61 protein-coding genes, 1 tRNA gene and 1 pseudogene (2 of these 63 cut by a window edge) are annotated in these 57,671 nt (G+C 41.0%); 30 read left to right on the plus strand and 33 right to left on the minus strand.

The features are described 5' to 3' along the window. On the minus strand, positions 1-903 hold the 5' portion of the coding sequence (locus MSG93_RS02815) for a pyridoxal phosphate-dependent aminotransferase (RefSeq protein ID WP_005229851.1). The gene continues 528 nt to the left of window position 1, outside the view; only the first 903 of its 1,431 coding nucleotides appear in the window; the start codon lies at positions 901-903; its stop codon lies off the left edge, out of view. Positions 904-1,144: 241 nt separating this feature from the next. Between MSG93_RS02815 and msrB the strand changes: the two genes are divergently transcribed. The 4 genes from msrB to MSG93_RS02835 all read left to right on the plus strand — a co-directional run bounded on the left by msrB (position 1,145) and on the right by MSG93_RS02835 (position 3,615). Further along, a complete protein-coding gene (msrB, locus tag MSG93_RS02820) occupies positions 1,145-1,564 on the plus strand; it encodes a peptide-methionine (R)-S-oxide reductase MsrB (RefSeq protein WP_004771736.1) in 420 nt (139 codons plus the stop codon). Continuing rightward, positions 1,561-2,049, plus strand: a complete 489-nt coding sequence (locus tag MSG93_RS02825) for a glutathione peroxidase (RefSeq protein ID WP_005229853.1) — start codon at positions 1,561-1,563, stop codon at positions 2,047-2,049. Before msrB ends, MSG93_RS02825 begins: the two co-directional genes overlap by 4 nt. Positions 2,050-2,115: 66 nt before the next feature. Further along, positions 2,116-2,919: an AraC family transcriptional regulator gene (locus MSG93_RS02830; RefSeq protein WP_324620470.1), complete on the plus strand. Its 804-nt coding sequence runs from the start codon at positions 2,116-2,118 to the stop codon at positions 2,917-2,919. Positions 2,920-2,991: 72 nt separating this feature from the next. Then, entirely contained in the window at positions 2,992-3,615 is a 624-nt protein-coding gene (locus MSG93_RS02835) for a LysE family translocator (RefSeq protein ID WP_324620472.1), read from the plus strand. Positions 3,616-3,658: 43 nt separating this feature from the next. On the opposite strand, the gene MSG93_RS02840 is transcribed toward MSG93_RS02835, so the two are convergent. From MSG93_RS02840 to MSG93_RS02850, 3 genes are all read right to left on the minus strand, one after another. Further along, positions 3,659-6,811, minus strand: coding sequence for an efflux RND transporter permease subunit (locus MSG93_RS02840; protein WP_324620474.1), 3,153 nt, complete (start codon positions 6,809-6,811; stop codon positions 3,659-3,661). Between the two features lies 1 nt (position 6,812). After that, the gene (locus MSG93_RS02845; protein WP_324620476.1) at positions 6,813-8,003 is read right to left on the minus strand and encodes an efflux RND transporter periplasmic adaptor subunit; all 1,191 of its coding nucleotides are present in this window, start codon (positions 8,001-8,003) and stop codon (positions 6,813-6,815) included. Positions 8,004-8,098: 95 nt separating this feature from the next. Next, on the minus strand, positions 8,099-8,551 hold the full coding sequence (locus MSG93_RS02850) for an Lrp/AsnC family transcriptional regulator (protein ID WP_005229861.1): 453 nt from the start codon (positions 8,549-8,551) through the stop codon (positions 8,099-8,101). Positions 8,552-8,703: 152 nt separating this feature from the next. Between MSG93_RS02850 and MSG93_RS02855 the strand changes: the two genes are divergently transcribed. Beyond that, positions 8,704-9,321 carry a LysE family translocator gene (locus MSG93_RS02855; RefSeq protein ID WP_324620480.1) on the plus strand — a complete coding sequence of 206 codons (618 nt, stop codon included), beginning with the start codon at positions 8,704-8,706 and terminating at the stop codon, positions 9,319-9,321. 239 nt (positions 9,322-9,560) lie between these two features. Beyond that, positions 9,561-11,717 carry a TonB-dependent receptor gene (locus MSG93_RS02860; RefSeq protein ID WP_420714294.1) on the plus strand — a complete coding sequence of 719 codons (2,157 nt, stop codon included), beginning with the start codon at positions 9,561-9,563 and terminating at the stop codon, positions 11,715-11,717. A 44-nt stretch (positions 11,718-11,761) separates the two neighbouring features. Here the strand turns inward: MSG93_RS02860 and dapC are convergent, their stop codons facing one another. The 4 genes from dapC to MSG93_RS02880 all read right to left on the minus strand — a co-directional run bounded on the left by dapC (position 11,762) and on the right by MSG93_RS02880 (position 17,373). Next, positions 11,762-12,931 (minus strand): succinyldiaminopimelate transaminase, encoded by a 1,170-nt coding sequence (dapC, locus tag MSG93_RS02865; RefSeq protein WP_324620484.1) that lies wholly within the window; start codon positions 12,929-12,931, stop codon positions 11,762-11,764. Between the two features lie 25 nt (positions 12,932-12,956). Next, positions 12,957-15,620: a [protein-PII] uridylyltransferase gene (gene glnD / locus MSG93_RS02870; protein WP_324620486.1), complete on the minus strand. Its 2,664-nt coding sequence runs from the start codon at positions 15,618-15,620 to the stop codon at positions 12,957-12,959. 24 nt (positions 15,621-15,644) lie between these two features. Then, positions 15,645-16,862 carry a formate-dependent phosphoribosylglycinamide formyltransferase gene (gene purT, locus MSG93_RS02875; protein WP_312050132.1) on the minus strand — a complete coding sequence of 406 codons (1,218 nt, stop codon included), beginning with the start codon at positions 16,860-16,862 and terminating at the stop codon, positions 15,645-15,647. A gap of 121 nt (positions 16,863-16,983) precedes the next feature. Then, positions 16,984-17,373, minus strand: a complete 390-nt coding sequence (locus MSG93_RS02880; protein ID WP_312056546.1) for a tautomerase family protein — start codon at positions 17,371-17,373, stop codon at positions 16,984-16,986. Between the two features lie 186 nt (positions 17,374-17,559). Between MSG93_RS02880 and MSG93_RS02885 the strand changes: the two genes are divergently transcribed. Beyond that, positions 17,560-18,024 carry a hypothetical protein gene (locus tag MSG93_RS02885; RefSeq protein ID WP_324620489.1) on the plus strand — a complete coding sequence of 155 codons (465 nt, stop codon included), beginning with the start codon at positions 17,560-17,562 and terminating at the stop codon, positions 18,022-18,024. Between the two features lie 9 nt (positions 18,025-18,033). Continuing rightward, a complete protein-coding gene (locus tag MSG93_RS02890; RefSeq protein ID WP_324620491.1) occupies positions 18,034-18,537 on the plus strand; it encodes a hypothetical protein in 504 nt (167 codons plus the stop codon). Between the two features lie 119 nt (positions 18,538-18,656). On the opposite strand, the gene MSG93_RS02895 is transcribed toward MSG93_RS02890, so the two are convergent. Further along, entirely contained in the window at positions 18,657-18,974 is a 318-nt protein-coding gene (locus MSG93_RS02895; protein ID WP_199972640.1) for a hypothetical protein, read from the minus strand. A 203-nt stretch (positions 18,975-19,177) separates the two neighbouring features. Next, positions 19,178-19,882: a Crp/Fnr family transcriptional regulator gene (locus tag MSG93_RS02900; RefSeq protein WP_324620494.1), complete on the minus strand. Its 705-nt coding sequence runs from the start codon at positions 19,880-19,882 to the stop codon at positions 19,178-19,180. A gap of 106 nt (positions 19,883-19,988) precedes the next feature. On the opposite strand from MSG93_RS02900, the gene MSG93_RS02905 reads away from it, so the two are divergent. Together MSG93_RS02905 and MSG93_RS02910 are read left to right on the plus strand one after the other, a co-directional pair. Further along, positions 19,989-20,522: a DUF962 domain-containing protein gene (locus tag MSG93_RS02905; protein ID WP_324620496.1), complete on the plus strand. Its 534-nt coding sequence runs from the start codon at positions 19,989-19,991 to the stop codon at positions 20,520-20,522. A gap of 140 nt (positions 20,523-20,662) precedes the next feature. After that, complete coding sequence (locus MSG93_RS02910; RefSeq protein ID WP_324620649.1) at positions 20,663-21,232, plus strand: hypothetical protein; 570 nt, start codon at positions 20,663-20,665, stop codon at positions 21,230-21,232. A gap of 88 nt (positions 21,233-21,320) precedes the next feature. Here the strand turns inward: MSG93_RS02910 and ychF are convergent, their stop codons facing one another. The 7 genes from ychF to MSG93_RS02945 all read right to left on the minus strand — a co-directional run bounded on the left by ychF (position 21,321) and on the right by MSG93_RS02945 (position 28,946). After that, on the minus strand, positions 21,321-22,412 hold the full coding sequence (ychF, locus tag MSG93_RS02915; RefSeq protein ID WP_324620498.1) for a redox-regulated ATPase YchF: 1,092 nt from the start codon (positions 22,410-22,412) through the stop codon (positions 21,321-21,323). A gap of 94 nt (positions 22,413-22,506) precedes the next feature. After that, positions 22,507-23,166, minus strand: a complete 660-nt coding sequence (locus tag MSG93_RS02920) for a methionine ABC transporter permease (protein ID WP_009515246.1) — start codon at positions 23,164-23,166, stop codon at positions 22,507-22,509. Continuing rightward, the gene (locus MSG93_RS02925; RefSeq protein WP_324620650.1) at positions 23,147-24,217 is read right to left on the minus strand and encodes a methionine ABC transporter ATP-binding protein; all 1,071 of its coding nucleotides are present in this window, start codon (positions 24,215-24,217) and stop codon (positions 23,147-23,149) included. Before MSG93_RS02925 ends, MSG93_RS02920 begins: the two co-directional genes overlap by 20 nt. A gap of 11 nt (positions 24,218-24,228) precedes the next feature. Then, entirely contained in the window at positions 24,229-25,059 is an 831-nt protein-coding gene (locus MSG93_RS02930; protein WP_324620502.1) for a MetQ/NlpA family ABC transporter substrate-binding protein, read from the minus strand. A 26-nt stretch (positions 25,060-25,085) separates the two neighbouring features. Then, the gene (locus tag MSG93_RS02935; RefSeq protein WP_324620504.1) at positions 25,086-26,498 is read right to left on the minus strand and encodes an LLM class flavin-dependent oxidoreductase; all 1,413 of its coding nucleotides are present in this window, start codon (positions 26,496-26,498) and stop codon (positions 25,086-25,088) included. Then, positions 26,498-27,721 (minus strand): SfnB family sulfur acquisition oxidoreductase, encoded by a 1,224-nt coding sequence (locus tag MSG93_RS02940; protein WP_324620506.1) that lies wholly within the window; start codon positions 27,719-27,721, stop codon positions 26,498-26,500. The genes MSG93_RS02935 and MSG93_RS02940 overlap by 1 nt, the downstream gene beginning before the upstream one ends. A gap of 13 nt (positions 27,722-27,734) precedes the next feature. Further along, a complete protein-coding gene (locus tag MSG93_RS02945) occupies positions 27,735-28,946 on the minus strand; it encodes an SfnB family sulfur acquisition oxidoreductase (RefSeq protein WP_324620508.1) in 1,212 nt (403 codons plus the stop codon). Positions 28,947-29,305: 359 nt separating this feature from the next. Between MSG93_RS02945 and MSG93_RS02950 the strand changes: the two genes are divergently transcribed. Both MSG93_RS02950 and MSG93_RS02955 read left to right on the plus strand, forming a co-directional pair. Further along, positions 29,306-30,076, plus strand: coding sequence for a glutathione S-transferase family protein (locus tag MSG93_RS02950; RefSeq protein WP_005285169.1), 771 nt, complete (start codon positions 29,306-29,308; stop codon positions 30,074-30,076). A gap of 459 nt (positions 30,077-30,535) precedes the next feature. Beyond that, complete coding sequence (locus MSG93_RS02955; protein ID WP_004771770.1) at positions 30,536-31,006, plus strand: Lrp/AsnC family transcriptional regulator; 471 nt, start codon at positions 30,536-30,538, stop codon at positions 31,004-31,006. Between the two features lie 43 nt (positions 31,007-31,049). Here MSG93_RS02955 and MSG93_RS02960 read toward each other — a convergent pair whose 3' ends face one another. Together MSG93_RS02960 and MSG93_RS02965 are read right to left on the minus strand one after the other, a co-directional pair. Next, positions 31,050-31,799 carry a YebC/PmpR family DNA-binding transcriptional regulator gene (locus MSG93_RS02960; RefSeq protein ID WP_005285173.1) on the minus strand — a complete coding sequence of 250 codons (750 nt, stop codon included), beginning with the start codon at positions 31,797-31,799 and terminating at the stop codon, positions 31,050-31,052. 143 nt (positions 31,800-31,942) lie between these two features. Then, a complete protein-coding gene (locus MSG93_RS02965; RefSeq protein WP_262764799.1) occupies positions 31,943-32,488 on the minus strand; it encodes a 1-acyl-sn-glycerol-3-phosphate acyltransferase in 546 nt (181 codons plus the stop codon). A 278-nt stretch (positions 32,489-32,766) separates the two neighbouring features. Between MSG93_RS02965 and MSG93_RS02970 the strand changes: the two genes are divergently transcribed. Further along, positions 32,767-32,843, plus strand: a tRNA-Ile gene (locus tag MSG93_RS02970). Between the two features lie 99 nt (positions 32,844-32,942). Beyond that, positions 32,943-33,773, plus strand: a complete 831-nt coding sequence (locus MSG93_RS02975) for a hypothetical protein (RefSeq protein ID WP_324620513.1) — start codon at positions 32,943-32,945, stop codon at positions 33,771-33,773. A 6-nt stretch (positions 33,774-33,779) separates the two neighbouring features. Here the strand turns inward: MSG93_RS02975 and MSG93_RS02980 are convergent, their stop codons facing one another. Continuing rightward, a complete protein-coding gene (locus tag MSG93_RS02980) occupies positions 33,780-33,998 on the minus strand; it encodes a hypothetical protein (protein ID WP_009515247.1) in 219 nt (72 codons plus the stop codon). A 141-nt stretch (positions 33,999-34,139) separates the two neighbouring features. Next, a pseudogene (locus tag MSG93_RS02985) lies at positions 34,140-34,553 on the minus strand (AAA family ATPase); the annotation flags it as partial. A 6-nt stretch (positions 34,554-34,559) separates the two neighbouring features. Between MSG93_RS02985 and MSG93_RS02990 the strand changes: the two are divergent. After that, a complete protein-coding gene (locus MSG93_RS02990; RefSeq protein WP_324620516.1) occupies positions 34,560-36,404 on the plus strand; it encodes a phage tail tape measure protein in 1,845 nt (614 codons plus the stop codon). On the opposite strand, the gene MSG93_RS02995 is transcribed toward MSG93_RS02990, so the two are convergent. From MSG93_RS02995 to MSG93_RS03005, 3 genes are read right to left on the minus strand one after another with little or no spacing between them, the layout of a single operon-like run. Then, entirely contained in the window at positions 36,401-36,760 is a 360-nt protein-coding gene (locus MSG93_RS02995; RefSeq protein WP_324620518.1) for a lysozyme inhibitor LprI family protein, read from the minus strand. The two genes, MSG93_RS02990 and MSG93_RS02995, sit on opposite strands and share 4 nt — an antisense overlap. A gap of 15 nt (positions 36,761-36,775) precedes the next feature. Continuing rightward, on the minus strand, positions 36,776-37,102 hold the full coding sequence (locus tag MSG93_RS03000; protein ID WP_324620520.1) for a lysozyme inhibitor LprI family protein: 327 nt from the start codon (positions 37,100-37,102) through the stop codon (positions 36,776-36,778). Beyond that, positions 37,099-37,485, minus strand: a complete 387-nt coding sequence (locus MSG93_RS03005) for a hypothetical protein (protein ID WP_324620522.1) — start codon at positions 37,483-37,485, stop codon at positions 37,099-37,101. Before MSG93_RS03005 ends, MSG93_RS03000 begins: the two co-directional genes overlap by 4 nt. A 239-nt stretch (positions 37,486-37,724) precedes the next feature. Here MSG93_RS03005 and MSG93_RS03010 point away from each other — a divergent pair, with 239 nt between their 5' ends. From MSG93_RS03010 to MSG93_RS03075, 14 genes are all read left to right on the plus strand, one after another. Next, the gene (locus MSG93_RS03010; RefSeq protein WP_324620524.1) at positions 37,725-37,919 is read left to right on the plus strand and encodes a hypothetical protein; all 195 of its coding nucleotides are present in this window, start codon (positions 37,725-37,727) and stop codon (positions 37,917-37,919) included. Continuing rightward, positions 37,882-38,712 (plus strand): DUF6414 family protein, encoded by an 831-nt coding sequence (locus MSG93_RS03015; protein WP_324620526.1) that lies wholly within the window; start codon positions 37,882-37,884, stop codon positions 38,710-38,712. Before MSG93_RS03010 ends, MSG93_RS03015 begins: the two co-directional genes overlap by 38 nt. 52 nt (positions 38,713-38,764) lie before the next feature. Next, positions 38,765-39,406, plus strand: coding sequence for a phage baseplate protein (locus MSG93_RS03020; protein WP_324620527.1), 642 nt, complete (start codon positions 38,765-38,767; stop codon positions 39,404-39,406). Between the two features lie 2 nt (positions 39,407-39,408). Further along, positions 39,409-39,702 (plus strand): phage baseplate plug family protein, encoded by a 294-nt coding sequence (locus MSG93_RS03025; RefSeq protein WP_324620529.1) that lies wholly within the window; start codon positions 39,409-39,411, stop codon positions 39,700-39,702. A gap of 83 nt (positions 39,703-39,785) precedes the next feature. Next, positions 39,786-40,691, plus strand: coding sequence for a baseplate hub protein (locus MSG93_RS03030; protein ID WP_324620531.1), 906 nt, complete (start codon positions 39,786-39,788; stop codon positions 40,689-40,691). Continuing rightward, positions 40,691-41,365 carry a Gp138 family membrane-puncturing spike protein gene (locus tag MSG93_RS03035; protein WP_324620532.1) on the plus strand — a complete coding sequence of 225 codons (675 nt, stop codon included), beginning with the start codon at positions 40,691-40,693 and terminating at the stop codon, positions 41,363-41,365. Before MSG93_RS03030 ends, MSG93_RS03035 begins: the two co-directional genes overlap by 1 nt. 11 nt (positions 41,366-41,376) lie before the next feature. Next, positions 41,377-41,763: a hypothetical protein gene (locus tag MSG93_RS03040; RefSeq protein ID WP_324620533.1), complete on the plus strand. Its 387-nt coding sequence runs from the start codon at positions 41,377-41,379 to the stop codon at positions 41,761-41,763. Further along, a complete protein-coding gene (locus MSG93_RS03045) occupies positions 41,760-42,944 on the plus strand; it encodes a baseplate J/gp47 family protein (RefSeq protein WP_324620534.1) in 1,185 nt (394 codons plus the stop codon). The genes MSG93_RS03040 and MSG93_RS03045 overlap by 4 nt, the downstream gene beginning before the upstream one ends. After that, positions 42,945-43,538 (plus strand): DUF2612 domain-containing protein, encoded by a 594-nt coding sequence (locus MSG93_RS03050; RefSeq protein ID WP_324620535.1) that lies wholly within the window; start codon positions 42,945-42,947, stop codon positions 43,536-43,538. Beyond that, positions 43,528-44,067, plus strand: coding sequence for a hypothetical protein (locus MSG93_RS03055; RefSeq protein ID WP_324620536.1), 540 nt, complete (start codon positions 43,528-43,530; stop codon positions 44,065-44,067). The genes MSG93_RS03050 and MSG93_RS03055 overlap by 11 nt, the downstream gene beginning before the upstream one ends. Positions 44,068-44,188: 121 nt before the next feature. Further along, a complete protein-coding gene (locus MSG93_RS03060) occupies positions 44,189-47,149 on the plus strand; it encodes a pyocin knob domain-containing protein (protein WP_324620537.1) in 2,961 nt (986 codons plus the stop codon). A 62-nt stretch (positions 47,150-47,211) separates the two neighbouring features. Continuing rightward, complete coding sequence (locus MSG93_RS03065; RefSeq protein ID WP_324620538.1) at positions 47,212-47,484, plus strand: holin; 273 nt, start codon at positions 47,212-47,214, stop codon at positions 47,482-47,484. Next, entirely contained in the window at positions 47,468-47,977 is a 510-nt protein-coding gene (locus MSG93_RS03070) for a glycoside hydrolase family protein (RefSeq protein WP_324620539.1), read from the plus strand. Before MSG93_RS03065 ends, MSG93_RS03070 begins: the two co-directional genes overlap by 17 nt. Continuing rightward, positions 47,977-48,345: a hypothetical protein gene (locus MSG93_RS03075; RefSeq protein ID WP_324620540.1), complete on the plus strand. Its 369-nt coding sequence runs from the start codon at positions 47,977-47,979 to the stop codon at positions 48,343-48,345. The genes MSG93_RS03070 and MSG93_RS03075 overlap by 1 nt, the downstream gene beginning before the upstream one ends. Before the next feature lie 152 nt (positions 48,346-48,497). On the opposite strand, the gene MSG93_RS03080 is transcribed toward MSG93_RS03075, so the two are convergent. From MSG93_RS03080 to MSG93_RS03105, 6 genes are all read right to left on the minus strand, one after another. Next, positions 48,498-49,298, minus strand: a complete 801-nt coding sequence (locus MSG93_RS03080) for an HNH endonuclease signature motif containing protein (protein ID WP_324620541.1) — start codon at positions 49,296-49,298, stop codon at positions 48,498-48,500. A 45-nt stretch (positions 49,299-49,343) separates the two neighbouring features. Continuing rightward, a complete protein-coding gene (locus MSG93_RS03085) occupies positions 49,344-50,510 on the minus strand; it encodes a hypothetical protein (protein WP_324620542.1) in 1,167 nt (388 codons plus the stop codon). Positions 50,511-50,556: 46 nt separating this feature from the next. Then, a complete protein-coding gene (locus MSG93_RS03090; RefSeq protein ID WP_324620543.1) occupies positions 50,557-51,855 on the minus strand; it encodes a Y-family DNA polymerase in 1,299 nt (432 codons plus the stop codon). Next, positions 51,852-52,343, minus strand: a complete 492-nt coding sequence (locus MSG93_RS03095; protein ID WP_324620544.1) for a translesion error-prone DNA polymerase V autoproteolytic subunit — start codon at positions 52,341-52,343, stop codon at positions 51,852-51,854. Before MSG93_RS03095 ends, MSG93_RS03090 begins: the two co-directional genes overlap by 4 nt. 106 nt (positions 52,344-52,449) lie before the next feature. Next, complete coding sequence (locus MSG93_RS03100; RefSeq protein ID WP_324620545.1) at positions 52,450-53,097, minus strand: SOS response-associated peptidase; 648 nt, start codon at positions 53,095-53,097, stop codon at positions 52,450-52,452. A 41-nt stretch (positions 53,098-53,138) separates the two neighbouring features. Beyond that, positions 53,139-54,434, minus strand: coding sequence for an integrase family protein (locus MSG93_RS03105; RefSeq protein ID WP_324620546.1), 1,296 nt, complete (start codon positions 54,432-54,434; stop codon positions 53,139-53,141). A 453-nt stretch (positions 54,435-54,887) separates the two neighbouring features. Between MSG93_RS03105 and MSG93_RS03110 the strand changes: the two genes are divergently transcribed. Further along, entirely contained in the window at positions 54,888-55,286 is a 399-nt protein-coding gene (locus tag MSG93_RS03110; protein WP_324620651.1) for a hypothetical protein, read from the plus strand. A 460-nt stretch (positions 55,287-55,746) separates the two neighbouring features. Here MSG93_RS03110 and MSG93_RS03115 read toward each other — a convergent pair whose 3' ends face one another. The 3 genes from MSG93_RS03115 to MSG93_RS03125 all read right to left on the minus strand — a co-directional run. Further along, positions 55,747-56,040, minus strand: a complete 294-nt coding sequence (locus MSG93_RS03115; RefSeq protein ID WP_032868923.1) for a hypothetical protein — start codon at positions 56,038-56,040, stop codon at positions 55,747-55,749. A gap of 358 nt (positions 56,041-56,398) precedes the next feature. Further along, on the minus strand, positions 56,399-57,382 hold the full coding sequence (locus MSG93_RS03120) for a DUF4882 family protein (protein WP_324620547.1): 984 nt from the start codon (positions 57,380-57,382) through the stop codon (positions 56,399-56,401). Positions 57,383-57,535: 153 nt separating this feature from the next. Then, positions 57,536-57,671 carry the 3' end of a fimbrial protein gene (locus tag MSG93_RS03125; protein ID WP_324620548.1) on the minus strand. 878 nt of this gene lie beyond the right edge of the window, so only the last 136 of its 1,014 coding nucleotides appear in the window; the start codon falls outside the window, past its right edge; it ends in the stop codon at positions 57,536-57,538.

The following is a 57,671-nucleotide window of genomic DNA, read 5'->3' on the forward strand; positions in this document are numbered from 1 at the left end:
GCCCGCCAATGCTGCGACAGCGACATGTTCAATGCCGTCATACACGATTTTGTCGTAGATTTCGTCAGCAAATAAAATCAGGTCGTGCTTTTTCGCCAATGCCACAATTTGCTCTAACACATGGCGTGGATAAACAGAACCGGTCGGGTTGTTCGGGTTAATAATCACGATACCACGGGTATTTGGCGTGATTTTGCTTTCCATATCCGCGATATCTGGATACCAGTAGTTCTCCGAATCACATTTATAATGAACTGCGGTACCGCCAGAAAGATTTACCGCTGCTGTCCATAACGGATAGTCGGGCATCGGTACCAGCATTTCATCGCCATCGTCCAGCAGACCTTGCATGGCCATCACGATCAGTTCGGACACGCCGTTGCCAACATAGACATCATTCACATGCATATCGAAGATGCCTTTCTGCTGGTAGTACTGGCAGATGGCTTTACGTGCAGGGAAGATCCCCTTTGAATCGGTGTAGCCAATCGCATTCGGCAGGTTTAAAGCGACATCATTAATAATTTCTTGAGGGGCTTCAAAGCCAAACGGGGCAGGATTACCGATATTCAGTTTGATAATCTTGTGTCCTTGCTCTTCCATTTCATTGGCGGCTCGTAGTACAGGTCCACGGATGTCATAACAAACATGCTCAAGCTTAGATGATTTTTTAATTTCTCGGCTTGATGGATGAGACTGGGGAACAACTGTACTTTTAGACATAGCAGGATTCACTTTTGCATATCGGTATAAATAACTTTTAAAGGTTTCCACTGTGACCAGATTGAGATCATGCTGATCTCTCAGCAATTCAACAATCTTTTCATGGGTAAAACCCGATTGTTGATATTGTCTGATGGTTGGTAATAAGTTCTGGAACACTACACTTTTCTTCTGAGACATTTCTTGTCCTATACAACCGTGCGAAACAAGAATATCACTATATTTGCTCACGCAAAAGACAATATTGTTAAAATTTGCTTACTTTTAAAATTTAATTTGCTTTCTTTTTGCTATTTTTAGGTTTAGATGCTTAAACTTCAACAAATTATACGATCTGAGACTAGAGTTTTTTTTGCGAATGGCGTAAATATAAAATCTGATCATCAAGATATTTTTAACATCAGAATAAAAGGTGCAGGTTATGGGAAAAGTGAATAAAACAGACCGAGAATGGCAAAGAGAGTTATCCGCAGAGGAATATCGCATCACCCGTCAAAAAGGCACTGAACCCGCATTTACAGGACAATATTGGAATAACAAGCAACATGGTACCTATGTGTGTCGTTGTTGTGGTGCGGAATTGTTTTCTTCCGATACAAAATACGATAGCGGCTGTGGCTGGCCAAGCTTCTTTAAGCCGATTGATAGTGTTGCAATAGAAGAACATGAAGATTTATCACATGGTATGGTCAGAACAGAAATTGTCTGCCATGATTGCGATGCACATTTGGGCCATGTGTTTGAGGATGGCCCACAGCCGACAGGACTGCGTTATTGCGTGAATTCGGCATCATTACAACTTAAAACAGATGAGAAGAATGACGAGGAAACTTATCCATGAGTAACATTTATCAGTTTGAAGCTGAGTTGTTAGAGGGAGAAACAAAAGCGCTCGCTGATTATAAAGGCAAGGTCATGCTGATTGTAAATACTGCAAGTAAGTGTGGCTTTACCCCGCAGTTTGCCGGATTAGAAAAACTTTATGAAAAATATAAATCTCAGGGACTTGAAGTATTAGGATTTCCTTGCAATCAGTTTGGAGGACAGGACCCGGGTACCAATAAAGAAATCGGGACCTTTTGCCAGCGTAATTATGGTGTCAGTTTTCCAATGTTTGCCAAGGTAGATGTCAAAGGACCTGAAGCCCATGTGATTTTCCGTTATTTAACCCGTGAGGCAAAAGGGCTTTTGGGTAGTCGGAATATCAAATGGAATTTCACCAAGTTTCTGGTTGGCCGTAATGGTGAGGTGTTGGAACGTTATGCCCCAACCACTAAACCAGAGGCCTTAGAAGCAGATATTGAAAAAGCTTTAGCGCAGAAATGATCGGGATACCAGTTAAAGGTATAAGTTATTTTGAACTCAAGCGTTGAGTTTTGGCGCCATCCTGACATGCCGTACGTTGAAACACGTAGGGCATGTCAAAGCCGGATCTGTTATAAATCGCATAGCCATCCTACCTTTTCAATCGGGGCTGTAGATGCAGGGCAGAGTCATTTTTCCAGTTCCTTTGCTTCTGAACAGTTGATTCAGGCGGGTAGCGTCGTGGTTATTCCAGCCCATGTGGAGCATGCTTGTAACCCTTTACCGCAACACGCCTGGAGTTACCAGATGATGCATCTTGATGCAACATGGCTCACTGGACTGATCAGTGAATTGCAACAGGAAATGGATTTGCATTTGGATTTAAACACCTCCTATGTGCCGCAATTAAGACCCACGATTCTCCATGACCTCGATCTTTACACTGCATTTACTACGTTAAATCAGCTGTTATTTGATCCTCAGATTTCACGGTTGGAAAAAGAACAATATTTGATTAACACCTTAACCGAAATGCTCATACCGAATTTTCATTGGGAAAATATTGGGGAGGTAGGTTATTTTCAGTCCTATTTACCCCGTTTGATCGAGTGTCTGGCGAGTGATATTGAGGATTTATCGCTCCAGCAACTGGCTGATGAATTACAGATCAGCCGCTATGCACTGATCCGGCTGTTTAAACAGTATTTAGGTTTAACCCCACATGCTTATCAATTAAATCAAAAGGTCAATCAGGCGCGTTTACGTTTGCGTCAGGGCTGTGAGCTGGCCCAGCTGGCACAGGAGTTAGAGTTTACGGACCAAAGTCATTTTCATCGTGTATTTAAACAATATACGGGTGTCACCCCAAAACAATATGCTAAAAAATCTTAGTGCTCGCAATTTTGTACAAGAATAAAGCTTTAAGCTTTTTTAAGCTGGCTCTCATTCATCTGGAGAGAGGCTATGGAGCTTTTTTTAACGATCGTGGTGACGCATTTTATTGCTTTGCTGACGCCTGGGGCTGATTTCTTTTTAATTTTAAAAACCTTGATGCAAAGCAAAATAGAGGCAGCGCGCTTGACGTGTATGGGGATTGCACTGGGGAATGCCATTATTCTGCTGGTGATTTATTGCAGTCTGTTCTTGCTGGGTAAGGTCAATACCGAACTACTGGTCGTCATGAAATGGTTGGGTGTGCTTTATTTTGCCTATCTGGCGGTTCAATGTTTTCGCGCTGCACGTTCTGCACAGATATTGACTAAAGCCGAACCGGAACATGATGCTCGACCACCAAAACAAGCACCGTTCAGGCACTTTTTACTGGGTTTAGGTTCAAGTCTGCTCAATCCCAAGAACCTGATGTTTTATTCGGTGTTGGTGATCCTGGTCTATCATCAATACAATGTGATGCAAAATATTCTGGTCTGTGGCTGGATGGTGAGTGTAGTGCTGTTGTGGAATCTGGTGATGGTGAAATTGATGAGCGCAACCATGTATCTGTCATGGTTAAATCAGCAGATGCATTATTTGTATTATCTGGCAGGGGGCAGTTTTATCTTTTTTATGCTGGCACTAATATTATCCTGAACATAAAAAAGACGATCATATGACCGTCTTTTTTAACTCCGACCTATTGAGAGGGCTCAATCGATGGCGGCTGGGTTTTCCTGAAACTGTGGATTTTGCGATTAATATCATCAATAAAGGTATACACCACCGGAATCACCAGTAAGGACAAGAAGGTACTGGTAATCAAGCCGCCAATCACCGAAATCGCCATCGGTGCACGGAAACTCGGATCAGTACCAATGCCTAAGGCAATCGGCAACATCCCTGCACCCATGGCCAGCGTGGTCATGATAATCGGACGTGCCCGTTTATGGCAGGCATCCAGCAAGGCATTGAAGCGGGAGTAATGTTTTTCATCTCTGGCAATAATGGCGTAATCCACCAGTAGAATCGAGTTCTTGCTGGCGATCCCCATCAGCATAATCAGACCGATCAGGCTTGGCATCGAAAAACTGCTTTTCGCCAATAGCAGCATCACAAATGCACCGCCAAGCGATAAAGGTAGGGCCACCAGAATGGTAATCGGTTGCAGAAAGTCTTTGAATAACAGCACCAGCACCACATAGATACACAATACGCCGGTTAACATGGCCAGTCCAAAGCTGGAGAACAGTTCCTGCATGACTTCGGCATCACCAATATTGGTACGTTTCACCGTCGGTGGCAGATTCTTCATGGTGGGGAGCTGGTCAACTTTTGCGGCGATATCACCCAGCGGCTGATTATTCAGCTCGATGGTAAAGTTGATGTTGCGTAGGCGGTTAAAGCGGTCAATCTGCGATGGGCCACTTTCAATATTGACATCGGCAATGGTACCTAACATGACAGGGCCATGACTGCCTTTGACCATTAGGCGTTTCATCAATTCCTGATCCTGACGTGCGGAAAGCGGTAGCTTGATCACCACAGGAACCTGACGTTGCGACAGGTTTAACTTGGCCAGATTCTGGTCGAAATCACCTGCAGTCGCTATACGCAAAGTCTCTGCAATATCATAGGTGGTGACGCCTAGATCAGCTGCTTTGGCAAAGTCTGGACGAATCACCAGTTCAGGACGAATCAGGGCAGCACTTGAAGTGATACTTCCTACATTGGGAACAGTTCGTAATTCACGTTCAAGGCTTCGTGCGGTTGCCATGAGTGTATCTGGATCATCCCCAGACAGTGCGATCTGGTATTGGCTATTGTTACCTGCAAGCCCGACCTGTATACGTGCACCAGGAAGTGGGGCAAGGCGTTGGCGCAGTTCATCTTCAATGTCTTGCAAACTGGCACTACGGTCAGAGCGTTCCGTGGTCTGAATTGTGAGGGTGGCTTTACGCGGCTCACTTGAAGCGCCACCTGAAAACGGATCTGATCCTGCAGCACCGCCACCAATGGTGGTATAGATGCTCTTAATTTCAGGATGGTCTTTAATCAGGTTGCGTGCATATTCGGCAGTTTTAAGGGTATCTCCAAATTGAGAACCAGGTGTTAGCTCCAGACGGACCTGTGTTTGACCGGTATCTGGGGGTGGCACAAATCCTGTCGGTAATAACGGAATCAGCATGACCGAGGCAATAAAGAAGGCAATTGCACCACCTAAGGTGATCCAGCGGTGATTGAGACACCAGGTGACCAGACGCATATAACCACGCATGACTTTGCCATCTTTGGCGCGGTCTTTGGCTAAACGGGCTGTGCCTTGATCAGCCGCCGTTTTGGCATCTGAAGCATCGTCCTGCTGTTCAACTTTGCCGATCCACGGTTTCAGGATATAGGCAGACATCATCGGGGTAAGCAAACGTGCAACCAGGAGGGAAGCAAAAATAGCCAATGCTGCTGTCCAGCCAAACTGAACAAAGAATTTTCCTGCAATCCCGCTCATAAAGGCGGTCGGCAGGAATACGGCAATCAGGGTGAAAGTGGTTGCAATCACCGCCAGACCAATTTCATCGGCAGCTTCCATCGCAGCTTCATAGGGGGGCTTGCCCATGCGCAGATGCCGTATGATATTTTCAATTTCTACAATCGCATCATCGACCAGAATCCCGACCACCAGTGACATGGCCAGTAGTGTTACGGTATTGAGGGTAAAGCCAAAGAAATACATGCCGATCATGGCAGGTAAAATGGACAATGGCAGAGCCGTTGCGGCAATAATCGTGGCACGCCAGTCACGTAAGAATAACCACACCACCAAAATCGCCAGAATAGCGCCTTCATACAGCAGCGACATTGAGCCTTCGTAATTGTCAATCACAGGATTGACGAAGTTAAACGCTTCGGTGATCTTGATATCCGGATGTGCCGTTTTCAGTTTATCCAGTGCTTCAGCGACACCTTTTTGAACATCAACCTCACTGGCCCCTTTACTGCGGGTAATTTCAAAACCAATGACGGGCTGTCCATTTAACAATGCAGCTGAACGTCTTTCGGCAATCCCGTCACGAACCGTGGCCACCTGATCCAGACGAATATGCCGACCATCACTTAAGGCAATATCCATTGCACCAATTTCATCTGCTGTCTTGACCGTGGCAATGGTCCGAATCGATTGTTCACTGCCCCCAATTTTGGTTTGGCCACCGGAAGCATCTTGCTGGACTAAACGCAATTGACGGGTAATATCGGTCGCCGTTGCATTCAGTGCCAAGAGTTTTTCAGGGTCAAGTTCAACATCAACCTGACGTGTCACACCGCCAACACGTGCCACTGCACCAACCCCTTTGACCTGAAGCATGGCACGGGCAATGTCATAATCCACAAACCATGACAGCGCTTCTTCATCCATTTTTGGCGACTGGATGGTATAAGTCAGAATCGGAGAGCCAGACAGGTTAATCTTGCTAACAATGGGGTCGCGTAGATCAGCAGGTAAATCGGAACGAACCTGCGATACTGCATTACGCACGTCATCCACCGCTTCCTGCAGGGGCTTTTCCAGTTGGAATTCTGCGGTGACCGTCACTACACCATCCTGAATATTGGTGTACTGGTTTCTGAGTCCTTGCAGGGTGGCAATCGAATTTTCGATTTTACGTGCCACTTCGGTCTCAAGTTGTGGTGGCGCAGCACCGGGAAGGGCTGCGGTGACCGTGACCATCGGCAGTTCAATATCAGGGAACTGCTGGATCTTCATCCATTTAAAGCATAATAATCCAGCCAGACCCAGCATGATAAATAACAGGATGCCGGGAATAGGATTGCGGATCGACCAGGCGGAGAAATTCATATCATTTCTCCTGTGTGGTCACAAGTTGTTTGGTGAGTGGTGTGTCGGGAATATCTTTGGCAATACTGACCAGATCACCATCTGCCAAGAAACCTGTACCAGAAGACACTACTTTGACATTCGGAGCCAAATCTAAAATTTCGACCCGATCGCCCAGACGGCGTCCCACACTGACTTTCTGTTGAGTCACACGGTTTTTGTCATTGACAATAAACACATAAGAAAAACCATCACGTAACAACAGCGCAGTTTGCGGAACGGTTAATGCGGCTTTCTGGCCTAAATCAAATTCACCTTTAACAAATATGCCCATGCGTACAGCCTGCGTGGTTGGAATATCCACATACACCAGTCCATAACGGGTCTGTGGATCAATCACGGGCGCGATCATTCTGACTTTACCTGTCACAGCAGGTTGAGCTGGATCAGGTGAAATGATATGCGCTGTCATGCCTTGTTTGAGCTTATACAAATCAGAGGTGGTCACTTCTGCGCGCCATTCCAGACGGTGGTCGCGAATCAGGCGGAACAGTTCCTGTCCGGTTTGTGCCAAAGAACCGACCGTGGCAGTACGTGCCGAAATGACACCATTGTCAGGCGAGACCACTCTGGTTTGAGCTAAACGTAACTGATTACTTTCAATCTGTGCCTTGGCTGCATCCAGCTTGGCTTGCGCAGTGGATTGGGAGGTTTGATATTGGGTGGCTTCCTGAGCCGAGATTGCACCTGTATTTTTGAGTTGCTGAATACGTCTATTATTGGTCATGGCATCGGCAAGCACTGCCTGTGCTTCGGCATAACTGGCTTTTGCTGCGGCAAGGTCGGCACGAATGGTGTCGCTGTTAATCTCTGCCAGAACCTGACCACGTCTTACCTCATCACCGACGTTGACATTGACGCGAGTCAGACGCTGGCCTGAGAGTTCGCTGCCAATGACTACTTCTTGCCATGCCGCAATATTGCCATTGGCGGTAAATGTCTGTTTCCAGTTTTGCTGTTGAGGTGATACCACCGTAACGGTCAGCGCAGCTTTTTGTGCAGTGGTATCGGCATTTTTTTGCTGATTCGTCGCTGTAGATTTTTGAGCAGTTTTAGTCTGCCAAACCACAATTACAATAATTAAAAGTACAACCACGATTGCTAAAATGAGCCAACCCTTTTTCTTTATTTTCTTGGGATTTTGAGAAGTCATCTTTCCATAGTCATCAAGTCTTGATGGCTAATAAGTATAGTGTGAGTTTATTCACATTGATACATTTTAGGTTCACCCAAGAGGATAATGCCTTTTTATAAAGGCAGAAGCCGGTTGGACACCACATTTTTCATGACAATGGTCGAGGTCAGGCGTTGCACATTAGGTAGGGCGGAAAGGCTGTCATCATAGAGCTTCTGGAAACTTGCCAGGTCTTTTGCAACCACATGCAGTAAATAATCCGGATTGCCAAATAAGCGCTGTGCCTGAATGACATTGGGAATGTCGATGACTTTTTCTTCAAAGCTGGACAGGGCGGTTTTATCTCCGTCTTTTAAGGTCACAAAGATAATTGCCGAGAAATTAAGACCGATTTTTGAGGCTTCAAGATCGGCATGATAGCCTTTGATCACGCCACTTTCTTCCAAAGCTTTGACGCGACGATGACAAGGAGACAGGCTTAAACCGATTCGTTCGGCCAATTCTGTGATAGATAATCGTCCATTGGCCTGTAGTTCAGCAATAATTTTCTTATCAATGCGGTCCACTTGGAAGAATCTCCCTGTTGGCTTAAAAGAAATAGAAGTATTTAGAATAACATTTTCACCATTAAAGCATATCCTTTCTCAACAATCTTCACCGAATGGTGAAAAAGCAGGCGATTAAAAATAGCGTTGCTGATGCAGGAAGGGCTTGGCGTATGGAACTTAGTGTAATTTTTGCATTCTGGTGTGTTTCGATCTTATTTGTGCTAACACCTGGTGCAGATTGGGCCTATGCCATTCTTGCGGGCATTCAAGGTAAATTCGTACTGAATGCCGTGACTGGCCTGATCTTGGGGCATTCTATCGCCATATTGTGTGTAGCCGCTGGGGTAGGTGCATTACTGCAACATTATCCGATACTATTAACCACGATGACGATCTTAGGTGCCTGTTACTTATTATGGATGGGTGTAAATTTATTACTTCATCCTGCCACCATTTCCAGTGATCACGAAGAAACGCAAACACTCGATTCTGCACGTTCGTGGTTACTGAAAGGCGTGGGGATTAGTGGATTAAATCCTAAAGTCTTGCTGTTGTTTTTTGCTTTATTGCCACCGTTTATTCATCCGGAAATGAATTTTGCACCGACTACCCAGATTATGTTACTGGGCATGATTCATCTGTTGAGTTGTGCGGTGGTTTATGTGCTGGTGGGAATTGCCGCCAATAAATTATTGGCAACGCGCCCACAGGCTGTAAAAGTTGTGAGTCGGGTTTCTGGTAGCTTGATGATAGGCATTGCAGTCATCTTATTTGTTGGGCAAATTTGAATGAATAGGATGCTTTGAACTGAAAATCAGACATTAGAATTTATATTGATTGAATTCAGTCTGTTAATTTTAATAGCCTTAAGTCCGGAAAAATCATGAAATTTTAGAATGGCACATATAGATAAAAAATAGTGTAAATCGTATTAATTCTCATTTATTATGCGGTTTTTTAAAGCCGGCTGAAATAAATCATGGGTAGAAAACTTAAACCATTAGTATTGATGATGACATGCGCTTCGATGGGGTCAACGGCCGTTTTTGCAGATGAAGTGCAACAGGGGCAAGCAGCGGATGCAAGCGTGACATTAAATACAATTCGTATTACTGCCAGTGCGGATGCATCAGCAGATGGTTTAATGGAGCCTTTTGCGGGTGGGCAAGTTGCCAGCGGTGGTCGGGTCGGGATCTTTGGTAATCAGAAGAATCTGGATACACCATTCAACTTAACCAGTTATACCAATGCATATATTCAGTCCAGGCAAGCTAAAAGTGTGGGGGACGTCTTAAAGGCTGATCCAAGCGTTCGTGTTGGGCGTGGTTTCGGAAACTTTCAGGAATCTTATTACATCCGAGGTTTTAATTTAGGCTCGGATGATACGGCTTATAATGGTCTGTATTCGATTCTGCCACGACAGTATATTCCAACCGAACTATTTGAACGTGTCGAAGTGCTTAAAGGCGCTTCATCTTTCTTAAATGGGGCGATGCCGGGCAATGGCGGAATTGGTGGGGCAATTAATCTATTGCCGAAACGTGCAGGTAATGAACCATTAAACCGTATAACAGCTGGTACAGATTTTAACGGCGGCCAAATTGCCAGTGATACCTCGCGTCGCTTTGGCGAAAACCAAGAGTTTGGTATACGTGTAAACACCGCTTACCATGGTGGCAATACCAGCGTTGATGATGAAAAAAACTCACTAGGTTTGGCTGCAATTGGTCTGGATTACCGTGGTGATCGCCTGCGTTTATCTGGTGATATGGGCTATAGCAATAATCGTTTAACTGCGACACGGCCTAATATTTCACTGGCAGGTTTGACTGAAGTACCTGCTGCAATAAAGGCGAGTCGTAATTATGCACAAAAATGGACCTATTCCAACGAAGAAGATGTGTTCGGTAGTTACCGGGCAGAATATGACTTGAATGATGCAGTAACCGCTTATGCGGCTTATGGTTTCCGTCATGGTGAAGAACAAAATCGTCTGGCAAATCCGACTTTAACCAATGCCTCTAATGGGGATGCGAAATATTCACGCTTTGACAATGGTCGGGTCGATATGGTGAATACCGGTGAAATCGGTGTGCGCGGTAAATTACAGACAGGTTCTATCCAGCATAATCTCGTCTTATCAGGCTCTGCATTCCAGCAAAATACCCGTAATGGCTGGGCCATGAGCGGAAGTAACACCACCAATATTCTTCACCCAGATTATAGCAATGCACCTGCATTGACGATTGGTAATCCAGAGCGTGTCAATGATCCTAAGCTTGGGACACGTACCCGTCTAAGAAGTATCGCGATTGGGGATAATATTTCTGCGCTTGATGATAAGTTGATTGTGATGCTTGGTGCACGTTATCAAAAGATCATGCAGGAAACTTATAACTATCAGACCGATGGAAGTAAAATCAATCCAGCATATAATGAGGCGAAATGGACGCCTGCTTTAGGTGTGACTTATAAACTGACGCCAGAATTTTCTGTCTATGCAAACTATATCGAATCATTGGCGAAAGGGTTAAGTAATACCACTGCGGATGCAACCACTACACTTAAACCTTTTGTTGCCAAGCAAAAAGAAATGGGTGCTAAATACGAAAATGATCGTTTAGGTGCGAGTATCAGTTTATTTGACATTAATAAGCAGCGTGGTGTTTTGCAAGATGGGGTATTTAGTGATGCAGGTGAATACGTACACCGTGGTGTCGAGCTAAATACCTATGGCAAGCTGACTGATTCGATTACGGTATTGGGCGGTGCGTCGTGGTTACATGCCAAGCAAAAAAATACAGGATCTACCTTATATGATGGCAATAATGAAGTTGGCGTGCCAAAGTTCCAGGCCAATTTAGGTGCTGAATGGGCGTTGCCAGTTCCGCAAGAGATTTCCCTAAATGCACAATTGACTTATACAGGCTCGACTTATGCAAGTCTGGACAATAAGTTAAAAGTGAATGACTGGACGACGCTGGATATCGGTGCAAACTATAAAACCCAGCTTGGACAAACACCAACCACTTTTAACTTTAAAGTCAATAATGTCTTCAATAAAGACTATTGGTCTTCTGTAGGTTTATCTGACAATATCAATAGCACTACAAACACCAATAATGGTTATGTGGTTGCAGGTCTACCGCGTACCTTTATGCTCAGTGCAAGTTTTGATTTCTAATTTATATCGCTAAAAAAATCCCCGAATATTCGGGGATTTTTTATTTATAGAATAGCTTTAAGGCGTTTCACCACTTCTTCACACTGACTCAAATCTGCAACCAGTGCCATACGCACATGACCTTCACCCGGATTTCCTTGTTCTGTGTCACGAGATAGATAACGACCTGGCAAAACTTTAATATGTGCTTTTTCCATCAACATCTTGGCAAAAGTCTCATCATTATCCACTTTTAGCCAGTAATAGAAGCCCGCATCCGGTTTTTGTAACGGCAATACATGACCGAGTTCTGACTGGAATAAATCAAATTTGGCACGGTATTGCTGACGGTTTTCTTCAACGTGTGTTTCGTCATTCCATGCTGCAATTGAAGCCAATTGGTTTTGTACTGGCATGGCGGCGCCATGATAAGTACGGTATTGCAAATAAGGTTTTAATAAAGCCGCATCACCAGCAACAAAACCAGAACGCATACCTGGCAGGTTTGAGCGTTTAGAAAGTGAATGGAACACGATACAGTTTTTATAATCGTCACGGCCCATTTCCGCACAAACTTCAAGTAGACCAACTGGTGCCTGATCAAACCAGAGTTCTGAATAACATTCATCTGATGCAATCACAAAATCATATTGATCAGACAGGGCAATCAGCTTTTTAAACTGTTCTTTTGACAGCACCGTACCCGTTGGATTGCCGGGAGTGCATACAAACAGTAATGCTGTTTTTTCCCACACTTCTGCAGGAACCGCATCAAAATCACCCAAGTAACCATTGTCTTCGGTACAGTTGATGAAATAAGGTTTTGCACCTGCCAGTAAGGCTGCACCTTCATAAATCTGATAGAACGGATTTGGCATCACCACGTAAGGTGCATCTTCACGTTTAATCAAGGCCTGTACAAAAGAAAAAATACCTTCGCGTGTGCCAGAAACGGGCAGAATATGATCTTCTGCACTGATCTGGTTCAGCTTAAAGCGATTTGTAAGCCATTGCGCAATACTTTGGCGCAGCTCAGGTAAGCCTTTACTGTTTGGGTAGGTCGATAAATGGGCAAAATTATCAATAATTGCCTGCTTCACAAACTCTGGCGCCGGATGTTTCGGCTCACCAATTGACAGAGGAATCAACGGTAAATTGGCAGGTTGTATCTCTTTAAACAGTTGGTTTAACTTTTCAAAAGGATAGGGATGCAATAACGACAAGCTAGAGTTCATTTAAACAGGTACCAAACAATAAAATTTAAGATGGATTACAAATTTGATTTGATGCTTCGTCTAAAGCCGCTTTGAGGGTTTCCACAAAAGTTTTGACTTCTTCATCGCTGAGCAAGACACCATTTTTCTTGGTGACAAAGAAAATATCCTCTGCACGTTCGCCCAAGGTGGCAATTCTGGCCGAATGGATATCCAGACCTTGCAGCATGAACAAGCCACCGATACGTGCCAGCAGGCCGGGTTGATCCAGCGTCGAAATCTCGACCATGTGTTGCTGCAAGGTCGGGTTCAGGACGATATCTACGGTATTTTGTACATCAAAGTGACGTAAATGACGTGGGATACGGCGTTGCATGATCCCTGGATACTGGTCGGAATGACTTAAGGCATCGACCAGAGCCGCTTTCACTTTGCATTCACGTTCTGGGTCTGTCAACAAAGTACCAAAACGATCCAGTACCAGATAAGTGTCCAGGCTGAATGAGGTTGAGGCGGTAATAATACGCGCATCCTGAACATCCAGATTCATACGGTCTAATACGGCCACTGTTGTCGCAAATAGGTTTGGCTGATCACGGGTATAGATAAAGATCTGCACCGCATCATCTGCTGCATTACGATGCGCACGTAATAATACCAAAGGTTCAGGATTATCGCCGTGTTGCAGAATCGCTTGGGTATGCCATGCAATTTCATTGGCTGATTCTTTGACGAAGTATTCATCGCCCAGCTCTTGCCAGACTTTCTCTACTTCAGCAAGGGAGAAGTCATTGACCAGGAGTTCGCTGGCCGCAAATTTGGTGTCTTCAATCAGCATTTGATAGTCGACTGGACGACCCAAGCCCGAACGGATGACATCACGCGCATAGGTATACAGTTGACGCATCAATGAGGCACGCCATGTATTCCAGAGTTTAGGATTCGTGGCATTAATGTCGGCGACTGTCAGGGTATAGAGATAATCGAGATGCTCCATATCCCCGACTTTTTCAGCAAAGTCTTTGACTTCATCCGGATCGGAAATATCTTTTTTCTGAGCCGTCAGTGACATCAACAGGTGATTGTTGATCAGCCATGCCACCAGCTTGCATTCACGTTCGGTAAAACCATGGGTGCGACAGAATTCAATGGCATCGATCGCGCCGAGTTCACTGTGATCACCACCACGGCCTTTGGCAATATCATGGAAAATTGCAGCCATATACACGATGTCATGGCGGGCAATACGCTGGAACACGGAACTGACCACCGGAAATTCTTTGGCAAATTCAGGTTCTTTGAAGCGGCTTAAATTACGGAGTAACAATAAAGTATGCGCATCGACCGTATAAATATGGAACAGGTCGTATTGCATCAAGCCGGTGATCTGTCCAAATGCGGGAATGTAATTGCCCAACACACCGTAACGTTTCATCGCGACCATGGTGTTATACAGATGCGGTGAACGGATAATCGACATGAACAGGGCCTGATGTTCCGGATTATCGCGGAAACGCTGGTCAATCCGTTTGGCAGCCAATACCAGCAGACGCAGGGTACGGGCACGAATCCCGGTAATTTCAGGACGATTTGCCAGCAGATAGAATAATTCCAGGATGGCAATCGGTTCTTCTGAAAAAACTTTATGATGTTGAACAGCCAATTTCCCATCGACAATTTTAAAGCGCTCATTAATATCGATAATGTGGCGTTCATAATCAGGTAGACGAGGCGTAATCACCGATTCATTGAAATAGGCCAGTAGCATTTCATTCAGGGTGGAGACCTGTTGCGCGGTACGGTAATAGCGCTTCATAAACTGTTCAACGGCAAAATTAACCGGTTGACCTTCTTCACGGACATAGCCAAATTTTGCGGCAATATCTCGCTGGTATTCAAATAACAGGCGGTTTTCATCGCGTTTGGCTAGACGATGTAACTGGGTACGGATTTCCCATAAAAAGCTTTCTGCTTCTTCAAGTACCCCAAGTTCAAACTCGGTAATAAATCCTAAATGCACCAGATCATAAATGCGATTGACACGGAAATGACGTTTGGCAATCCAGCCGATCTGATTGATATCGCGAATACCGCCCGGGGCATTTTTAATATCCGGTTCCAGATTGCTTTCCGTGTTGTTGTGTTGTGCGTAGCGTTTGGCCTGTTCAGCCATTTTGGCATCATAGAAAGTTTGATCCGTCCATGTCTGTGCCACGATACGACGCGGCCACTTTGCCAGTTGCGGATTGCCTGTAATGAGACGCGCTTCAATCAGCGTGGTCGCAACGGTCAGGTCATTAATCGCCTGTTCGACACAGTTTTGAATGGTCCGAACGCTGATGCCGGGTTTGAAATTACCGACATCCCATAAAGAAGAAATAAAGGTCGAAATGAGTTTTTCTTGTTCTTCACTGATTTCATCCTCAGACAAAATCATGATATCGGTATCCGAATAGGGCAGCATTTCATGACGGCCATAGCCGCCCACTGCAAATAGTCCCAATTCAGTCTGATTTAAACCCGCATGATTCCATAGAAAGATCAGTGCTTCGTCAATCGAGTCGGAACGCGCACCAATCACTTCACGAATGGGTTGCCCATTTTCATAACTCTCCTGTAATTGCTTTTCTACATCCGTTCGCCATTGATTAATGGCTTGAATATCATGATGACTGGTGACGTAGTTCAACAATGGAGATGTATTGATCATGAAAATGGGTCTACTCAATTCAGGTTAAGAGTTAGTGTGTACGCTCACTTGGTCTGCGGCTTGTTGGGCCAATTCACGCGCAAGGTCTGTGGTCTCAGCACGTGCAGTGGCAACACCCATACGACGGCGCTTAAAACCTTCCGGTTTTCCAAATAGGCGTAAGTCTGTATCTGGATTAGCTAAAGCAAGATTCAAGCCAGCAAAGCTGAGATTTTTGGCATCCACACCCGCATAGATCACCGCACTTGCCGCCACACTGTGACGGGCAGTATTCACAGGCAAACCTAAAATGGCACGGGCATGCAGTTCAAATTCGCTTTGGAATTGTGAAGCCAGCGTCACCAAACCGGTGTCGTGTGGACGAGGAGAAACTTCACTGAACCAGACTTTATCGCCCTTAATGAATAACTCAACCCCGAAAATACCACAGCCACCTAATGCAACAGTGACCTTATTGGCAATACGCTTGGCTTCTTGTAGCGCAGCTGGTGTCATTGCTTGTGGCTGCCAGCTTTCGACATAATCACCCGCATCTTGACGATGTCCAATCGGATCACAGAAATGCGTTTCAACTTCGCCCGTTTCGGGATTTTTGGCGCGGACAGTCAGTAAGGTAATTTCAAAATCGAAATCAATTTGCGATTCAATAATCACGGTACCCTGATTCACGCGGCCACCTTGCATTGCATACTCCCAAGCGGCATCCACCTCATCAAAGCTTTTTACGCGAGACTGGCCTTTACCAGAAGATGACATCACCGGTTTAACAAAGTTTGGATAACCTATATCGTCACAAGCAGCGCGGAAACTTTCTAAAGTGCTGGCAAAGCGATAAGCCGAAGTCGGGAGGCCAAGCTCTTCAGCAGCTAAACGACGAATCCCTTCACGGTTCATGGTCAGGTTGACTGCTTTGGCCGAGGGAATTACGGTTGCGGTTTTATTTTGTTCAATTTCAAGCAAGACTTCAGTGGCAATCGCTTCAATTTCAGGAACAATCAGGTTCGGTTTGATGTTTTCAATCAGTTGTTTTAATTCGGCTGGATCGGCCATATTCAGGGTATAAGCATAATGAGCGACTTGCATGGCAGGCGCATGATCATAACGATCTGCAGCATGAACTTCGACACCCAGACGTTGTAAAGAAATCACCACTTCTTTACCCAGCTCTCCAGAACCTAACAGTAAAACCTTAAATGCAGAAGATTGAAGTGGAGTTCCAAGAGTGACGCTCATGCGAATAATCCTATCCTGAGTAATTTGTGTTTAAGCATAGCAGAACTTTTTACGGAATTAAGCCCATATATCACAAAAAAACCTGCTTTTTGTCAGACAAAAATAACGGTTAAACAGCCCTTTGATTGATTTAGACATTGACTTGGTAATTTAGTTTTAATTCATCAGCATGCTGTCCACGAATGCCCCAGTTCACTTTGGGCGTCTCAAAAATGGTGATTTCAACGTCGTGGGGAGAGATTCCGCAGTGTTGTTGAATATAAGTAAAAAGTAACCGGATTAAACGTTTTTTTGCTTCATTGCTGCGGCCTTCAAACATGGAGATTTCAATAATCAGGTAATTTTCACTACGATCTTCTGGATAAATAAAATCACTGGTCGCAAGACTGATAAAACGCTGGAATTTCTTTTCGACTGGGTAATTCAGACTGTCTACCAGCGCTTGATGAATGGCATGGGATAGCTGGTTTCTAAACTGCTCAATGGTTTGTTGTAAGGCATAAATTTTAACTTGCGACATGAATATTCTGCTTCCTGATGTATTGTTTATTTGACTGATCACAATATAAAGCAAATAGGTCGCGAGAAAACCATGCCTCTGCATTGAATCAGCCCGCGTGCTATGCGTGATTAAAATGTCACAATGATTGAGAATTATTCCCAAATTGACTAGCATAATGGCCTTATGTTCCATCGGCGATCTGATATGACGAATCCAAACACGCGTGTAACAGCAATTCTGTTGTGTAGTGCCTTTTTATTGGCAGCTTGTGGTAACTCAGGCGATGAGCCAAAACAGAAGGTAGAGATCAAGCCAGCGCCAAAACTGAATAATGATGCAACCAGCTATGCCAATGCCGCATGGAAACTGATTAATGAAATTGATCCAATTGTTTATAACAAGCAAACGGCTGAAATTGAAGAGAAGGTCAGAAAGCCATTACGCCAGCTCAGTACCGATTGGCGGATTAATGTCAAAATGACCGATTCGGTGACTGAAGGGAAATATGCGTTGTGCCGTAAGGCATTGACCAGTCTGGATACCTGGGCACGTGATGTTAAAGATAAAGACAATGTATCTGCCCAAAAGCAGGCAGACTATGAGCGTGATAAAGCACAATGTAAAGATGCGATTGATAATCCGGCTTTAGGGAATACTTCTCCAAAGTAGGAGTGAAAAATGTATTTTCGTATCTTATCGGTTTTCTTGATGCTATTTGGTTTACTGGGAATAAATACCAGTTATGCGCAAGTAGAGTTCCATCTTGCCTATCAGCTGCAAATGCCGAAGACCAAGCCTGTACATTTTTCTAATGATAGTTCATTTCAATTTGTGAGTTTGTCTCCCTTTTTTACTGCCAATGAACTAGTCAATGCAAAGGCGATTCTTATTGATGGAAGCGCAGTTGTTGAAATTGAAATTTCAGCTTCTGCACAGAAAAAGTTTAATCAGTTGGCCAACAAAAATACGCAAAGCCAAGATCAAGGTCTATTTAATCAGTTGATTGGTTTAGGCGTTATGATTGATGGACAGCCAGGAACGGTTATACAAGGGGTTTATAGACCTATTTCAGATCGAAAATTATGGTGTTACCTAGTAGATGATCGCTTGCCCGCCAAGGAGCAATTGCGTCAGGCTAATAATATTGTCAAAAAAATGAAATTGGCCAAAGCTCCACGTTGAAATCATCTCATTAGCAATTTATCCCAGCTTGGATTGTTAGCTTTGGATAGCAGAATGTTGTTTCAATAAAAAAGCGAGATCATTGATCTCGCTTTTTTATGGTTAAAGTCATCAAACGGTTATGAGGTTTTGACTGTTTTTGCGGCTTCTTGTTTAGCTTTGCTTGCTGTGGTGCTGGCTACTTTTTTGCTGTCTGTTGCTGCCTTCATTGCATCATGTTTGGTCGTATCTTTCATTTTCGTCATGTCATGTTTGGCGGTTTGAGTGGTTTTGGCTGCTGCTTTCTTGGTTTTTACCACACTTGTTGCAACACATTTACCACCTTTGTGATTGGGTCCTGTACCGCCCTGGAGCTGAGTTCCTTTCGGGCAGGCAAATGCGCTAGCGCTAAGTACGGTAAATAAGCCTGCTGTTAGAATCGTTGCAATTTTTCTCATGATTGTCATCTGCATCGGGTAAGCGATAGTGCTTAGCCTTAATGTAAGCGTGTTGATGAGAGGAAAGCAGACTGATTTTGTGAAATATTTTAGAGCATGCGTAGCATTTTATAGTGAGAGTTTGTCTTTTAATTTAGGTTTAAGTTTAAAAGCATATTGCAAAAAATGCGGTGCTTATCAATTTAAAATACAAAAGTTCAGGCTTAGTCTTTTAGATAACCGACCGTTGCCAGTTTTCTGAGACCGTCTAAATCGATTACTACAATTTTTTTAAAGCCCAACTGAATCACACCTTGCTTTTCAAACTGATTCAGTTCGTGATTGATGGTTTGTCTGGAAACGGTCAGCATATTGGCCAGCTGGTCCTGTGAGATCTGAATGTTGAAATCTTGAATCGATGAACGGTTACCATAACCTTCCAAAATAAATAACAGCCGTTGCGCCAGACGCTGGCCAATACTTTGGGTTTGAATCGCAATATGTTCTAAAAATACATAGCGTAATTTTTGACTGGTGAGCAGGGCAAAGTAATACCAGTAATAGGGATTTTGTAGCAAGAAATCATGAAGTGGCTGCGCAGGTATTTGCAGTACCACACTTTTCTTCAATGCAATCGCGTCATGCGAGCGGGGTTGTCGGTCAATCAGGGAAATTTCGCCAAACCACATGATCGGTTCAGCAATTGCAGCGATGGCTTCGTTACCATTGACATCGATATAACCCAGACTAATCGAGCCTTCCAGTACACCATAGACCCCATCAAAACGATCTTGTGCGCTAAAAACAGCCGCATTTTTCTCAACAGTGTATTTTTTGCCATGTTCAAGAATAAAATTTTGAAAAGGCTCTGCTAAGTGGCTAAACCATGCATTTTGTTTTAAATGCTGAATATAAAGCGGCTCTAACACGATTATTCCTTGTTTAGAAAGATATCCATTTGTCAGCTACGTGACAACTTGCTCACGCTATTTGTTATAGATTAACAGCATAAACGAATGATATGAGGAAAGAAAAATGACAAATCTGGAACGTCTACTCAGCCAGTATGCAGCTTATCATCTGGATCGAAATAATATTGTGACCCATTTTGTGGGTATTCCTTTAATTGTTTTTTCTATTTTGTGTTTAACGGCACGTGCAGGTATCGAAATTTCTGGCTTTTCAATCACATTAGCCATGCTGCTCATCGTAGTAAGTAGCATTTACTATATTTCACTGGATAAGCTGTTTGGTGGCCTGATGTTGATTCTTTTTGTCTTGGCTTATCCCTTGGCCGTAAAAATTGCGGCTTTATCCATGTGGAGCTGGCTAGGGGCCAGTATCGGTATTTTTGTGGTGGGCTGGGTGTTTCAATTCGTGGGGCATTATTTTGAAAAGAAAAAGCCTGCTTTTGTTGATGATGTGATTGGTTTGGCCATTGGACCGTTATTTGTGCTGGCTGAATTCATCTTCTTGCTTGGCTTTCGTAAGCCATTACACCAGCAGATTTTAAAAGAAGCACACATGAAACGTGCGGAAATGGATATGAAGCCGCAGACCATATCTTGATGTGCTTAAATCAAATATACAAAGTCAAGCCAAGTCAATTAAGCTTGGCTTTTTCATTTATTAGATTTAAGGATTCTAAAAAAGTCATTCAGTTGCTAATCTATATTTATTCAAATGTGGTGGTCAGAATTAAAGAACACATGACAGGAATCTATGAATATTGGTCATTACCTTCCAAATTAAGTATTAAATGTCCCGCATGTCAGGCCAGGGCAGATTTTGAATTTGCACGATTGGCAAAGATACATCTGAAAAAAGATGTTGGTTACTTTCAATCTCATCCAGATTTTGAATACGCACGTTTTCAGGACTATTGCGGTAGTTATTGGCATGCTGCATTTTATTATCCGAATCTTTCTAGCAGAATTGAGCAAATTCAAGATATGCCAGAAGGCTATGATTCAACGGCTTGGAACACACGCTATTCGATGCAAAGTCGGGGTGGGGTAATCTGTGAGTCTTGTGGTTACAAACAAAAGCATGAACTGAACTGGCCGAATGATGCCTATTATGTAGTTATGTATAGGCATCAGCCCTTATGGGCATTTCATCGCGAAGCGGCAGTAGAGCTTTATGAGTATTTAAGTGAATCCTTACGGGATCACAAAAAATATCGTTATTCTTTCTTTTTATTACATATTCCGACAATCTTTAAGCAAAAAAAAGCGCGTCAATATGTAATTCGACAATTGCAAAAATTATTGAATTAATGGGCTATTAAAATTTTAGTTATTATTGTGCAAATAAAAAAACCGCCAATAAATTTCTCATTGGCGGTTTAGCTATCAGAATACTGACTTAGACGTTAAAACGGAAGTGCAAGACATCACCATCCTGAATGACATAGGTTTTACCTTCCAAGCGCCATTTACCCGCTTCTTTGGCACCATTCTCACCGTTAAATTGAATGAAGTCATCATAGGCAACACATTCAGCACGGATAAAGCCTTTTTCAAAGTCAGTGTGAATCACACCAGCTGCTTGTGGCGCAGTTGCACCCACTTTCACTGTCCAGGCACGAACTTCTTGTACACCCGCAGTGAAGTAAGTTTGTAGACCAAGCAGTTTATAACCAGCACGAATTACCACGTTTAGACCTGGTTCTTCCATACCCATTGCTTCAAGGAATTCAGCACGATCTTCATCTTCAAGCAATGAAATTTCAGCTTCGATCTGGTTGCAAAGTGGCACAACAATCGCATTTTCTTCAGCAGCGAGCTTTTGTACTGCTTCAAGATGCGGGTTGTTTTCAAAACCGTCTTCAGCTACGTTGGCAATATACATGGTTGGTTTAAGGGTCATTAAACCAAAACCACGCACTGCTTTACGCTCATCATCAGAAAGGTCAGCGGCACGTGCCGGTTTACCTTCATCAAGTAAAGGCTGGATTTTTTCTAAAACTGCTTTGGTTGCAAGCGCTTCTTTATCGCCACCTTTTGCCGCTTTAGTTAAGCGTAACAATGCTTTAGCAACGGTATCAAGGTCAGCTAGAGCAAGTTCGGTATTGATGGTTGCAATATCATCTAATGGATCAATTTTACCATTTACGTGAATGACGTTTTCATCTTCGAAGCAACGAACCACGTGTGCAATCGCATCTGTTTCACGGATATTGGCAAGGAACTGGTTACCCAAACCTTCACCTTTAGATGCACCTGCTACCAGACCGGCGATGTCAACGAATTCCATCGTGGTTGGTAAAATACGTTGTGGTTTTACGATCGCAGCAAGTTTGTCCAAACGTGGATCTGGTACGGGTACGATGCCTGTGTTCGGTTCAATGGTACAGAACGGAAAGTTTTCAGCAGCAATCGCTGCCTTTGTTAATGCATTAAATAATGTAGATTTACCTACGTTTGGCAGACCAACAATACCGCAATTAAAACCCATGAAACCACTCACAAATGTGTAATATAAAAATTGCTGCTGATTTTACATGAAAGCCATGACAAAGTCATGGCTAGAGTAGATGATCCATTCGGGCTTAAACTTTGCGTTTATCCAGTTGTTGGGCAATGTGATCGCCAGTGGCCTGCACCAACATGACCAAAACGATCAGGACTAAAATCACAGCAAGCATCACTTGCATATCAAAACGCTGGTAACCATAACGATAGGCGATATCGCCTAAACCGCCTGCACCTATTGCACCGGCAATGGCAGAAGAGCTGATCATGGTGACAATAGTCACGGTAAAACCTGCGATAATTCCGGGTAATGCTTCCGGGAGCAGCACGTGCCAAAGAATCTGCTTGCGATTACAGCCCATTGCTTGTGCTGCCTCAATCAGCCCTTGATCGACTTCGCGTAGACTGACCTCGGCAATACGGGCAAAGAACGGAATCGCGGCGATAGTCAAAGGTACAATTGCGGCAAGCACACCATAACTGGTTCCGACGATCCAGCGGGTAAACGGAATCAAAGCCACCATTAAAATCAGGAATGGGACTGATCGAGTGATGTTAATGATCCAGCCTAAGGACTGATTGATTCTCCTGGACGGATAAATGCCAAAATCGGCGGTGCTGACCAGAATCAAGGCAATCGGCAAACCAATCAAAAAGGCCAGAATCGCAGAAACACCAACCATAATCAGGGTATCGGTGGTGCCTGTCAGTAACAGATCAATGAGTTGATTGTACATAACCGATCACCTCAAGTTGTGTTATGGCTGGATGTTTTGCAAATTGGGGGCTGTTCAGATCGAATTCGAGATTGCCAATCCCAATGACTAAGCAACCAATGCTATGCTGCTGAATAGTATCAATCTGACTGTAATACACCTGAACGGGGCTGTTAAATCTATCCAGTAATTCATAAAAATCAGGCACCGATTTCGATTCACTGACATATTTCAGTTTTAAAAGCTGATGGGTACTTTGAGGCAGAATGGTTGGACTCAGTTCAAAAGGTAAATTTACCTGCTCAAAATTGAGTAATTCCTGTGTGATCTGTTGTTGCGGATTGGAAAATACCGACCAGACCTGCCCTGACTCAACGATTTCACCCTGATCAATCACGATCACCTGATCACAAATCTCCTGGATGACCTGCATTTCATGGGTAATCAAAACAATGGTTAAACCAAGGTCCTGGTTAATCTGTTTCAGCAAAGCCAAAATGTTTGCGGTACTTTCCGGGTCGAGTGCAGAAGTGGCTTCATCACACAGCAGGATTTCAGGTTGCGACACCAAAGCACGTGCGATACCGACACGCTGTTTCTGTCCTCCCGACAGTTGGGAGGGATAATCATGTCGCTTTGCATCCAAACCTACCAGTGTCAGGACATCACTGACCCGTTGCTCAATCTCAGCCTTGTCATAAGCTGCGATACGTAGTGGTAGAGCTACATTTTCCCACACCGTTTTGGCAGACATTAAATTAAAATGCTGAAAAATCATGCCAATTTTCTGTCGGGTCTTGATCAACTCGGCATGGCTGAGTTCAGCAATATTTTGCTGATGAATCAGAATACTGCCGGTATCAATGGGTTCTAGGCCATTTAAGGTACGCAGCAGGGAAGATTTACCTGCTCCGCTTTTTCCGATAATCCCAACAATTTGTGCTTTGGGAATATCAAGATGAATGTCTTTTAAGGCATGTAAGCGTTGGCCCTGTACATCATAAAACTTATTTAAACCGCGTATTTTCAGGTGTGGAACTGAAAAATCGACTTGTGAACCAAAACTCACCATCATCGTTCTCCTTATTTCCAGCCAGGGAACCACAACGTTGGACCGAAATCACTATCCAAGGCCGCTTTCACTTTTGGCGAGTTTTGATAAATCTCGACAAATTTCTGTAGCTTGTTGTCTTTGTCCTGATAGTCATCACGCACCACAAATAAAATCGCATAACGCTTATTGGTGTTGTCATCAAACAACAAGGCACTTTCAGGATCAGCCGTTTTGGCTAAACGTAAGTAATGCGGATAACCAAACGCGAGATCAACATCATCAATGGCACGTGCAGTTTGCGGTCCTTCAACTTCGGTAAATTTCAGGTTCTTCGGATTTGCGCTAATGTCTTTCAGTGCAGAAAGATGATTATTGCTGTCTTTCAGTTCAATTAACTTGGCTTGCTGTAAAAGGAGTAATGCGCGGCCCTGATTGACGGGATCATTCGGAATGGCAACAGTGGCGCCATTTGGCAGTTCCTCAAAGCTTTTATATTTTTTTGAATACAGCCCCACATGTGACGCCGCACCCGCAGCAAATGACTTTAACTTAAAGCCGGTTTCTTTAATGGCATTATCCAGAAAGGGCTGATGCTGGAAAAAGTTCGCATCAATATCGCCATGACTTAAGGTGATATTCGGGGTATTCCAGTCGGAAAACTCGACCAGTTTGACATTTAATCCCTGTTGTTTGGCTTCATCCGCTGCGACTTGAAGCGGATGGGCAAAAGAAGGACTGATTCCAATTACCAGTTCACTATTACTGCTTTGTCTATGTTTATTCCAGACCAGTAAGGCAATAATCGCAACAACAACGACCAGGCCAATACCGAGCCATTTTTTAGAGGCTGTTTGAGCCATATATTTCTCCAATTTTTTCTTTAATGTTAAGCACTAATTTCTTCAATTATTTTTAGGGTATCTGTGTTGTTATGCGGTCTACATCGGAACTGATCGGCAGGATGGCTGGCAGCTAAATGATCGCCTTGGGCAAAAAGCTTATTGCGTAATGAACCTGTGGCATATTCAGTTTTATACCGTCCACGTTGTTGTAACTCTGGAATGACCAGTCGAATGAAATCATGATGTGATTCAGGTGCAACCGTACGGGTCAGGTTAAAACCATCAATACCGGTCTGATCGAGCAGCTCAATGAGATATTTCGCAACCTCAGCACCACTCCCTACAATCAGGGGATAACGTCCACCCAGCACATGTTGGGCTTTTAGATCATTTTTGCTGATGCGCTGTTCTTTAAATTTCTCATTGACTGAAGCAATGCTATTGCTCTTTTGATACGGAATCGCTTCATCATCTGCAAACTTGGCAAGATCAATACCGACTGAACTGGCATAATGTGCTAAACCTGCTTCTGGGCTGGCATATTGACGATATTCAGCCAGTTTTTGCTGGGCAAGTTCATGTGTTTCAGCCACAACCACGGTAATGCCGACAAAGATTTTAATTGCATCTTCATCTCGACCTTGTTGCTGTGCTTGTAGTCGTATTTTATTGACTTGCTGACGAATCTTTTCGGGTTGATCACCGCCAATAAAAATACATTCGGCATGACGCGTGGCAAACTGTAGTCCTTTCGGTGAAGCCCCTGCCTGGAAGAGAGTGGGAGTCCGTTGTACCGATGGCGCAACCTGAAATACCCCTTGGCTTTGGTAATATTGCCCTTGATGATTGATCGAGTGGACTTTATTGGGGTCAGTAAAAACGCGTTGTTGTTTGTCTTTCTTTAAAGCATCATTTTCCCAGGAACCTTCCCAATATTGATAGCAAAGCTGTAAGAACTCCTCGGCCTGATCGTAACGCGCATCATGATCTTTTAAGCCTTTTTGTCCAATCAGGCGTTCGGCACTATCCAGATAGCCGGTGACAATATTCCAGCCCAAACGACCCTGGGTTAAATGATCGAGACTGGCAAAACGCCGTGCAAATTGGTAGGGCTGTTCATAGCTGAGATTGACCGTAACACCAAAACTCAAATTCTTTGTGACCAAAGCCATGGCTGAAATCAGGGTAGACGGATCATGGCTTGGCAGTTGAATTGATTCTTTCAGGGTCAGCTCAATACCATTTTGATAGACATCATAAACACCGGTAATATCGGCGAGGAATAGGCCATCAAACAGACCCTGTTCCAAGGTCTGTGCCAATTCAGTCCAATAATTCAGCTCATTAAAGCGATGTGACTGATCACGTGGATGTGTCCATAGGCCATGATTGATATGACCGACGCAGTTCATATCAAAGGCGTTCAGTAAAATTTTCTTGGCAGTGGTTTGCGTCATTATAATGTCCCCCGACGTGGAGGCAGAATGCCATTCAATACATAATTACCAATAAAGTAATATTTCCAACGTGCAGCATCATGCAAGGTGTGTACACGCGCATTACGCCAGTGACGGTCCAGCCCATCGGCACGTTGACTACCACGACTGCCCGCAAGTTCAATCAGTTTCGATGATGCTTTTAATGCAGTTTCGCTACTATGCGCACGAACTTTGGCAACATCAATTGAGGCTTTGGCTAAGCTTTCTGGATTGAGATCCTGTTTGGCAGCATCAACAGATCGAGCTGCCTGTTTGAGGAGTAATTCACTGGCTTTGACATCGGTTGCGACACGACCCAATTCAGATAGGGTTAAAGGATCTTGGGTTGCTGATTCAATATTGGCATCAATCCAGGGGCGAGCGACACGCACGCGTTGCAAGGTTTCCTCAAAGGCCGCACGGGCAATCCCGACTTCAATTGCAGCATGCATGATTTGAGCAAATGGGCCGACCAAAGATAGTTGCTTAAAGGCGGTATCAAACGGAATCACATCCTCTTTGGCAACAAAGACCTGATTAAACTTGACTGTGCCGCTGCCTGTAGTCCGCTGCCCAAAGCCAGACCAGTCATCAATCAATTCTAAACCTTGGCTGTCTCGTTGTACAAAAGCCAGAAACTCATTTCCCGCCTCATCCAGCACTAAGGTTGGAATACGATGGGCGAATAAACTGCCTGTGCAATAAAACTTTTCCCCTCGAATCAGATAACCGTTTTCGCTTGGAATCAATGTGGTTTGTTTATGTGCTGAGGTACGTGTTTTAAATTCAGCCAGCGCATTACCAAACCGTGCACCTTGTAATACTTCCTGATAGAGGCGCTGCTTTTGTGCTTCGGTACCGGTATTGCGTAATACTTCCAATGCATAAAAATGGTTTTGTGGAATTTGACCGATTGAACCATCCGCACCACTAAATAGGGCAATCACTTTGGCAACGGTAAGACTTGAAACCTCTGCACCGCCATACTGCTTAGGTACAGTAATCGCCCATAAACCTGACTGGCTATACGCTTCGATTTCGGTAAATGGCAAGTTGCGATTGGCATCACGTTCAACTGCGGCCTGTCTGAACTGTTGACTCAGTTGTGTAGCAATCTCCAATGCCTCTGCATCGCTTTGAATAATATGTGCCGCTTTTAAATGCGGCTTGGCAAAACCTTGTAATTCTTGATATGAGGTCATGATGATTTTCTCCTTAAATCCAGGCATGGCGGGCAGGGTGAGTACCATTCAGGTAATAGTCACCAATCGCATGGAATTTCCAACGCACAGGATCGTGTAGGGTATGCACACGGGCATTGCGCCAGTGCTGATCAAGATTATGTTGGCTCAGGCTGGCTCGGCTACCGCCAAGTTCGAGTAGTTTCTCGGAGATGTGCAGGGCTGCATCATTGGCATAGATTTTCGCCTCCGCGACCAAAATCGAAGCGCGGGCGGCTTGCTCGGCAGAAATCTCAGTGAGTTGATCCAGTTCTTCCAGATATTCGGCAGCATTGTCCAGTAATAAAATGGCAGCATCGAGCAGAATATTGAGTTTGCCAACTTCTTGTAAGGTGTAATGTTCCTCACTGGCTTTTTCTACACCTGCATCAATAACCGGACGCGCTTTACGCACGCTGGACAAGGTGTCATCAAAGGCAGCCTCGGCAATGCCAACATCAATCGCGACTTGTAACAGTTGAGAATACGCACCGCGAACATTTGGAGTATCCGCGATAATGCGTTCATCAAAAAATAAGGCCGGATCAGCGATGACGTTGTGGAGTTTAACTGTTCCACTGGCTGTGGTACGTTGACCGAAGCCGTTCCAGTCATTAATGACCTCAACGCCCGCAGCATGTCGGTCAATGATTGCCAGTACGGTATGACCATCTGGATGTAAGACACGGATGGCTAGCCAATCTGCAAAGCTGGTTCCTGTAGAGTAAAATTTTTCCCCGTTTAAAAGATATTGACCATTTTGCAACGTTAATGTGGTTTGAATCGCTTTGGTATCTTTGGAGTTTTTTTCAGGCCCGCCATTGGCAATCCGTTTACCTGCAAGGACTTCAGTATAGATAAACTGCTTTTGGGCATCTGAACCGGTGATATTGATAAAATTGAGTAGCCCGAACTGGTTTTGAGGAATCTGTCCAACATTGGCATCGGCTTTACTTAAAATACGGAACACGTGGGCCAAGGTTTTATTGGAAACAAAAGCCCCACCATACTGCTGTGGTACACGGATTCCACCAAGACCTTTTTGGCTAAACTGGATGATTTGTTCTGTAGGTAGTATACGGTTTTGATCACGTATATTGCGCTCTTCTAAGGCAAAGTCAGCAACTTGATAGGCAGCATTAATGGCCTGCTGATCATTTGAAATCAGTTGTATTTGCGCGTGGATCACTGATTGATTACTGGACATGTGAGCACCTCTAATAGATAAGAGGAACTTTACAAAAGTTTTACTTTTCCACTAAACCATCAGTTATGGCTTAATTATCACAATAATTATTAAGCATTTTTTATGAGAAAAATAACAGAAAAATAGATATATAATATTGATTAAAAACAGTTATTTAGTCGTGTTTGGTTTTTTATTGCTCAAAGGGAAACCGTATTTTCTATGAAAGAAATGAATAATCTCAACAGGAATATTTATAAAGCAAACTCGCCAAAATTAAAAAAGATCGAGCAAAAAGGACATTGTATTCATTGGCTTTTACTTCTAAAGTATGAAAAACCTTATGTTTGATCGAGTAGAAAAATAAATCTGGAGAGTCTATGCGGGTTTTATACCAATTTCCTTTATCTCACTATTGTGAAAAAGCTCGCTGGTTGTTAGATCATAAGGAATTGGACTATGTTGCACATAATTTGATTCCTGGTTTTCATCGCGCCTTTACCTTTCTTAAATCGGGGCAGTATTTACTGCCGATGTTGAAGGATGATAAACACTGGATTGCTGATTCAACCCAAATCGCTTTATATCTTGATACGACCTATCCTGAACATGCATTACTCAGACGTGATGAACAGTTGCGTGAACAGGCTTTGGAGATTGATAAGCTGGCGGATGAGCTGGGTGTACATGTCCGGCGCTGGTCTTTGGCGCATGCCTTATCAGTGGGTGATCATCCACTTGAAATCATGATGGGGGAACAGGGCTATTTACGACAGTTTGAAAAAATTTCCAAGCCGATCTTAAAAAGTCTGGTGTCAACCAATTATAAGTTAAGTCCTGAAAAAGTAGCACAATCCAAGTTACGCATGACCGAGCTGATTACCGATCTCAACCAGCGTTTGATTGATAATCAAGGACGTTATTTGGTGGGTGACCGTCTGGGGCTGGCTGATATTGCAGTCTGTTCAATTCTCGCCCCTTTACTGATGGTTAAAGGCACCCCTTGGGAGCTGGAGAATGATGATGTTGAACAGTTCAGTGGTGAGTTGAAACAATATTATGACGAATTGTCTGATTTACCGATTGGACAATATGTACAGCGTATTTATGCCACGGAGCGTAATGCACGCGTCGATTGGCGCGGGTTATAAGTAAATGATGCTGTAAAAAAGCCCTGATGCAATCATCGGGGCTTTTTTTATGAGAAAGAAAATAGAAAAACTGCCACAAAAGTAAAAAATTATTAGTGAATAAAATTAATTTTTAAAAGAAAATTCGTTTTAAGCTGAAAATAGTAGAAATTATTGCCAAATTTACTTTAAAAAAACTGAAAAGAGGGAAATAATTATAAAACGGCTTTGTTATCTTATGTTTCAGGGTGTGATGGGGATCGAAACGAGTTGTTCAGCTATTGGGAGATCAGTTGAACAGTTGCTCAAAAGGTCTTGTTTCGGCTTTGAGACAAAGATAAACCACAAGTTTATCGGAATCATGTTTGCGTTATCCATGCAGCATTGTCAAAAGTTAAACGAATGTTTTCCCTTGACCCTTAAAAATTACTGGTGGTAAACAGTTCCGAAAAAACCGAGATAACACATGAGGACTGTAAAATGGAATTAGACCGTTTTGATAAACAAATTCTTGAAATTTTGACCCATGAAGATGTCAATCTGAATGAGCTATCAGAACGTATTAACCTTTCGGTTAGTTCAGTGCATAGACGCATTAAAAATCTGATCGAATCCCAAGTGATGGGACAGCTCAAACGAGAAATCAATTTTAATAAACTGGGCTTTAGCCTACATATTCTTTTGCAGGTTTCATTGAGCAAACACGATAGTGAAACTTTTGATAAGTTCTTGCAGGAACTGGAAGATATTCCGGAAGTGACCAATGCATTCCTGGTGACCGGACAGAGCGCTGACTTTATCCTGGAACTGGTGGCCCGCAATATGGATGACTATAGTGAAATCCTGTTGCGCCGTATTGGAAAGATCGACAGTGTGGTGGCGCTGCATTCCAGCTTTGTGATTAAGGAATATAATGTCTTTAACTGCTATAAACTTTTAAACAAGCTATAAAAAATGCATCTAAACAGATGCATTTTTTACTCGGCAGAAAGGTTTAGGCATCAAGTTGCGCTAAAACCTCTTCAGAGAATTCAACGTTGGTATACACGTTTTGAACATCATCAAGATCTTCAAGCATATCAATCATTTTCATGATTTGTTTAGCTTGATCAATATCAGTGATTTCAGCTTTAGTCGATGGGCTCATCACAACTTCAGCGTTGTCAGATTTTAAACCTGCAGCTGTAAGTGCATCCTGAACGTCACCAAAGCTTTCCGGGCTGGTAATTACCAAGATACTGTCTTCATCAATCTCGATATCGTCAGCACCTGCTTCTAAAGCAACTTCCATGACTTTATCTTCTAAAGACACATCGTCAAAAGAAATTTCGCCACGTTTGGTGAACAGATAAGCCACTGAACCATTAGTACCCAAGTTACCATTGGTTTTTGAGAAACAGTGACGAACATCTGGCACGGTACGGTTCAGGTTATCGGTCATGGTTTCGACAATAACGGCCACACCGCCAACACCATAACCTTCATAGGTTACTTCTTTTAAATCATCATTATCTTCGCCGCCAGCACCACGCTGGATCGCACGGTTAATGGTGTCGCGTGTCATATTGACTGAAAGTGCTTTTTCGACAACAGCACGTAAACGTGGGTTGCTTGCAGCATCTGGTCCGCCTAAACGCGCAGCAGTTACGATTTCGCGGATGTATTTAGTAAAAACCTTACCGCGACTTGCATCTTGTTTAGCTTTACGATGCTTAATATTGGCCCATTTAGAATGACCCGCCATGGAAGTAACTCCAAAAAAATTAAAACTCAAAAAAGTGCAGGAATATTAGCATAGCCAAGGTTTTGTTGAAAACTGCCCGAACTGATATTCAAAATTTAAAATCTTGCTCAAGTATCAAAGATTGAACAAATAGACAGGGGCCATTAGCTAATTTTTACATCTATGTCGTATTCCGCATACAGCGCCTTGATCTTTTCCAGATCCTGTTGCAGTTCGGTCGGGTAGATTTTACCCAAAATGCCGCCTTGCTTGGTTCGGGCGTTGGCATACATCAGAATGATCGGTACATTGGCTGCTTTGGCGATATGCCAGAAACCGGTACGGATCGGTTTACGCGCTTCACCATCTTTAGCACGGGTTGCTTCCGGTGCAATCACCAGATTAAAACGATCATTCTGGTTAAATAGCTCCACCATTTGCGTGACAATATCTTTACTGGCTTTGCGGTCTACAGCAATGCCACCTAAACGTTGTAAAATTGGTTTTAATGGACCTTTAAATAATTCTTTTTTAATAAGCGTATGAATTTTAATCTCTAAAATTTCAAATAAAGCTAGAGAGAGGATGGTATCGAGATTAGAGGTATGCTCAAAACCGATAATGACTTGTTTATTCTCCAAGATTGCTGGATCAACGTTATATGTCCAACCTGTTGCTTTAAAAATAGATTTTCCTAAAAACTTTTTCATATCCATGATCATTGGCTGTGCGTGGTCGCAGTTTAATACGAGTTTTGAGGAAAATACATATCCGAAAACACCAGATAACAGTAATTTGGATGGCTTTAAAATGATCAAAACCGTGCAATATTTACTTTACTCATTATAGCCAGATCAGATAGAATCAGCGCAGTTTATGATTTTTAACACTTTTTTAGGTAGTTTGATAAAATCATCTGCTTGTAATTGAAGTTAAATTTGACTAAGATCAGGCAGCATTCATCATATCAATATGATGGAAATTTATAGGGCCTATAGCTCAGTTGGTTAGAGCAGCGGACTCATAATCCGTTGGTCCACAGTTCAAGTCTGTGTGGGCCCACCATATATATCAAGCACTTACATGTATTTATTGTAAGTGCTTTTTTAATGCCAGATTCCATGTAATCACTATGTAATCAGTAAGATAAAAAAAGGTGTGGTCATGTTTAGTATAAAAAAAAATGAAAAAACCAATTTTGAAATATCGAAAATTTTAGTTAAATTTAGTTGGAAAGATTGGATATTATTACCTACAGTGCTAGGAGGGGTAATACAATTTTTTATCCTAATTAGTATGGATTTTTCATTTATTAGGTTTTTTGCCATAGAGCAAGTTGTACCAGATGGTTTTCTTAGCTTACTAATAATTTTTTTCCTTTATGTTCTTGCCCAAAATTTATTTGAAAAAGAAGATTTTTTTCAAAAAATTACGTTAGGTTGGTGTAAGTCGAATATTCTAATTAATTTAATTAGGCCTATAACATTAATAGTTATTGAATTTACTATTATGATTTTACTATTTTTTAATCCTTTTGATTTAAATGTTAAAATAGTTAGTTTTATGACTATTTTGCTTAAGATATTAATAATACTGGCATTTTTAAGATCTTATTATATTGTTTTTTATTTATATTATTTTAAGGATAAAGTTTCTCCATTTGAAATTAATGATTCTGAATATATTGGTTTTTTAAAGAAATGGACACTTTCTTATATGAAATTAGGTTATTTTACACTCCCGGTAATCCTCTTTTTGATATTTTATTTCACTTCATCTAAAGAGTTGAAAACTATTTATACAGATTTTTTTGATTTCAAAAAACTCGAAAATCAAACATTAATTATTAAAAGATTAGCTGAAAAACAAAATATAAATGGGGAGCTTAAAGTGGAGTATTTCAACGGGAAATATGTTTTTATAAAAAATATCAGCAATGGTAATTATTTAGTAATTAAAGGAGAAGAGTTTGTAAACCTTTTAGATAATAAATAAAGGGGCCTAAGCCCCTATAAGATTACGAATATCTGTTAAACGCCATCTGGCTCCATTCTTTGTTAACACAGGCTTGAGATCGCCTTTTCCTGTGCTTGCCCAAACGCGAAGTGTATTTGGCTTATAACCCAAGATTGTTGCAGCATCTATTGAGTTGACTAAGCTTGCGCCAGATTCAATTAATTGCTGCAATTTTTCTTCTGGTTTTAATTGGATTTTTTGCATCTTATTTTCTCCAAGTCGCTTCTTTAAACTTTGCATTGGCTACGAGGGCCAGAATTTCTGACTCATTTACATTGTCGAAAATATGAGTCATATTGCCCCCGAACACAGTGAGTGTTCTGGTAATGGTGGAATAGTTGAATTTCATGATCGAACGCCTTGTTTAGCCATGTTGTCGATGTCTTTTCTAACGGCGTTTAAGGTTCTAGCTTCTATCTGCAAAAGGCTATCAATGCCCAGGTGCTCACAGACTGTTTTAGTATCCAGACCGCGCTCATCGATGAAACCAAGCAACTCATCGCGTTGAGCATTCGAAATACCTTGGAACTCAGGCTGACCGATCCACTTGTTTTGATTTTTATCAAAAGTGCACCCAAGCTCTTTAGACCGAGCAAGCATGATTTGGCGCATATTCTGGTAGTACATGTGGTCTTTGCATAAAGACTCAGTAAGCTGATTTAAATCGCCAGCATGCTCAGCTTCAACACAGCTCTGTTTCCAGTTCTCTAAATCTTCAACAGCCTTTGCTGTAGCCAATTGTTCAGGCGTGAGCGTGTTGAAGTCATGAAGGATCTAAGCGGTGTTTTATCTAAGATGCCTGCCTACCAAGCCAATGCTTATGCCAATTCCCTTGGTATCGATCAAAAAACCTTGCTGGCCATGCGTGACGGTAAATTCATGGCCAACATGGAAAAATACCAGAAGATCCAAAAAGAACTCGGCATGAACGATGACTTGGCTAAGTCGGGCAATGAGTTCATGACCGAATACCGTGATCTGACCATGATGACCAAAACTGGATTTCAGGTCATTGTCATGCAGGCGGGTAAAGCTTTAATTCCAATTTTGCGATTACTAAATCAATTAATCCAAGCCGGTATTCATGCATTCTCTCAACTGAATCCACAAATCAAGGAAGGTCTCGCCGTAGGTTTGCGCTTTGCAATGCTGATTCTGATGTTTGGGGCTATGGCCAAGTCCTTAGGTTTGCTGCTTAAGTTCATACCGGCCTTTAAAACATTCATCGGACTGCTCAAATTATTCCGACTGGCATTCCTGGCTTCCCCGATTGGAATCATTCTGGCGTTGGGTGCTGCACTGGCCTTGCTTTACGATGATTATAAAACGTGGAAGGAAGGCGGAAAGTCACTGTTTGACTGGTCAAAGTGGACCAATGGTATTGATACCATCATCAACAAGATCAAAGATTTTCTGGATATTCTCGATAAGATCAAGGATAAGACAATCGAGTTTGTCCAGAAGATTATTAAAGATCCAGCTGGTGCTTTAAAAGAGGTGGCTACGGAAGTTGATAAGGGTGTTAAAAAAACTGCAGAGACAGTTAACAAGGCTGTCGATAAGTACATTAATCCAGCCGATCCGAAGAAAGTAACCCCGACTCAGGATAAAGTGGCCAGTGTTACTGATTTTGCATTTTCATTGGTTGATAAGGGATTGGATTGGTTTGGTAATGCAGATGCCCAGACGCGTGTCGATCAGCGTGAACGTGGTGAAATCGGTTATCAGTCTGTTGCAACCGGTGCGGCAAAAGCTGCAGTTGGTGCCGTTAAAAGTGCCGTAGGTGGTGGCTCTTCGAAATATGCTTTCAGCTTTGGCCAAGATGTGGATGGTTATATTAAAGAATCATCTAAAAAATATGGAATTCCCGAGGATGTATTACGAGGGTTTGTCAAAATGGAGGCTGGATGGACCGGGAAAATGTCACCAACGGGTGCAATAGGAACAGGTCAATTTATTCAATCAACATGGAATGGATTAGCAGCTACTGAAGATGGTCAAGACATTGGAATGACTAAAATTGATAAATCTAATTTTAGAAAATCAAATGATCCACGTTATGACAAACGTATTAACACTTTAGCGACTGGTTTATTGGCCCAACAAAATGCCAAGATATTAAAGAAATATGGTTTACCTATTACAGGTGAAAACTTATATCTTGCTCATAATATTGGTGCAGAGACTTTTGCTAGGGCATTATCTGGAAATGGAGCATCAAAAAAAGGAATTTTGGCGATGCGTCAAAATGGAATGAAGGAAGGAGAAACTCCACAACAGTTTGTTTTACGACAAGCAGGTATATTTAAAAAACACTACAACACTGCAAACAAGCTTGCTGAAAATAGTGGAAATCTCACAAGTTCAGCATTTGATGTTAATAAATCATTAGGTACTTATGGTCCACCATCAGGCAATCCTCATAAGTCAATGGTTAATAACTCAGATAGTTTGACAGCAAGTAATGTTGTAGTTAATCAGACATATCAAACTGATATGACTATTAATGGTGCAAGCAATCCAATTGATTCTGCTAACGCAGTAAAGCGTCAGCAAGAGAATTCAATGGTATTTATGGCAAGAGGGGCACGCGGTGTCTTTATAGGTTAATTTGAATCAATATCAGACTGTAATTGTTCAGCTCTTTTATTATTCAAATCAACTATACAGTTTGAATGGTTATTCATTTCAGAGTGGTAGTTGCTGTATGTTCTGCAGTAACTATCGCGATATTTTAACCAATCTTTTTGAGAAGTATTGAGTTCAGTAAGTACTGTTGGATTGTATGAAATTTGCTCTTTAGAGATTAAGGATAATTGATTAAATTTATCTTGAACCTTTTTTAACGATTCTTTTTCATAGCAATCAGCGACCATAGCTGGATTTTTATATTTAAGCTCGCAATTTTGAGCGTATATAAATGAGCTAAAAAATGAAGTTGCTAGAATCAATATAAGTTTATACATAGCTTTATCTCTTTATTAGTTGAACATCTCTTTGAAGAATTCAATGCGGTGTTTATAAAGTATTGACTGGCAAGTTAAGTCATAGATGCCAGTAGCTGGGCTACCTTGTGTGTCAGCAACGACAAAATCACCGCATTGTTGTTCTTTGAATTTCAACCATGCTTTTTGAGCATCATCCAATTCATGTTTGGCTTCAGTTTGCGAATAGGCTTTTTTATAAACGAGGTTAAGCTCACTTTTAAGATTTTTTATTTCTTTATCTAACTTTTGCATATCCTCAAAACTACCTGCATAAGTTGAGCTACAGAAAGCCAAGGTGGTGAGGAGTAATAGTTTTTTCATTCTACGGAATCTCTAGTGGTTTCTACAATAGTTAGATTATCTGATTTATGGACCTTTTGAGTCTGTTCTAGTTTCTTATAATCTTCTTCAGTTGGGATGTATTCATGAGCCGCTTTTTCAGATCGCTCGGCTTCTACGGCTGCTTCAGCATCTCGTATTTGGTCGCTATTATCTTGGGTTGATTTTTCTTCCTGGCTTGTCGATGGTGAGCTGTTATCACTTTTTCTATCTTTGGCAATAAACACAGATATACCAATCATTACAACAACGATGAAGACAATTATTTTTACGATTGATCCTAGACAACCACCTTTAACGCTTGGGATTTCATTTTCAATAAAGAAATAATCACCGCACCCTTTGCACGAATAGCGCGTTGCCAATATGTTCGATTTGCTTGGGGTAACTCTTGTTTGCTTACTATTACAAGATGGACACCTTGGTCTTGAGTCGCTCAATGCTTTTTCCTTAAACTCTAGAAATTGCTGAAATTAAAACACATTTAAGCCTTTTAACAAAAATCTTAAAGGGTTTAACTATTTTAAATTCTTAAACCATATACCGCAGATTTAAAATACTTTAGAATCATAATTTCAGATAGTAGTTCTATGGGAGAACGAACATGAATTTTTCTTTTTTGAATAGGGCTAAACAACAAGAAAAAATGGATGAAACAACTAAAGGTTTTGTAGAAGCTATTGATGCATATCAAAAAGCTATGCAAGACGGCTTAGCGAAGTATAATGAAACTCGCGAAAAAGCTGAAGGAAATATCAAACGTGGCGCAAGAATTACAAGACATCGAATCAATCTTTGATTTCTTTTATTTAGATAAACTCAAAATTAATTCTTTTTACGCACAATTAACAGGTAATGGTGCGATTACTAGTAGAAAAAATACTAGTTCTACTTCTGATGATATGACCAGTGAATTTTCTGGGAGTGTACCTACAATAGCAACAGCGAAAACCTCATATAAAAATGGAGCTGGGCTTGGAAGCGAGGATGTCTTTGATGCTTCTGTAACTATGCCAAGAGAAATGATGGATCGTTTGGATGAATTGGGTTTTATTGGTTTCGACCTAAATGAAGAGCAATTGGGAAATTTAGTTTTATTAAAAGGTAAGCTTGGTGTTGTAGATATTGCTGGGATGAAAGATATATTAGATCCAGCTATTGAATTTGGTATAGGTCAAATGCCTGATTCTAAGCCCCATGAGAAAACAGCTAAAAATAATTTAAAGAAACTTATGAATCCTTTAGTAGCATTTATGAAAGGGATTCCATTTGCTTTGCAAGCACGTTTTTTTAATAATGGAAATATGGATGAAGAAGTCTGGATGACTTTGAGTCGAAGCGAGATGATAAATAGCGTACATGATCTCAATTTTAAACATGGCGATATCATGGCAGGTGAGTGGCATGTTTTAGGTGTATTAGATGCAATCCCAAATGATCAGGAACGTATTATTGAATCATCTAATGATGTGAATGAAATGGTTGAGACTTTCACTAAAATGATGAAAGAGCAATTTGGAAGACCAGCTAAGGCTTACGGAATGACCCCTATTGCTATTTTTAGAGTCTTAAAGCCACACAAGAAAGATTAAGAGTTTTTAGAAAATCAACCCACCTTTTGGTGGGTTTTTTTATAGGTGAAATATGTCAATAGGTACTTTAATTGATAGTGGCCTAGGCGCTGTCACGTCCTTACCAAATACAGAGATCCTTGGTTCGTTACTACTGTCTGGGCGTGGACGAACAATCATGGGCTTGTTTGCCGATGTAACTGTCGAAGAAAAGCATAAGGATGAGCTAAAAATTACCGAACATCCAACAGAAGTTGGTGCGGCCATTTCAGATCATGCCTATAAAGAGCCACCAGAGGTAACGATGAAAGTCGGCTGGTCGGAGAGTACCGGCACTCTTAACGGGTTTCTTGGTGAAACTATTTTGGGTGGTAATACAAGCTTGACTATCGTATATCAAACTTTGCTGCAGCTACAGGATCAGGCTTTACCGCTCATCATCTCAACCGGTAAGCGCCTATATACCAATATGCTTATTAAATCGCTGGCCTGTACTACGGATCTGCAGACTGAAAACGTCTTGATGATCGATATCACATTTAAAAAAGTGATTATGGTCAGTACACAAACAACTTTCATTGCCATCGAGAATCAGGCAAGTCCGGAAGCTACTGCAGGTGTAACAGACGGCGGAACGGTTCAGGCGAAACCACTCAATGAGTCGGCACTGAGTAAAACTACGGGTTTTATCAAATCAGTATTATTTGGTGAATAAAGATGGACTATGAAATTCCACTTAATTACGGCAATCAAAAATTTAATATCAAGCTTGGTACCGCACAATTCAAGTTGCAACTTATCTATCGTGCGGACCGCTGGTATTTAGATATTTTTGATACTGCAGAGAATCGCTTAATCACGGGTTTGCCGATGCTCGTTGGTGACAATCTACTGGCTCAACATCAGCACATCATTAAAGGTTCAATGTATGTGCTCAATACTAACGAAGATGAAAGCCAGTCATTTAGCGATTTAGGTTCAAACATCAAACTGTATTGGAGTGACTCATGACAACACAATGGATACGTAACTGCAGGCTGACAATTCAGGTTGATGAGAATGCACCTGATGCTTTAGATTTTACTGATTTTAAAATGACATTTGTTGTTAGTCAGCCTACAAGAGATCAACCCAAGGCTGCAGAGATCTATATCTACAACTTATCGCATGAAACCATGAATAAGTTGGCTGGTGTAGATGACGATAAAAAGAATACCCAAGTTATTTTAGCCTGCAGTTATGGGAAGGATGAACCTGAGGTTATTTTTAAGGGCCGTGTTTTTCAATACCGCCGTGGCCGTTACAGTCCAGTTGATACTTATCTTTGCATTCTGGCTATTGCTGGTGATCAGGTGCGTAATGATGCAATCATTAATCAATCAATTCCTGCAGGCACTCCAATTCAAGGGCTTAGCGATCTGATTGTTGAGGAGGCAAAGAAATACGGTATTGATGCGGGGGATCTGGTCCAGTTAAGTGATCAAAAGTATCCGCGGGGACGGACCTTGTTTGGTAGCTTTCATGGTCTGATTGAGCGTGTCGGTCGCGAGAATAACGTCACTTATGATTATTCAGAAGGGGTACTCAATTCAACTGAACTGGATAAATTCTCGATTCAGTCAATCTTTGACCTAAGTTCTGAGACAGGTATGGTGGGAATGCCACAGCTCACCAGTGAGGGTGTTATTGTTAAATGCTTGTTGAATCCAAAGTTAAAACGGATGGATAGAATCAGGATTGATACTCGGAACATGCAGTCTGAAAACTACGACATTGCATATGAAGGTCAGGGGAAAGATCAACCGTATAAAACTCCTAAACTGGCAACCAATGCCAAGGGTATTTTTGTGATTCAAGCAATCGAGCACAGCGGTGATACACGTGGGGATGAGTGGTATAGCAACATGGTATGCACGGCACTCGGGGCAGTAGTACCTTTAACAGGTATTACACTCACTGCCGTGGACGAAAGTTGGACACCGGCACCAGGAGCAGGTTGATGGCATTAACAGTCAATGAGCGTTCGCCGGATCTGCTCAGTATTATCAAAGATGCGGTTACTGCAGAAGTGTTGGGGGTGTGGACGTCATTGCCCTGTGAAGTAGTAAGTTATGATCCCAATGCTGTCACGGTAGAAGCTAAGCCTTTAATCCGTGTACCGGCACGGACACCAGACGGCGGTATTGAAATGCTGGAAATTCCAATACTGCAGGATGTGCCAGTCATGTTTCCATGCGCTGGTGGCTTCACCATCACACATCCGATAAATATAGGGGATGAGTGTCTTGTCAGCTTCTCATCGCGCAATATCGACAACTGGTGGCAATCTGGCGGGGTTCAGAACCCCTTTGACACTCGGCATCATGATTTATCTGATGGTTTTGCCTTTTTTCGACCGCAATCACAGGATAAAAAGATATCTGATATATCGTCAGATAATCTCGAGATCCGAAGTGATGACAATGCGACGAAGATTCAAATCACACCTGGTGGAATAATCAATTTCATTGGCCAGAAAGCTATCTTTCATTGTGATGTGGAAATGAAAAAGACATTGACGGTGAATGGATTAATTAAGTCGCTTGAAGATGTTTTGGCCAAAGCGGTCAGCCTGTTTGGTCATAAGCACAAAGGTGTTCAATCCGGATCTAGTACATCAGGTCCACCAGAATAATAGTTATCAATATGAGGGGCGCGAAAGCGTCTTTTTTTATGCGCTATAGAAAACTTTCAAGTGATGGCGACTATGTCTTTGGATCTGGCAAGAATGACTTTCTTGTGAATACACCAGGGACTGTGGCGCAGGCAATTTTATCCCGGTTAAAACTGTGGCTTGGTGAGTGGTTTGCTGATACTGCAGATGGTACCGGATGGAACCAGTCAATAGTCGGCAAACACTCAAAGAATCTTTACGAGCTCACGCTCAGGCAACGTGTTTTAGAAACGCCTGGTGTAGTCAACATAATGGACTTTCAAAGCTCGCTTGATCCAGATACGCGCCGTTTAACGGTAACTATGACGGTAAATACGGTCTACGGCGAAGCATATCTTAACGGGGATTTAACAACATGACTTTAACAACTGTTGCACCGGTCATTACAGACAGTGGTCCCGTTGCACCGACCTATTATGAGATTGTTGATTATCTCAAGACACAATACAAAAGCATCTATGGTGAAGATGCTTATCTTGAAAATGACAGCCAGGACGGGCAATGGATCGGCGTATTTTCCCGGGCTATTGCAGATGTGAATGGCGTGATTATTGATCTTTATTCGACATTTTCACCGAAGACAGCCAGTAAGGATGCCTTGTCACGGAATGTGGCCATAAACGGGATTGCTCGGCAGGTACCAACTTTTTCTACAGTGGATTTGGAAATAACAGGTATACCAGGCACAGAAATTACCAAAGGCTATGCTTTAGATGACAACGGCACGCAATGGATTTTTCCTGAGTTTGTGACGATTGGCGATTCTGGAAAATCTGTCATTACTGCTACAGCCAAGAATCCAGGTGCCGTTCTAGCCATGAGCAATACCGTTAAAATTATCGGTAAGCCTACACGGGGCTGGAAAGGGGTAAATAATCCCGCTGCATCGTCATTGGGTATGTCTGTGGAGTCCGATGCAAAACTGAGACAACGCCAAGCACTTTCAGTGGCCATTCCTTCGCAATCAAAGACAGATAGTATCAAAGGGGCAATCTTTAGCTTACCTGGTATTTCTCGTTGCAAAACATATGAGAATGACACGGACTCTACAAATGGCTTAGGTATTCCATCTCATAGCCTTTGTGTCGTTGTTGCTGGCGGTGATGCCACAGAGATTGCTGATGTTATGCGGGCGAAAAAAAGCTTGGGCTGTGGCTGGTACGGTAACCTAAACGTTACGGTGATCAACTCTTTTGGAGACGAGGAAATCGTTTCACTATATCGGCCAGACATCATCAACATCGGCTTTAAGCTGAATATCGTTGGCTCTTCGGAATATACCAAAGAGATTGAAAACAACATTAAGCAAAATCTTGCTGACTATGTGAACCAACTAGATATCGGTGATCGGATCATGATGAACAAGTTATGGATTCCTGCAGGCCTGTTCGGAAATCTTGACTCGGAAACCTATCAGATCGATTCAATCCAAATTATTGCTAATGATGTGCCCATCGATGGTGACTATAGCTTGGCATTTAACGCCGTGGCTTATTGCGATACAGACAATATTGAGATTAATACGTCTGGGGGATTCTAAGTGGATGCAAGTAAATACATCGCATTGCTGACCAGCCAGCATCGAGATAAGCCGAAATATAGAGAGACGGTAGAAGCCTCTCTCAATCCTTTAATTGATTGTCTGGAATGTCTTAATGACATTGGTAGTAAATTCGATCTGGAAACGGCTAAGGGAGACCAACTGCAGATTATTGCGGATTGGGTGGGTGCACCGAACTCGATCCCTAACTCAGTACCAGTTCCTTATTTCGGCTTTCAGGGTCAGCCAGCATCGTTGCCGTGGCGCGAAACTGATGACCCAAGTTTTAAATCAGGGTTTTGGCGTGAGTCGGGGATGAGTGGCTATACGGCGCTTAAGATGCCCCCCAAGCTATTTAAAAAAGTGATTAAAGCCAAGATTTTGCTGAATAAAAGTGATTGTACTGAGTTATCAGCGAAAGAAATTATTTCTCTTGTGATCGATAAACCATTCAAGTTTAAAGACAACAAAGACATGACTATAACTTTTAGCTTTTTAGCCAGTTATGAAGTGTTTGAACGGGAGTTAGTCCGATTAATGTTCCCTTTACCTTCTGGGGTAAGGTTGATATTCGAGGGTGAAGATGAGTATTGAAAAATTAACCGAATTTGCAAATCTAGCAGATGAAAAAAGCAGTAATACCGATGGCTTAGATTTAAATAAGGGATTCCCATCTAAATTACAGCCCGCACGTCAGTGGTTCAACTGGTTATTTAACGCTTTGACCAAAAAGTTAAATGAAGTCGTTGATCAAGTAAATGAAAATGTCACGGCAATCAGTGAAGAGGTTAATGCAAGAACTGAAAGTGATGAAGAACTTGGACTTAGAATTCAAGATTTAGAAAATGCACCGAAGTCGCTTGGCATAGAGCAGTCCTATGAAGATGTAACGGCTTCAAGGGTGGTTGGCGAGACATATCGGAATCTAACTGGACGACCAATTTTAGTGACTATTACACCCACCGTAAATTCTGCTGTTGCATCAATTTATGTGAATGACATAAGAGTTACGATAGCTCAAGCAAGTTCCGCTTCTGCTTTTCCGCTAACGGCTATTGTTTCCGCTGATTCAGAGTACCGTTACGAGGGTGCTAATGTTTGGCTCTGGACTGAATTGAGGTAAATGATTGAGCCAGTTAGTCGTAACTTAAATTTTTTATTATTCGTCGCGGCAAAATTATTTACAGCCGTAATAGTTGTTCTAATCACCCAATGAGGTGATTTTTTATTGCCTGGAGAAAAGCATGGCAACGAATTGGAGCGCCATTTTAAGCAATGCCAATAGCCTTGCAGACATTCTGATGATCTTGCGTAAAGTATTGGCAGGCCTAGATGGTAAAGCTGATATCACTTTGATTGATGAAGCGCTTGAAGATATTGAAAATATTAAATCTGATGTTGCTGATGAAATCGAGTATTTCAAAAAAGTAATTAATGAGTCTGTTGAAAGTGGCTTATATGTACCATTTTCAACTCAGGCAGAATTATTAGCTTATGTTCCTGATGCAGAGCCAGTAGTAGGTAAAGCATTTGATACTTTTAAAGTTTGGATATGGGAAACACGAGATCTAGATACTACACCTGCATGGCATGACACAGGTAAAAGTGAATATGACCAGGCAAAAGATTACGTAAATTCTAGTGCTGCTTTTAAAACGCATGTAATTAATGCTGGGGAATTCACATCAATTGACCAAATTATTGTGCGTGGTGAGTACGTCTGTAATTCGGATGCAATTGCTGCAACTATTGGTGGATTGCCTGTAAATAAGGCATTTCATCTGGACGTGAGTGCATCAGGAAACTTTATATCACAGGAGTTCAAGCCATCCTTTACAAACGATGTATATGTGAGGACCTCTAACGCTTCACTTAATTTCCCAACTTTTAAAAAACTCGCTTTAAGCGAGGAGGTCGCAGCTTCTACGAATGCTGCAATGTCTGCAATTTCTTATAAAGTATCCAAGAATATGTTTAACACAGGGACTGTTGTAAATAATTCTCGCTTGTCTGCTACAGGTGCTATAGCCGCTGTCACCAATGCAAAACGTTCAGCACATATTCCAGTTGGTGCGGGACGTAAATATACGATTTCATGGACAAATGCTGCAACGGTTGCGCCGGCAATTGCTTTTTTTAAAAATACTACCGATGTGCAAGGGCAAAATTATCAGTCTTTAGGGCTTGTTTCACCAGTAACAATTACTGTGCCTGCAAATGTCGGGTACCTGGTGATTAACACTAAACATGAAAGTAGTGTGGAACTTACAAATCTGCAAGTTGAGTTAGGTGAAGAGTCAACCAGCTATACGCCTTATTCTGAAACAGGGACTGTCATTAAAGATAGTTCTTTGTTGCCTGCTTTGGCTAAAGACTATGAAAAAGTATTTGAGTCAGTAAACCTGTTCGATGAAAGCAAAATTTTACGTAACTATTTTCTATCTTCAGTTAATGGATCTCTGAGTCCTTCAGCAGGCTGGACAGTCTCTGGCTTTATGCCGGTCGTTGCAGGTAAGCAATATACACTTGATGGCCAGCGTGGTAGACAAGGAATTTCATTCTTTACTACAAATTCAATTACAACAGATCCGGCACTACTTTATATAAATGATAACAGTATGCCGATAACTGTTACAGCGCCGCCAGGGGCAAACTATGCCGTAATTGCTCTTGAGTCAGCAAGCATTAAAGGCTGGTCTAAGATACAGTTTGAAGAGGGAAGTGTTGCTACTCAATACATTCCATTTGGACAAACGCTCACCTTGGTTGATTCTGAGTATCTGACAACTGATATTGCTACAGTTAGAAATAAGCTTTCATTAATTGAAGGTGTCGGATATATCCAAAACTATGTTTCGGATCTAAAAGCGAAATTGAATATCAGTGTTTATACGCCAATCAGCAGCTTGGTCTCATCAGTTTTCAATTTTGTCGCTGATGATTTTGATGGTCAGAATATGCGTTTATGTGGCGATGATTCTGCACCAGTGCGAATGATGGGTGCAACGATTGGCGCAAATCATGGTTATGGTAAATCAGTTTTAACAGCAAATGGTCACGGAAAAACAGATTCAGATATTGGATCGGTTTGGAGTGATGGCACATATCAATGGGTCATTATTCAGGTTATTGGTGTGAACAGTCTTGCAGTGACCTGTCGAACAGAAAACCGTTCCTATAGCAGCACATTGCCAGCACTAACTCATGTTAGCGGTGCTACTAGTACAGCGAATATTACCCCAACTGCAGTAACAAATAACCAGTGGCGGCCAATGCTTAAAAACCATTCTATACAGCATTTGGTAGATGGGGAGTTAGTCACAGATAAAACTGGGGACTGGCCATACAAAAAATCAGTATCGGTTCTTGAAAGCTATGACCTGATGGAAAAGAATGCAATTGTTGAATGGGTGATTGCAAACAAAGGATCATATAAAGTTCCTTACGAAGCCGAATCAGCACTGAATGTATCAATGAACTATATATTTGATGATGAGGGAGGATGTGTAATTCCTTCTAATTTCTTCACATATAAATCAATTGCTGCACAAGATCTGATGTTCACACAGGCTGCCCGTTTAAAGCTGGGCATCAGTGGTCCAGTTAAATATTATGTGCCTCGTTCAATAGCTTTTACTCATGATTCACAGTCATTTGATTTTTCAATTCCATCCGTCATTGACTCTTTGAGTATATCAAGTCGAATCGATTTTGATGTAGGTAAAACCGAAGCAGGGGCCGTACTACCTGACCGTTTGATTATGCTCAATGACACCATTGGTTATGCAATTGGTTATCTGCCTATTCTTGATGCGGCACCAGATATTCGAAATTCACGAACAAGCAAAGGTATTCAGATTAGTGAGACAGAATCTAAAGTTTACCCATATCTAGTGGATGGTCTTACATCACTGAATGCTGGTGAACATTACTCATGTGTTGCATATCGGATTTACTTCAAGCGTAAAGCGAACCGTACATGTGACTATATTGTTCGGTCTCAGTACGGCGACTTTATGTTCTTGGATTGGCATATCATGAATCAGATTGATGTTATCGAGTTGCCACATTATTTAGTTGGCCAAGAATTTGAAGTGATTGAACAATCTTCAAATATCCAGGTATTGTCCAAGGTAGCTACATCGAGAATCGCCGTAAAAATCAACTCAGGTGGAAATGCACGTTTAGTTCTTAAATTTGCTTAAAAATCAAAATCAACAACAGCCTTAGCCTTTGCTAAGGCTTTTTTATTTTCTGGAGAAGTGAAATGTCTGAAAACTCTGCACTCGGGGTTAGTGCAGCAACAATATCGCAAAAAGTAACAGCGACTACTGGGGTGGGATCGTTTCTGGGATTTATCGCAAAAATTGATGTTATCGCTTGGGGCGGTTTAATCATTGCCGTCATTGGTTTAGCAATCCAGTTTTATTTCGCTTGGCAAAAAAATCGACGTGAAAAAGTCGAACATGAGATGCGTAAAGCTGAATACAAATTACGTATTAATAACTTAAAAGGTGGGTGCAATGTCAAACAAGACTAAAATTGCTGCAGTGTTATTGGGGGCTTCGGCCCTTTTTTTTGCGCGAGTAAAAGAGAAGGAAGGGTTTACCGCTCATCCGGTTATCCCCGTTCCTGGTGATCGGCCTACACAAGGGCATGGTTCAACGTTCAAGCCTGATGGAACCGCCGTTAAAATGTCAGATCCACCGATTACCCGCGCCACTGCAGACAAGTGGCTACGGCATGATGTAGCCAAGCGTGAGATCCCATTCAAGAACTCATTGAAAGGCGTGAAGTTATCACAAACTGAATATGACGTTTATCTGGACTTTTCTTACCAATACGGCACCACAGCTTTTGCCAACTCATCAATGTTGCGCAACTTAAAAGCAGGGAACTACAAAGCGGCATGTGCTTCGTTATTGAAATACAAGTACGTTGCTAAGCGTGACTGTTCTATCCGGGCGAATGGCTGTTACGGCGTGTGGAAACGTCAGTTAGAACGTTATGACAAGTGTATGAGGGCACAGTGATGGGGTTAGTTATTGCAGTAAAATTCTGGCGAGAAATCATTATTGGTGTTCTCGCCATTTTTTTGATTATCGCTTTGGCGGTACTCAACCATAAATCTGGCTTGCTCAAAGAAGCTGAGCAGAAATGCATTGCACAGATACAAAAGATCGAACATGCACAGGTTGAGGCATTGGCCAAGCAGCAAGATAAAGTTAATAAAGTGAGCGCTGATTATGAAAAGCTTAGGTCAGAACAACGTACAAAAGTCGAAACGGTTACACGTACAGTGCAAAAGATCGTTGAGCGTCCTATTTATCTCAACCGCTGTATTGATGATGACGGGCTGCAGCAGATCAACAGCCTTATCGAAACCCGTAATTCCAGCTAACTTGATGCAGCCTTGTGAAAAGTTCAGCACACTGGACGATGGGATAGGAAAGGTTGTTACCCTTTGGGCGGTTGATATCGTAGCTAAAGGCAATGAATGTGCAACCAAAGTGGATGCATGGATAGAAATAGGAAAAGCCCTCTGAGGAGGGCTTAACTTGTAAAAAAACCAAATCCACCAGGATTTGTTATTTCTGGATATTTTCTAGTGTTTAAAACACCCCATGCACCATTTTGATTGTAATAGCAAGAACTACCCATACTCATGCCACGCATATTTTTATCACATATGGTATATAACATCCCTTGTTGAATGATGAAGCCATCACAACCTTCATGTAAAAATAATGCTTGATGAATCTCAACTTTGTTATCAGCTATTCTTATATCAAGAATTATTCGTTTATCAGAGTTATCACGAATCTTAATGTTATTACCTTCATAGGTATAGTCAAAAATGTTCGTGCTTACAACCAATTCACCCTGGATTACATTTAATAAAATAACTCCATTTTGATCAGTTATTCTTAATGAAGTTGATAACCATCCATCATCTGAATGTAGTGTAAAAAATGACTGGCCATTAATCCAAATAACATGATGCTCATTGTATTTCGCGTGATCCCAGCCTAAACATGAATTAGTACCTAGATTGACATCAATCTTTTTTGATGGTTCTATTTTATATGGAGTTGTATTTGGTTTCTGGGAGTTATAAGGTTTTTTTTGCCCATGTATCAAGCGTTCCTTTGATAACTTATGTGTTGTTTTTGAGGAGTGATGATTAGGGCAAAGTAAAATAATATTATCAACGGTATGTTCTTGAACAACTGAATACTCCTCTATGTGTTCATACTCATAAAAAGGCATTCCGCAAATAACACATCCAAAAAATGAATTTTGTCTTACTTGTCTTTTGATGCTTTCTGGGATTTTTGGTCTAGATTTACTCATTTTGATTTCCATATTTAATTAGTAATATAAAATTTCGTGTGATCACTATTTCTTTTGTTCATTAATGAATTTAATCGTATTTGATACTATATTAGATATATCTGTATTGCTTATATTTTGTTCCTGTTCATTCGTTGGTAGAAATTTATTAGATCCTTTGAAAAAGCTTGATGATAAGTTGATGATTAAATTTTTACGTTGTGCTGAATCTAGCTCTCTCATATATTGAGGTAATGTTTTTAGTTCCAATACTGTTAAATTGAAGTAATCATGAAGTTTAATCAGCCTATTTCTTTCTTTAATAAAATATATAATAAGTGCAGACAAGGAAAGCAGTAAAGATAAATAAGTTAGGAAATTATATAAGTCTTTAAATAAATCTTTTTGAAAAATTATAAATATTATTTTTAGGGTGATTAGTAATGTTATTACGGAAAATAGAGATACAATAATCACGTTTAATTTGTTTATTTTTCTTGATGTGTTAAGTACTTCATCTTGATAACCATTTTGTAGCTCATATGTGTTTTCAATGGCTACATTTTCTTTTATTTTAGATAGCATTTCATGACTATCTTTTATTTCTTGAAGCTGAAATTTTAATTTTTTAAGCTCACTAAATGCTTTTAATGTTTCAAGATTTGTGTTTTTATTTAAATCTTTGATTTTGACATCACCAGATGTTCTTTCAAGCAAATCATTTCTTAATTTTAACATTATTTTAGCTAAATTTTTTTTATCAGTGATATTTGCATCAAGATAATCATTTTTACTAAAATTTTCTTCAAAATTTAAAAACTTTGTTGATAGTTCATCCCATAATAAATCGAAGTCATAGTTACTTATGTTTTCCTTAACTTCATATTCTATGTTGGATAATACATCCCATACTGTAAATTCAAAATAATGGTCTTCCTGTAGAGGGTTTTCCATTGAATATCCTATTATTTCTAAATCATTTTTTAGAATCGCATCCAGTTTTGAAAATATATCATTATATATTTCTATTACAAATTTTAGGTTCTTACCATACAGGTTTTTCTTTATGTTTACACTTTTTCTTAAAGAAGAGAATCCACTAGATATTGTTTGAAATAATCGATCTCCATCTCTAGAGATTAATTCCTTATTGTTTTTTATATGGTTAATTATAGTTATGATTTCAGCTTCTTTTAACTGAAAATTTTCTTCAACGGTGTTTTCCTGTGACATAAATCTATTGTCTCTTTAACTGAATTTTTATTTATATATTAATTGTTTAGTCTTTAATGGTCAATAATTCATCCCATCTAAAGGGATTCCTACTTAATTTATCCCGGCTCATAGACCAATTCCGGTTGGGCACAAAGCAGGGACCTATTCCTATCTTTTTCTTACCAAATTTCTGATGAACACATTCCATAGCTTTCATCAGCCTTTCTTTTTTCTCTATCTCATCAAAATCTGTTAATAGATCATATGTATGACCACTTTTGGGCTCTAAACAAGTCAACAACACGCCGCACTTCTTGTATTTGATTCCTTCCTTAAAAATATGATTCAGCATCAATGTGGCTGCTTTCGCTAAATCTGGCGCAAAGTCTGTAGGTTCTGGAAACGTATAACTTACAGACTTATTATAAAACGGTACATTCGGATCAAATGGATTGGATTGTACAAATGCAATGATGGTCCCGCAAAGTAACTCCTCACTTCTCAACCGGGTGCATGCATCTTGAGCATACATTGAGATAGCTTCTTTTAAATCTGTCAGTTCAGTTACTCGAGATCCAAATGATCGGCTGGCCACAATCTGTTTTTTACTCGGTGGAGTATGTTCAATCTCAATACATGAGATACCTTGAAGCTCTGCAACTGTTCGCGCCATCACAATAGAAAATCGCTTTTGCATCTCACGCGGATCTGAGCTAGCTAAATCAAGTACTGTATTAACGCCCATTGCTTGAAGCTTCTTTGATATTTTGCGTCCGACACCCCAAACCTCTGACACATCGATATTCGCAAGGTAATCCTCTTTATTGCACAGATCTATATTCACCAAATCACAAACACCCTCAAAGCTTGGATTCTTCTTTGCGATATGATTTGCGATTTTTGCTTCTGTTTTTGACCGTCCTATGCCAACACATACTGGAAGGCCAATCCATTTTAAGATCTTCTGTCGCATGTCTTGGCCATACTCGGTTAAATCATAATTCTGGTAATAAGCTGTCAGGTCTAAAAAGCATTCATCAATTGAATAAATTTCTTGCTCGGCTTCTGTAACATATTGACCAAGGATCTTGTGAAAACGGCGAGACATCTCGGCATAGAGAGCATAGTTACTCGAGTGAACTTGGACATTATGTTTTTGGACAATATCCTTAATCTGAAAGAGGGGAACTCCCATCCTGATACCTAGTGCTTTGGCTTCATTTGATCGGGCAACAGCACAACCGTCATTATTGCTAAGCACAATAACCGGCTTGTCTCGTAAGCTTGGATTAAACATGCGTTCGCAGCTGACGTAGCAATTGTTCACATCAACGAGTGCGAATACTTTATTTTCGGATTTCATGACTTTCTTGTATTCTTTAATACAAAAGTAACTACACCCCAGAGTTCTAATTGTTGTCCATCGTTTAAATAAATATTGCTGTATTCTGGATTTTCAGCTTTTAGCCAGATACCTGTTTCGTCAATCATCAACCGTTTGACTGTGAAATCGTTATCAACCAATGCCACAATGATATCTCTATGCTTGGCTTCAAGACTGCGGTCTACAATGAGCTCATCATCAATATCAATACCAGCGTTTATCATTGATAGTGATGCTACTTTGACAATGAAAGTGGCGCACTCATTCTGGATCAAGTGCTCATTCATATCTATTTTTTTATCGATGTAGTCTTGTGCTGGTGATGGAAAGCCTGCCGAAACTTTCTCGATAGCAACAGAAATCTGCATTCGCATAGAGGGCTCAATAAGCGAAATAGACCCTATATCAGAGAAGTACTCACGTCTAAAATGATTCTTGATTTCGATGATTTGGGATGATGAGCTCATAAATACCTCTTGAATTTGTTACGTAATCAAGATGATAGACTATGGCCTACAAAGTTAACAAATTTTAAATTTTCTGCTTAAACAAAGGGAAGTCATAACTTGTCGCTTAAAAATGTGCATTTGGTCGGAATTTATGCATTTCATTTTTAGGCGCAGCGGTGTATTCATCGGGTGGTAGATCTATTAAAAAATCCCGTGCTTGATCATGACTACAGGTAAGCCAATCTTTGCGGCGACCCTTTGGAATTACCACAATTGAGCGCTTTTCATCGTCTGGAGCATGAAACTGTTTCATAAATGGATGCATATCAGCATTGATCGTTAACATGCTCATTGAAACCATTGGTTCGCCGTTAACAACGGCATATTCATAAATCCCAGCAACGGTAAATGGCATGTCATCCTGACGATAAATGCCATACCAATGAGATTTACCATTGATGTACTTGGGTTCGAAAATAGTCTCAACTGGAATTAAGCAAAATTGATTTTTAGACCACGCATGGCGGAAGCTCGGTTTTGATGCAACCGTTTCAGATCTTGCATTATGAGTATTGCGCACTTTCTTAATATCATCAGCCCAATTTGGTACTAGACCGAAGCGGGCAGATCTCCATTCAATCCCGTGCTCGGTCGAAATGAGAATAGGCCCACCGTAGCCTGGATATAAGTCAGCTTTGTATTCGAATGTGGGTTCAAGAAGATTGAGTAATTGTGCTCGGCTTCTGGCTATTGGTTCATAGTTTGCACACATAATAATTCTCCTTTTTAATCACTATGAACCTATAAGTTGTTTTATTTATCTATAGATTTGTTTAAAGAAGGTTCTACTAAAATATTTGCCTCTTGTAAAATCCAGTCTTCAATACGCTGGTGGTGAACTCTCAAAAGATCAACCGGGCGGTCTTTGTAGTGTTTTTCCTGAGTAGCACTTGGTTTATGACCCATAATTTGAGCAACCACACCTTGTGGTATATCTAGCCATTCTGTCAAATTACTAAAAGATCTTCGAAGATCATGTATCGATAAATGGGGTAGACCGTACTCGTCTAGTTTTTCATGGTACTTTTTTCGAACGTCAGTAATATATCCACATTTTGATTTATTTGACCAAAAAACGTATTTAGAATCAGGATTCTGGGGTAAAGATTTAAGTAGCTTTTCAACATATGAGGTCATAGGAATAGAACGATAGTCCTGATCATCTTTATCCCAAATCATGATCACTTTCCATTTGAAGTCTAAATGTTCCTTTTCAATTGATCTTAGTGAATCAGAACGCGGTCCAGTGAGAATAGTAATTTGTAGAAATGTTCGATGCATAATGTTCGGAACTTCTGATACTGCTAAAAACCAATTTGATAATTGATCTTTTAATAAAGCACGCTTACGTGCCTTCAGGACGGGAACAGCTTTACGAACACGTTTTGTCTGATGCACATTTTTACCAATGATTTGGGAATAAACGTCGTGTTCTGAACACCAATTAATACAGGCTCTTGCTAAACGAAAGGCTAAAGCTGTTTGTCCTGGTCTCGTGATTGACTCATTCTTTTGCCATTTAACTAGATAATCTGCTGAAAACTGTGAAAGAGGGGTGTTAACCAAAGCATATAGGGCTCCATCAATTGTTAATCCTTCACCGCGTTTTTTCTTCTCACCACCTTTCTTAATTAGTTTAATGTGGTCATCAAAATGCCTATCGCTCCAACGGCTTTTGTTTTCTTCAACATATTCCTTAAAAACATGACCAAAAGTGATTTTTTTTAAAGACTCAAGTCTAGAAAAATCAGTATTTTTAACTTCTTCTTCAGCTTTATTACGACGTGGGTCAATACCTTGATCACATAATTGTTTTAAGCGCCTAGATTCAATTCGAGCTTCATCAAGGGACCAAACGTTTACATCTCCAATTGTAATACGTACAATTTTGTTAGGGATTCTTCCTTGGAAGATATAAGACCGATTATCATTATTTGTCACTCTAAGAGCCAGGCCGTGGGTATCAAGATCCCAGTAGAAGATTTGATTTTTACCGTCTATTGGTTTTTCTAATTTGAGAACTCTACTTGTGGTGAGCTTAACTTTCATATTGATTACATCGCTTTCGTGTAAGCGCTATGTAATCAAATTACATCAATGTTAGTCAACACAGATAAATACAAATGTTGTATAGTTGACTGAAAATAAAGAAAATATATAAATTTAAAGCATACTGGTGAATGCTAATGAATACGTAAAACTCAGGACTCATAATCCGTTGGTCCACAGTTCAAGTCTGTGTGGGCCCACCATATATCAAGCACTTACATGTATTAACTGTAAGTGCTTTTTTAATGTCTAAAAATTAATGGTCGCAATAGAAATAAAACAATAGGGCAAGACCTGTAGTATCTTCTTGGATTATCTTAAGACCGTATAAGTCCCATCATAATTATGCTCAGGCGGAGGTATTATCCTTTGTCATATTTCATTATTTTTGATATCTTATAGTTTTTATTCTTATAGATTATTAAAGTGAAGAATGTCTTAGCTTTCACCATAATGTTATTTTTATTCGGGTGTGAAAGTTTTGAAGATTATAAGAGTAAAGACTCTAATATAATGACGGAGTTTGATTCTTATATTATTGAGAATGATAATCAAGAAAATATCAGAGATTTGAGTAAAAACACTTCTTATATTCGAAAATCTGAAATTAATTTAAATAAAGAAAAATTGATCCAAAAGTGCAAAAAACTTGTGCTGGCCAATGTAATAAAGAAAAAAAGCGTGAGTTTTAACGATAATTTGCGTGGGAATTATTATATAAATCAAAAAAGTGGAGACGTATATCTTTATCTGGAGTTCTGCGCTGAAAATGAGCTGGGGAATGCACAAGAATTTAAAGGTAAATGTATATTTTCAATAGATGGCCAGACTCAAGTGAGTATTTTTGAATAGAATCGCGCTTGAAGACTTGTATATTGTTTAGCATTGCCCGCAGAGCAGAATATCGTGAGAAATAGATCAGAGCATCCCAGCTATTTCTTCAGCTTAAAGGACTAAACTAAGTAAGAGAATGCCATATTGTAGAAGAGGGTTGCTACAAAAATTGTTTAGATCAGTTGTACTCAAACCGCTGAGCTCTATGCTTGCTTGGGATTTGTTAAAGTATCCGCCATTTTTGCTTTCTATCTTCAATCTATCCACGTAAGAACGTGGAGAGCAGATGTCTGCTCGTTATGCCCGCAATTGAATCAGACTATTGAATAGCTCGTTTTTCATGCTGATAAAAATGCAATAAATAAATTTTAGCTATTGAATACTAACAATTAAATCTAAAAAAGTTTTTTGATTATTAAAAAGATGTGAATCTGTTGTTAATGTTAACTGAATCACATCTTTATAATAAATATATTAACTAGTAGTAGTTTGCAATAATAATCGCGTTTTTATGATCTGGAAGTTGCTCAAAGCTAATCTCAGTCATGGTGTTTTTTTGAGGTGAAGTATTTAAATCGCTTAATGAAATAGTTTGAGATTCAATTTTTTGCCGTAACATGTTCAATTGTTCGCATTCATTGATTTGCAGTTGTTGAGAACAGGTATCTTCTACAATACTTCCATTCAGCTGGATTGTGCTTGCAGCATAACTAACCGAAGCAAATGCCATTAATGATAAAAGTAGGGCAGATTTATAAATATAGTTATACATATTTATTGCCTTTTATAAATGTATTAAGTATTAATTAACATGGAATTTATTATCGAGGCAATATTTAAATAAATTTTTAATTAAATATTTATTTAAAGTGTGATCTATTTAAGGTTTTATTTTTAAATTGATAATTAATATAATAAATTTATTTTGTTAATCGTGTCACATATTTTTGTTTTAATGCGAATTTAAAAACCTGATCTTTCTAGTATACATTATGCGACTGTTGTAGCATATTTTAAAACTCAAATATGGAACTTAGGCATACCATTGTTACGGGAGAATTATGCGAATGCTATTTTGGGTAACAAAAAAAGCCTAATCGTCGATTAGGCTTTTGTGACACTAAGCTAGACTAAATTACATTACCGCAGATGTCCGTTGTGCCTTGAGGGTAACTGAATTGTAGTGCATTGCGGTCAGTGATCAGCTCAGATGTGAATTCTAGTCCCGCAAGTTTGTCTGAGAATACACCATCCTTATCAGAACCAACCCAGCTACGAATATCAAAACCTATATTTTTCAATGGAGCAGGGAGTGTTCCTTGATACCCCTGATCAACACCATTAACAATAAAGCCAACCTGTTTGGTATTTTGGTTGATATAGATACCTACGCGATGATATTTACTTTGATAGTCGGTCATTTTATTGTAGTAATAAGCAACTGAAGTATACTCAGTCTCATCACTATTTGGGTAACCAAGCATAAATAATATGGATGGTGGGTTTTCACCGAAATCAGGATCAGCGGCACCTGCCATGAAACTATATCCTGACCTTACAACATATCCATTTTCAGAGATTCCACTAAAATTAATATCTGCGAAATAAGATGAACCTGGTTCTCCGTAATAACCCCCACTTAGTGGGGCGCCAGGTATATAGAGTTGCATTTCCAGTGCAAGAATCCCTGTTTTTGGTAAGTTAAAATCTCCTAAACCATCTTGTAAGTATGGAAAATATGGAGAATTTATTGCCGAATAAAACCTTGCTTTACTGGTAGCTAAGTATTGTAAGTAATTAAAAGTACCGTACTCAGGGTCGCTATTTGAAAAATAAGGGGGGGCAACGGTTAAGCTAAACTTTTGACCATTGATTGCTGGAAATATACCCATCAGATATTCTGAATTTTGATTGTTCCATAAAGCATCATAATCTTGTTGTGTGGCATCGAAGTTATACTGACATGTTTGTGGCTGGCTAAAACTACGCAAACTAAAGCTTGAGGATGGTGCTGCTGTTGATTGAGTAGAAATAGCATTTTGTTGTGAACCATTTTGATTTTCACCACAGCCGAGTAAGGCTAGGCTAAGTGCAAATATGCTCAGTTTTTTCATTGATTATTCCTCTGGTGTGGTATTTACGGCTTTTATCAAAAATTAAATGTGAGTATTTTTTGAGTTATTGATTTTAAAAATTAATAAGTTAATTATATTTTTTGAGTTTTTATAAAAAAAGACCTCTTGTTTGGGAAGAGGTCTTATAAAAGGTTAATCGTATTGGATCGTCACTGTAGCCATAGCGCGGACTTTACCCGCAGTGACATTGGCTGCAGTTTGATAATAACGAGCTGTTAGTGGAACATTGTATTGAACGGTTTGGTTCGATTTCACTGTTCCTAGCTCT

The organism is Acinetobacter sp. IK40 (assembly GCF_035615075.1).
In the GTDB taxonomy this organism is placed as follows: domain Bacteria; phylum Pseudomonadota; class Gammaproteobacteria; order Pseudomonadales; family Moraxellaceae; genus Acinetobacter; species Acinetobacter courvalinii.

Bases quoted from the DNA above. Each gene is read 5' to 3' on its own strand.
- MSG93_RS02930 (WP_324620502.1), bottom strand. From the start codon at position 25,059: ATGGCTCAAACAGCCTCTAAAAAATGGCTCGGTATTGGCCTGGTCGTT.
- MSG93_RS03035 (WP_324620532.1), top strand. From the start codon at position 40,691: ATGGCATTAACAGTCAATGAGCGTTCGCCGGATCTGCTCAGTATTATC.
- MSG93_RS02905 (WP_324620496.1), top strand. From the start codon at position 19,989: ATGACAAATCTGGAACGTCTACTCAGCCAGTATGCAGCTTATCATCTG.
- MSG93_RS02975 (WP_324620513.1), top strand. From the start codon at position 32,943: ATGTTTAGTATAAAAAAAAATGAAAAAACCAATTTTGAAATATCGAAA.
- MSG93_RS03115 (WP_032868923.1), bottom strand. From the start codon at position 56,040: ATGTATAACTATATTTATAAATCTGCCCTACTTTTATCATTAATGGCA.
- glnD (WP_324620486.1), bottom strand. From the start codon at position 15,620: ATGATCAATACATCTCCATTGTTGAACTACGTCACCAGTCATCATGAT.
- MSG93_RS03085 (WP_324620542.1), bottom strand. From the start codon at position 50,510: ATGTCACAGGAAAACACCGTTGAAGAAAATTTTCAGTTAAAAGAAGCT.
- MSG93_RS03105 (WP_324620546.1), bottom strand. From the start codon at position 54,434: ATGAAAGTTAAGCTCACCACAAGTAGAGTTCTCAAATTAGAAAAACCA.
- MSG93_RS03080 (WP_324620541.1), bottom strand. From the start codon at position 49,298: ATGAGTAAATCTAGACCAAAAATCCCAGAAAGCATCAAAAGACAAGTA.
- MSG93_RS03000 (WP_324620520.1), bottom strand. From the start codon at position 37,102: ATGAAAAAACTATTACTCCTCACCACCTTGGCTTTCTGTAGCTCAACT.
- MSG93_RS02860 (WP_420714294.1), top strand. From the start codon at position 9,561: ATGGGGTCAACGGCCGTTTTTGCAGATGAAGTGCAACAGGGGCAAGCA.
- MSG93_RS02920 (WP_009515246.1), bottom strand. From the start codon at position 23,166: ATGTACAATCAACTCATTGATCTGTTACTGACAGGCACCACCGATACC.
- MSG93_RS03010 (WP_324620524.1), top strand. From the start codon at position 37,725: ATGAATTTTTCTTTTTTGAATAGGGCTAAACAACAAGAAAAAATGGAT.
- MSG93_RS03045 (WP_324620534.1), top strand. From the start codon at position 41,760: ATGACTTTAACAACTGTTGCACCGGTCATTACAGACAGTGGTCCCGTT.
- MSG93_RS03060 (WP_324620537.1), top strand. From the start codon at position 44,189: ATGGCAACGAATTGGAGCGCCATTTTAAGCAATGCCAATAGCCTTGCA.
- MSG93_RS03065 (WP_324620538.1), top strand. From the start codon at position 47,212: ATGTCTGAAAACTCTGCACTCGGGGTTAGTGCAGCAACAATATCGCAA.
- MSG93_RS02845 (WP_324620476.1), bottom strand. From the start codon at position 8,003: ATGACTTCTCAAAATCCCAAGAAAATAAAGAAAAAGGGTTGGCTCATT.
- MSG93_RS02890 (WP_324620491.1), top strand. From the start codon at position 18,034: ATGTATTTTCGTATCTTATCGGTTTTCTTGATGCTATTTGGTTTACTG.
- MSG93_RS02960 (WP_005285173.1), bottom strand. From the start codon at position 31,799: ATGGCGGGTCATTCTAAATGGGCCAATATTAAGCATCGTAAAGCTAAA.
- MSG93_RS02955 (WP_004771770.1), top strand. From the start codon at position 30,536: ATGGAATTAGACCGTTTTGATAAACAAATTCTTGAAATTTTGACCCAT.
- MSG93_RS02995 (WP_324620518.1), bottom strand. From the start codon at position 36,760: ATGTATAAACTTATATTGATTCTAGCAACTTCATTTTTTAGCTCATTT.
- MSG93_RS03075 (WP_324620540.1), top strand. From the start codon at position 47,977: ATGGGGTTAGTTATTGCAGTAAAATTCTGGCGAGAAATCATTATTGGT.
- MSG93_RS02835 (WP_324620472.1), top strand. From the start codon at position 2,992: ATGGAGCTTTTTTTAACGATCGTGGTGACGCATTTTATTGCTTTGCTG.
- MSG93_RS03090 (WP_324620543.1), bottom strand. From the start codon at position 51,855: ATGAAATCCGAAAATAAAGTATTCGCACTCGTTGATGTGAACAATTGC.
- MSG93_RS03055 (WP_324620536.1), top strand. From the start codon at position 43,528: ATGAGTATTGAAAAATTAACCGAATTTGCAAATCTAGCAGATGAAAAA.
- MSG93_RS02950 (WP_005285169.1), top strand. From the start codon at position 29,306: ATGCGGGTTTTATACCAATTTCCTTTATCTCACTATTGTGAAAAAGCT.
- MSG93_RS02885 (WP_324620489.1), top strand. From the start codon at position 17,560: ATGACGAATCCAAACACGCGTGTAACAGCAATTCTGTTGTGTAGTGCC.
- MSG93_RS03095 (WP_324620544.1), bottom strand. From the start codon at position 52,343: ATGAGCTCATCATCCCAAATCATCGAAATCAAGAATCATTTTAGACGT.
- MSG93_RS03040 (WP_324620533.1), top strand. From the start codon at position 41,377: ATGAGGGGCGCGAAAGCGTCTTTTTTTATGCGCTATAGAAAACTTTCA.
- MSG93_RS03100 (WP_324620545.1), bottom strand. From the start codon at position 53,097: ATGTGTGCAAACTATGAACCAATAGCCAGAAGCCGAGCACAATTACTC.
- MSG93_RS02980 (WP_009515247.1), bottom strand. From the start codon at position 33,998: ATGCAAAAAATCCAATTAAAACCAGAAGAAAAATTGCAGCAATTAATT.
- MSG93_RS02965 (WP_262764799.1), bottom strand. From the start codon at position 32,488: ATGAAAAAGTTTTTAGGAAAATCTATTTTTAAAGCAACAGGTTGGACA.
- MSG93_RS03025 (WP_324620529.1), top strand. From the start codon at position 39,409: ATGGACTATGAAATTCCACTTAATTACGGCAATCAAAAATTTAATATC.
- MSG93_RS03110 (WP_324620651.1), top strand. From the start codon at position 54,888: ATGTTATTTTTATTCGGGTGTGAAAGTTTTGAAGATTATAAGAGTAAA.
- dapC (WP_324620484.1), bottom strand. From the start codon at position 12,931: ATGAACTCTAGCTTGTCGTTATTGCATCCCTATCCTTTTGAAAAGTTA.
- MSG93_RS02840 (WP_324620474.1), bottom strand. From the start codon at position 6,811: ATGAATTTCTCCGCCTGGTCGATCCGCAATCCTATTCCCGGCATCCTG.
- MSG93_RS02945 (WP_324620508.1), bottom strand. From the start codon at position 28,946: ATGTCCAGTAATCAATCAGTGATCCACGCGCAAATACAACTGATTTCA.
- MSG93_RS03070 (WP_324620539.1), top strand. From the start codon at position 47,468: ATGTCAAACAAGACTAAAATTGCTGCAGTGTTATTGGGGGCTTCGGCC.
- MSG93_RS02825 (WP_005229853.1), top strand. From the start codon at position 1,561: ATGAGTAACATTTATCAGTTTGAAGCTGAGTTGTTAGAGGGAGAAACA.
- MSG93_RS02830 (WP_324620470.1), top strand. From the start codon at position 2,116: ATGCCGTACGTTGAAACACGTAGGGCATGTCAAAGCCGGATCTGTTAT.
- MSG93_RS02910 (WP_324620649.1), top strand. From the start codon at position 20,663: ATGACAGGAATCTATGAATATTGGTCATTACCTTCCAAATTAAGTATT.
- MSG93_RS02940 (WP_324620506.1), bottom strand. From the start codon at position 27,721: ATGACCTCATATCAAGAATTACAAGGTTTTGCCAAGCCGCATTTAAAA.
- MSG93_RS03020 (WP_324620527.1), top strand. From the start codon at position 38,765: ATGTCAATAGGTACTTTAATTGATAGTGGCCTAGGCGCTGTCACGTCC.
- msrB (WP_004771736.1), top strand. From the start codon at position 1,145: ATGGGAAAAGTGAATAAAACAGACCGAGAATGGCAAAGAGAGTTATCC.
- MSG93_RS02935 (WP_324620504.1), bottom strand. From the start codon at position 26,498: ATGACGCAAACCACTGCCAAGAAAATTTTACTGAACGCCTTTGATATG.
- MSG93_RS02925 (WP_324620650.1), bottom strand. From the start codon at position 24,217: ATGGTGAGTTTTGGTTCACAAGTCGATTTTTCAGTTCCACACCTGAAA.
- MSG93_RS02880 (WP_312056546.1), bottom strand. From the start codon at position 17,373: ATGTCGCAAGTTAAAATTTATGCCTTACAACAAACCATTGAGCAGTTT.
- MSG93_RS02855 (WP_324620480.1), top strand. From the start codon at position 8,704: ATGGAACTTAGTGTAATTTTTGCATTCTGGTGTGTTTCGATCTTATTT.
- MSG93_RS03030 (WP_324620531.1), top strand. From the start codon at position 39,786: ATGACATTTGTTGTTAGTCAGCCTACAAGAGATCAACCCAAGGCTGCA.
- ychF (WP_324620498.1), bottom strand. From the start codon at position 22,412: ATGGGTTTTAATTGCGGTATTGTTGGTCTGCCAAACGTAGGTAAATCT.
- MSG93_RS03120 (WP_324620547.1), bottom strand. From the start codon at position 57,382: ATGAAAAAACTGAGCATATTTGCACTTAGCCTAGCCTTACTCGGCTGT.
- MSG93_RS02990 (WP_324620516.1), top strand. From the start codon at position 34,560: ATGAAGGATCTAAGCGGTGTTTTATCTAAGATGCCTGCCTACCAAGCC.
- MSG93_RS02895 (WP_199972640.1), bottom strand. From the start codon at position 18,974: ATGAGAAAAATTGCAACGATTCTAACAGCAGGCTTATTTACCGTACTT.